The following is a 55,216-nucleotide window of genomic DNA, read 5'->3' as shown; positions in this document are numbered from 1 at the left end:
TCCGCAACGGCGCGCCGTTCGAGGTGCTACTGGCCGCCGACGGCGCCACCCCGGCACGCCTGGAGCGCGAAGGCCTGGCCGTGGCCGGCAGCCGCTTCACCTATGCCACCGGGCAACTGGTGCTGTGGTCGGCCCGCGCCGACCTGGTCGACGCCCAGGGCCTGGTGCTGCAGGGCGACGGCTTCCAGCACCTGGCCCTGGCCAATGCCCGGCTGTCGCCCTACGGCCAGGCCAGCCACGCCCTGCTGGCCAGGCTGGACCCGCAGGGGCGCCTGCAGGCGCGCCTGGTCGAGGGGCAGAACATCGCCCAGGTGCAGCAGTTCATCGCCAGCGGCAATGCCGAGCTGGGCCTGGTCGCCTATTCCCAGGTGTTCGTCGACGGCCGCCTGCGCACCGGTTCGGCCTGGCCGGTGCCGCAACACCTGTATCCGCCGCTGCAGCAGGACGCCGTGCTGCTGCGGGCCGGGCAGCCCAACCCGCTGGCCGGCGAGTTCCTCGCGTTTCTGCGCAGCCCCGCCAGCCAGGCGCTGATCCGCCGCTACGGCTACCGCCTGTAGGCCGCCCATGCTCGCCCCGGACGACTTCTCCGCGATCCGCCTGACCCTGCAACTGGCCGGCGTCACCACCCTGCTCCTGCTCCTGCTCGGCACCCCGCTGGCCTGGTGGCTGGCGCACAGCCGCCAGCGCCTGCGCGGCGCGGTGGCCGCCCTGGTCGCCCTGCCCCTGGTCCTGCCGCCCACGGTGATCGGCTTCTACCTGCTGGTCGCCCTCGGCCCGCAGAGCCCGCTCGGCCAGCTGACCGCCAGCCTCGGCCTCGGCACCCTGGCCTTCAGCTTCAGCGGCCTGGTGATCGGCTCGCTGATCTACTCCCTGCCCTTCGTCGTGCAGCCCCTGCAGAGCGCCTTCGTCCAGCTCGGACGCGCCCCGCTGGAGGCCGCCGCGACCCTGCGCGCCGGGCCCTGGGACAGCTTCCTGCACGTGGTCCTGCCGCAGACCCGCAGCGCCTACCTGGCCGCCGCCGTGCTGGCCTTCGCCCACACCCTGGGCGAGTTCGGCATCGTGCTGATGATCGGCGGCAACATCCCGCAGCGCACCCGCGTGATCTCGGTGCAGATCTTCAACCACGTCGAGGCCATGGACTACGCCAGCGCCCACTGGCTGGCCGGCGGCCTGCTGCTGGTGTCGTTCTGCGCCCTGCTGGCGCTGTATGGCGGCCTGCGCCAGCGGGGTGGCAGATGAACCTGCAGGCCCGCCTGCAGCTGCGCCGCGGCGACTTCGAGCTGCGCCTGGAACTGGACACGCCGCTGGCCGGGGTCACGGTGATTTCCGGGCCATCCGGCTGCGGCAAGACCAGCCTGCTGCGCTGCCTGGCCGGCCTGGAGCGCGCCGAGCCGGCCTACCTGGCGGTGGGCGAGCACTGCTGGCAGGACAGCCAGCGCCGGCTGTTCGTGCCGCCGCACCAGCGCTCACTGGGCCTGGTATTCCAGGACGGGCGCCTGTTCGAGCACCTCGACGTGCGCCGCAACCTGCTGTTCGGCTGGCAGCGCAGCGCTCCGGCCAGCCGGCGCATCGCCCCCGAACAGGCGATCCACTGGCTGGGGATCGAGGCGCTGCTCGGCCGTCGCCCCGCCCAGCTGTCCGGCGGCCAGCGTCAGCGCGTGGCCATCGCCCGCGCCCTGCTGTGCAACCCCAGCCTGCTGCTGCTCGACGAGCCGCTGGCGGCCCTCGACCAGGCCAGCAAGCGGGAGATCCTGCCCTACCTGGAGCGCCTGCACGACGAGCTGCAGATTCCCATGCTCTACGTGACCCATGCCCACGACGAGATCCTGCGCCTGGCCGACCGCCTGCTCCTGCTGCGCGACGGCCGCCTGCAGGCCTGCGGCCCGCCCGCCGAGGTGCTGGCCGGCCACGACCTGCCCGGCCAGGGCGACGACGAGGTCGGCGTGCTGCTGGACGGCCGCGTCGCCGCCTTCGACCCCGGCTACCAGCTGCTCAGCCTGCGCCTGGCCGGGCCCCAGGGCCTGAGCCTGCGCCTGCCGGCCAGCCAGGCGGCTGCCGGCACGCCACTGCGCTGCCGGATTCGCGCGCGCGATGTCAGCGTCTCCCACGAGCGCCCCGGCACCAGCAGCGCGCTCAACCAGCTGCCGGTGCGCCTGCTGGCCATCCGCGCGGCGCCGCATCCGGCCCATGCCCTGCTGCAGCTGGAGGCCGACGACCACCCGCTACTGGCGCTGATCACCCGCTACTCCCTGGAACAGCTGCAGCTGCAGCCGGGCCAGGCGCTGTGGGCGCAGGTCAAGGCCGTCGCCCTCAACTGACGGCCGCCCTCCCGCCGCAACAGGCGCGGCGCCAGGCCGCAGGGCGGATCGCGCACCGCCCGGCGGAACTTGATGATCATCAAGGTCGATTCGCCGCCGGCGCCTATCGTCAGCCCCAACTTTGACACCCGGGAGAACCCGTATGTACCCACGCGCCAACAGTTGGATCATCCTGCCGCTACTGGCCTGCGCCACCCCCGTGCTGGCCGAAGAGGCCTTCAGCAACCTGTTCACCCAGGGCAAGCCGATCTTCGATGCCCGCTACCGCTACGAGCACGTCGACCAGGACAACGCCCTCAAGCACGCCAACGCCCAGACCCTGCGTACCCGCCTCGGCTTCCAGAGCGGCAAGTGGTACGGCCTCTCCGCCCTGGTCGAGGCCGACAACGTCAGCCGCATCGGCGACGCCGCCTACAACGACACCCGCAACGGCCAGACCGAGTACTCGGCGGTGCCCGACCCCGACGGCAGCGAAATCAACCAGGCCCTGCTGCGCTACGACCACCAGTACGGCAGCGCCGTGCTCGGCCGCCAGCGCATCAACCTGGACAACCAGCGCTTCGTCGGCGGCGTGGCCTGGCGCCAGAACGAGCAGACCTACGACGGCGCCCTGGCCCAGCTCAAGCCGCTCGACGGCCTGACCCTGACCTACGCCTACATCGACCAGGTCAACACCATCTTCGGCCCGGACAACGGCCGCTACGACAGCGCCGCCAACCCGGCCAACATCGAGGGCCACAGCCACCTGATCAACGCCCAGTACGTGTTCATGCCGGAGCTGACCGCCACCGCCTACAGCTACCTGCTGGACCTCGACAACCTGGCCATCACCCCCACCGGCGCCGAGGGCGCGCTGTCCAGCCAGACCACCGGCCTGCGCCTCAACGGCGCGATCCAGGGCTTCAGCTACGTCCTGGAATACGCCCAGCAGCAGGACTACGACAGCAACCCGCAGGAGCTGGACAGCGACTACTACCTGGCCGAACTCGGCTACACACTCAAGGGCGTGGCGCTGAAGGCCGGCTACGAAGTGCTGGGCGGCGACGAGGGCCCGGGCAAGCGCGCCTTCCAGACTCCGCTGGCGACCAAGCACGCCTTCCAGGGCTGGGCCGACCAGTTCCTCATCACCCCCGCCGATGGGGTCGAGGATGCCTACGCCGGGGTCACCGTGCCGCTGCTCGGCGGTAGCCTGCAGGCCTGGTACCACGATTTTCGCGCCGAGCAGGGCAGCAGCCAGTACGGCGAGGAGATCGACCTGTCCTATGCCCACCCGATCCCGGGCGTGAAGGGCCTGGTCGGTCTGGTCAAGTACGCCAGCTACGACGCCGACGACTTCGCCGTCGACGCCGACAAGGCCTGGCTGCAGCTGCAGTACAGCTACTGATACGCCGGCCCCGTAACGGGGCCTCGCCCGACCGGCGTGCGGCGGCCTGCCGCCGCACGCCTCTGGAGATTCACATGTTCAGTCGTCTTGTCACACCTCTCCTGCTCGGCCTCGCCCTGCTCTGCCCGCCCACCTGGGCGGCGATCGGCGACGCCGAGGCGATGAACCTGGCCGGCATGCAGCGCATGCTCAGCCAGCGCATCGCCAAGAGTTACCTGATGATCGGCGCCGAAGTGCGCAGCGACGTGGCGCTGCAGCAACTCGACCAGAGCGTGGCGCGCTTTGAAAGCAACTTCCTCGCCTTGAGCGAGTACGCGCCCAACACCGAGATCCGCACCGCCCTGGAACAGGCCGGCAACACCTGGCAGGCCTACCGCGAGCTGGCCCTGTCGCGCCCCAGCCGCGAACAGGCCGTGCAGGTGCTGCAACTCAGCGACCAGCTGCTGACGCAGAGCGAGCAGGTGGTGCTGCTGATCGAACGCCACACCGGCAGCCAGAACGCCCGCCTGGTCAACCGCAGCGGCCGCCAGCGCATGCTCAGCCAGCGCATCGCCAAGCTCTACCTGGCCGTCAGCTGGCGCCTGCCGGTCGACGGCCTGGAAGCGGAACTGCACAAGGCCACCGAGGAATTCGAAACCGCCCAGCAGGAACTACTCGGCGCCCGGCAGAACACCCCGCAGATCAGCCAGGCCCTGCAGAAGGTCGAGGCCCAGTGGCGCTTCGCCCGCGCCGGCTTCCGCCTGTCCAGCGACTCGCAGTACGTGCCGACGGTGATCACCACCACCACCGAGACCCTGCTCTGGCAGATGAACGACCTGACCAGCGCCTATGAACAGGCGCTGCAACAGGGCAGCTGAGAACCTGTTTACGATCTCCTGGCCGTTGGCCATACCGCGTTAAAAACAGCCTCGGAATGCCGCTTGCGGCTAACGCGCTTCAGCGCGACCCGAAGAGCGAGCAGAGCGAGTCATGCTCATTTACAGCACGTAAACTCCGCTTCCTCGGCGTTTTGACCAGCCGAAGGCTGTTACTACGTAGCGCCTTGTCTGGCTCTAGTCCAAAAAATCGTAAACAGGTTCTGAGACACCCCACGCCGGCACTGCCTCTTTGGAGGTAGTGCCATGGGGGAATGGGAGAGCCGCCCCGCGCCGCCTAGGATGACAGCCTAGGAGGTGACCCATGCTGACCGACTCAGAAAACCTCAAGGCCTTGCGCCAGCACCACTTGTTCAACCGGCTGCCCGAGGCCCTGTTCACGGAAGTCAGTTGCCTGGCCATCCAGCGCAAGCTGGACAGTGGCGATGCACTGTTCCACCAGGGCGATGCCGCCGACCGCTTCTATCTGCTGCTCAACGGCCAGATGAAACTGACCCGCGTGCTGTTCGAGGGCCAGGAAAAGCTGGTGGAAGTCATCCAGCCCGGGCAGAGCTTCGCCGAGGCCCTGCTGTTCACCGGCGCCAGCCACTACCCCGTGACCTGCAGCGCGCTGAAAGCCAGCAACCTGATCAGCATCGACGGCACCCACTACCGACGCCTGCTGGAAGAACAGCCGAAGATCTGCCTCGACCTGCTGGCCAGCTTCAGCATGCGCCTGCACCAGCGCCTGGACGAGATCGACACCCTCACCGTCGGCAATGCCAGCCGCCGCGTGGTGCGCTTCCTCTGCCAGGAACAGCGCGAGGCCGGCAACGGCCAGATCCAGCTCAGCGTGCCCAAGCGCCTGATCGCCTCGCAGCTGGGCATCCAGCCGGAAACCTTCTCGCGCATCCTGCATCGCCTGATCGATGCCGGCCTGATCGCCATGGAACGCCGCAGCATCCGCGTGCTGGACCGCCCCAGCCTGGCCAACTACTACGAGTGAGCCGGCGCCCGCGCGCGCCCGCTCACCCGAGGAGAGTCCCGATGTCCGATCCCAAGCTTCCCCTGGTCTATTCCTGTTCCGGTTGCTCGAACGTGGCACAGCTGGCCAACACCCTGGCCGTGCGCCTGGACCGTGCCGGCCTGGCGGAGATGTCGTGCATCGCCGGGGTCGGCGGACGCGTCGCCTCGCTGGTCAACAAGGCCAGCAGCGGCCGGCCGATCCTGGCCCTGGACGGCTGCCAGCTGCAGTGCGTGCGCGGCTGCCTGGACCAGCACGGGGTGCGCGCCGACGTGCACCTGATCCTCAGCGACCTGGGCCTGAAGAAACGCTACGGCGAGGACTTCAGCAGCGACACGGTCGAGCAGGTCTATGCCGAGGTGGCCGGGCTGATCGCCAGCGACCGCCTGCCGGCGCGCAAGGTGGTGCTGCAGAGCGTCGGGCACTGACCCCGTAGGGTGCGCCATGCGCACCACGCATTTCCCCCGGTGCGCACGGCGCACCCTACGCGACCGGGCCTAGGCCTACAGGCGAAAGCGCGCCATCTGCGCCTGCAGGCTGCCCATGTCCTGGTTGATCCGCTGGCTGCCCTGTTCGGTGGCCTGCGCCGAATTGGCCGAGGATTCGGCGATGCCGGCGATGCGCGTGAGCGACTGGTTCATGTCCTCGGCCACCTGCGACTGTTCCTCGGCGGCCGTGGCGATCTGCCCGGTCATGCCACGGATGGTCTGCACCGCATCGACGATCTGCACGAACACCCGCTGCACCGCCTCTACCTGTTGCAGGGTCTGCTCGCTGCCCTGGCGCGACTCCTCCATGGCCGTGCCGGCACGCCCGGCCTGGGCCTGCAGGCGTTCGATCAGGCCGCTGATTTCCCCGGCCGAGGCCTGGGTCCGCCCGGCCAGGCTGCGCACCTCGTCGGCCACCACGGCGAAGCCGCGGCCCTGCTCGCCGGCGCGGGCCGCCTCGATGGCCGCGTTGAGGGCCAGCAGGTTGGTCTGCGCGGCGATCGCGCTGATCACCTCCAGCACCCGGGCGATCTGGTCGCTGTCGGCCAGCAGCTGCTGCAGCACCTCGGCCAGGCCTTCGACCTGCTGCGACAACTGGCGGATGGCCAGCACCGAGTCCTGCATCAGCGCATCGCCGCGACTGGTCTCCTGCTCGGCGGTGTCGGCGGCGCCCGCCGCATCCACGGTGCTGCGGGCCACCTCGTGGGAGGTCGCCAGCATCTCGTTCATCGCCGTGGCCACCTGCTCGATCTCGCTGCGCTGGGCCTGCACGTGCCCGGCATTGTCCGCCGCCATCGCCGCCATCTGCACGCACTGACCGGCGCCCCCTTCGGCGGCCTGGCGCACCGCCCGAATCATCTCGCCGACCTGTTCCAGCAGGCGGTTGTAGGCCGTGGTGATGCGGCCGATCTCGTCGTCGGCGTGGCGCACCGCCAGCGGCCGGGAGAAATCGCCGCCGGCGACCAGTTCCAGGCGCCCGCGCAGCTCGTCGACCCGCGCCATCAGCCAGTTCATCCCGGCCAGACGGCCGAGCACCACCAGCAGCAGGATGGCCAGGGTCGCGCCCATCGACAGCCAGCGCTGCAGCGCCGCCGTGCGGTTGCTGTCGGCCGACAGCAGCGTCACCACCTGGTGCATGTCCTTGAGCAGGGCTTCCGACTCGCCGGCCAGCTGCTGCGCCGCGCCGGCCTGGCCGCCGGCGACCCGGCGCACCAGCTCGCGATAGCCCTGCCAGCGCTGGTCGACCAGCTCCAGCTGGGCGCGCGCCGCGGGCAGCTGCACCGCCGCCGGCGTGCCGGCCGGGTCGCCATCGCGCAGGCTCCGGTGGCTCTGCTCGAAGCGCTGGATGGTCTGCTCCAGGCTGCTGGCCGGCAGCAGGTCCTGGGCCACCAGCAGGCTTTCCTTGGCCATTTTCTGGCTCAGCATGCGCTGCGCCCCGGCCATGTCCAGCTGGCTGGCGTCGCGCACCGAGAGGAACAGCACGGCGGCCGTCAGCGCGGCGCAGAGGAAGATCAGGCTGTAGGAGAAGAAGAACTGCGCATTGATGGTGCGCAGGCCCAGGGCGCGCAGGGCGGCCTGGATGCTATCGGTGATCCAGTCGAACATGAGGTTCTCCTTGAAGCCGCCCCGCGTGCCGGGCGGGCCGCTTGTGACGAGCCCCCGGACCACGCGGTGACGGATGAATCCCTGTCGCACCGGCCCCATGCCGGGTGCAGACATTGCAGCTCCCCTGGCGCCGCCGTGTAGCCGGCGGCACCAACGAATTGCAGTACAGCAAAAAACCGGCCAAACACCAGGCCGGCTGCCGTCTGCCCTGCTCTCAGCCCCCGCCTACGATCAGTTGCGCGGCAGCCATGCCGGGTTGGAACCGGCTCTAGCTCGCGGGATCGTGGACGGGTGCTCAGCCGGCGCTGCCGGCCGCTGTCGATTGGCGTTGCGCCAGGTCCTCGCGCAGCACCTCGCCGACCCGGCACAGCGAGCGCCACAGGCGCGGCGGCAACTGCTCGGGGTCGAGGCTGTCGATCAGGTTCTTCATCGCCAGGCCCAGTTCGGTATCGCCTTCGATGACCAGGCGCCGGCGGAAGAACAGGGTATCCGGGTCTTCCTGGCGGCTGGCCAGCAGCACGAACTCGCGCCAGTTGCCGCGGATGCACACGTCCACCGGCGCCCGCGCCGCCATGCGCAGGCCGCGCCGCTCACGGGTCAGGCACCAGGCCAGCTGCAGGTCGCTGACCTCCAGGCGCAGCCAGCGCCCTTGCAGCAGATCGAAGGCGCCCTCCTCCACCGGCTCGGCAAACAGCCGCGCCACCACGGCCTCGAGCACCCAGCGCTGCAGGGTGAAGGGCACATGGCGGGCCAGCCCGAGCAGCGGGTCGGCACTGCGCAACGCCAACTGGGTCAGGTTCAGCACAGGCCGGCCTCCTCTACGCTGAGCATGCCCGGGCGGCCATGCCAGTAACCGTTGCAGCCCTGGGCCAGCAGCGGCGGCAAGGCGCCCTGGCGCACCGCATGGTAGTCGCCGATCACCGCCGGCATGCCTTCGGCCCGCGGACTCAGGCGCAGGCAGTCGACGCCGCTGCGCTGCACCTCGCGGTAGTCGGCCAGCAGGTTGTTGACCCGCGCCGAGAGGGTCTGGATGCCGTTGAGGGTGAACAGCGCCTCGCCCTCCTGGCTGAGCAGGGGAATGCCTTCGGGGTAGTTGATGCAGCAGAACTGGCAGTCGTCCTTGGGCCGGTTTTCCGCGCGGGCGGTGAAGCAGCGCGCCGAATAGGCCAGCGGCAGGTGGCCGTAGGCGAACAGCTCGACTTCCGGCCGCGGCCGGCCGAGGGCATCGAGCTGGCCCAGGCAATCGCGCAGCAGCGCCGCCGAGCATTCCACCGGCGGCACCCAGCGGCGCAGCCCGCAGTCCTGCAGTTCGGCCAGAGCCTGGGCGTTGTACAGGTTGAGCGCGGGGCCGGCGACGAAGTCCAGGCCCTGCTCGCGCAGCAGCTGCACGGCGCCCATGTCGTTGGCCTCGACCAGCAGCTCGCCATTGCCGCACAGGCGCTTGAGGCTGGACAACTCGGAAGCCGCCTCGATCAGCGCCAGGCCGGACAGCACCAGCTCGGCGCGCGTGCATTCGCGCAGCTCACGGGCCAGCCCTAGCCAGTCGTCGAGCGACAGGGCGCGGCGCTTGGAGCAGACGGTCTCGCCCAGGTAGATGATGTCGAGCGGCTGGTCGGCCATCTCGGCATAGAAATCCAGCAGTTTGTCGCGCTGCCAGTAGAACAGAACCGGCCCCAGACTCAGTTTCATAACGGCCTCACTGCCAGGATCTATGGTAGGCGCCGAGGGTGCTCTGGCTGCCTTCGGAGAGCCCGTCCAGGGCGCTGCGCCACTGCGGCAGCACGCTGAACTGGGCCGGCGCGCGGGCATGCGCATCCAGCGCGGCGCGCCACACGCGGGTGACCTGCTCGACATAGGCCGGGCTGCGCTGGCGGCCCTCGATCTTCACCGCGGCGATGCCGATCTCGGCCAGCTGCGGGATCAGGTCCAGGGTGTTCAGGCTGGTCGGCTCCTCCAGGGCATGGAAGCGTTGGCCGTTGACCAGAAAGCGGCCCTTGCACAGGGTCGGGTAGCCGGCCGACTCCTCGGGGCCATAGCGGTCGATCAGCACCCCGCCCAGGCGCGAGCTGAGCCCCTCGGCGTCTTCCTGCCAGCGCACCGCCTTGGCCGGCGAGCAGACCCCGCACAGGTTCGGCGACTCGCCGGTGACGTAGGACGACAGGTGGCAGCGGCCCTCGGCCATGATGCACAGGCTGCCGAAGGCGAACACCTCCAGCGGCACCGTGCTGCGCTCCGCCACCTGGCGCACCTGGGCCAGCGACAGCACCCGCGGCAACACGGCGCGACGGATGTTGTAGCGCTGCTGGTAGAAGGCCAGCGCCGCCGCGTTGGTCGCCGAGCCCTGCACCGACAGGTGCAGGTTGAGGTCGGGGTAGCGCCGGCTGGCATAGGCCAGCACGCCGGGGTCGGCGGCGATCAGCGCATCCACGCCGAGGTCGGCGGCCTGGTCGACCGCGCGCTGCCAGCGCGCCCAGCCCTGCGGCTGGGCGTAGGTATTGACCGCCACATAGAGCTGCTTGCCGCGCTGGCGGATCAGCTGCAGGCCGCCGTCCAGCTGCTTCTCGTCGAGGTTGAGGCCGGCGAAGTGACGGGCGTTGGTGTCATCGCGAAAGCCCACGTAGATGGCGTCCGCGCCTTGCTGCAGCGCCGCCTTGAGGGCGGGCAGACTGCCCGCCGGACACACCAGATGCATGCGAAAACCCCTTGCTCGGAATGCGTGGCGCCACTCTAGGGCGCTGCCCGGCGCACGCCTTGACCATGGTCAAGCCGTGTCAGTCGAGCAGCGCGCTGAACGGCAGGAAGTCGACCGGCTCGCCGGCCACCAGGGTCCGCTCGCAGTCGACGATGGCCAGGCCGTCGGCCCAGCAGGCGGCGGTGAGCATGGCCGAGCCCTGCTTGGGATGCGCCACCGCGCATAACTGGCCGTCGACCATCTGCAGGCGCGCACGCAGGTACTGACGGCGCGCGTTGCGCTTGTTCCAGGCGAAGCCGGCGGGGACCTGCAGCGGCTGCGGCAGCACCTCGCGGCAACCCTGGGCGCGCAGGAGGAACGGCCGCGCCACCACCAGGGCGGTGATCAGCGCCGCCGCCGGGTTGCCCGGCAGGCCGATCCACGGCGTGCCGCAGACGTGACCGAAGGCCAGCGGCTTGCCCGGCTGGATCGCCAGGCGCCACAGGTGCAGCTCGCCCAGCTCGCGCACGGCCTGCTTGAGGTGGTCTTCCTCGCCCACCGAGACGCCGCCGGAGGTGATCAGCACATCCCACTCCGAGGCGGCCAGGCTCAGGGCGTCGCGGCTGGCCGCCAGCTCGTCGACCAGGATCGCGCAGTCGTCCACCTCGCAGCCCAGGCTGCGCAGCACGCCGCCGATGCTGTAGCGGTTGGCGTTGTAGATCTGCCCGGGCTGCAGCGGCTCGCCCGGTTCGCGCAGCTCGTTGCCGCTGCTCAGCAGGCCGACGCGCAGGCGCCGGTGCACGGCCACCTCGGCGATGCCCAGGCTGGCCAGCAGGCCCAGCTCCTGCGGACGCAGGCGCACGCCGGCATCGAGCACGCAGCTGCCGGCGTCGAACTCCTCGCCGCGCCGGCGCACATGGGCGCCGGCCAGCACCGGCGGCAGGTGCACCGCGTCGCCCTCCTCGCGCGCCTGCTCCTGCGCCACCACGCTGTCGGCCCCCGGCGGCAGCGGCGCGCCGGTGAAGATGCGCACCGCATGCCCGCCCGGCAGCGGCTCCAGGGCCGCGTCGCCGGCGGCGATGCGCCCGGCCAGCGGCAGCCAGCCGCCCGCGGCCGGCAGGTCCGCGGCGCACAGGGCGTAGCCGTCCATGGCGCTGTTGTCCCAGGCCGGCATCGGCCACAGCGCATGCACCGGCTCGGCCAGCACGCGGCCGCCGGCCTCGCTCAGCGCCACCCACTCGGCCAGCGGGGCCGGCGGTACGCGCTGCAGCAGTTCGGCGATCGCCTGGTCGACCGGGCGCAGCGCATGGCCGTGGCCATCGCAGCCACAGGCGCTCACGAGCGGGCTCCGCAGGCCGCCACCGGTTGCTCCGGCAGCTGCTTGAGGTGCGGCACGAAGTTGCACGGGCGGGTGCGGCTGTCCAGCTGTTCGACCAGGATCTTGCTCCAGGCGGTGCGGCAGGCGCCCGGCGAGCCGGGCATGCAGCACACCAGGGTGCCGTTGCTGATGCCGGCCAGGGCGCGCGACTGCACGGTGGAGGTGCCGATCTCCGCCAGGGACACCTGGCGGAACAGCTCGCCGAAGCCGTCGACCTGCTTGTCCAGCAGCGGCGCCACCGCCTGCGGCGTGTTGTCCCGCGCGGTGAAGCCGGTGCCGCCGGTGATCAGCACCGCCTGCACCAGCGGGTCGGCGACCCAGGCGCACAGGCGCGCGCGGATCTGCCAGATGTCGTCGGGGACGATGGCGCGCTCGTACAGCGCATGCCCGGCCGCCTCCAGGCCATCGATCAGGGTCTGCCCGGAGCTGTCGGTGAGCACGTTGCGCGTGTCGCTGACGGTGAGCACTGCGATGCGCAGTGACTGGAATTCGACGCTGGACAAGTGGGCCATGCTGCAAATCTCCGCAAGATATCTGCGCGCAGCCTGCGCCCCCACCTGACCGGCGCCCATTCCCCGTTGGAGGTATCACCCGGGGTAGCACGCCGTGCCCTTGACCGGGATCAATGCCCGGCCCTTGACCAGGATCAAGGCTGCCGCGATCCGGCGCGACTAGCCTGGCGACAACGGCCTAGAGCCCGATCCAGGTGGCGCCATGAGCAAGAAATTCCCCCTGCAGCCCAAGCACCCCGAGCGCATCTGCTGGGGCTGCGACCGCTATTGCCCGAGCGGCTCGCTGGCCTGCGGCAATGGCGCCGACCGCACCATGCACCCGCTGGAGATGCTCGGCGAGGACTGGTACCTGTTCGGCGACTGGGGCATCGAGCCGCCGGCCGAGCCGGCCGGCGCCGCAGACCAGGCGGACTGAGCCGCACTATACCCAGCGCTGCGCGGCCTGCTGGTCGCTGTCACGGGCGGCCACCCACTGGCTGCCCTGGTCGCCGAGTTCCTTCTTCCAGAACGGCGCGCGGGTCTTCAGGTAGTCCATGATGAAGGCGCAGGCGTCGAAGGCCGCCTGGCGATGGGCGCTGGCCACGCCGACGAAGACGATCGGCGCGCTCGGCGCCAGCTCGCCGACCCGGTGCACGATGCTCACCGCCAGCAGCGGCCAGCGCTGGCAGGCCTCGGCCTCGATGGCGGCCAGGGCCTTCTCGGTCATGCCCGGGTAGTGTTCGAGAAACAGCCCGTGCACGTCCTGGCCGGCATTGAAGTCGCGCACATGGCCGACGAAGCTGACCAGCGCGCCGACGCCCGGGTTCTGCCCGTGCAGGGCATCGAGCAGGGCGCCGCTGTCGAAGGGTGCGGTCTGCACACTGACGCTCATCTCAACCTCCGGTCACGGGCGGGAAGAACGCCACTTCGTCGCCGTCGACCAGCGCTTCGGCGGGGCTGCACAGCTCCTGGTTGCGCGCGCACATCAGGTTGCGCGCGGCCAACTCGCTCCAGTTGCCGCCGCGCTCCACCAGCAGCTGGCGCAGCGCGCCGACGGTCGCCAGCGCGGGCTGCCAGGCCAGCTGCTCGCGGTCCAGGCCGAGCTGCTCGCGGTAGCCGGCGAAGTAATGAATGGTCAGCATGGAACTCTCTCCTTGCGCTCGGAACCCGGCGCATACGGCGCCGGCCCGAGGCCTGTTTCGGCTAATGAATGCGCTCGGCGCGCCCGGACGCGGCCGCGTTGCGCCGACCGGGCTATCCCAACAGCTTGCGCACGCGGCGCCTTGACCAGACTCAAGGGGCGCGGAAATCTCCGGACGCCCCGCCGCTCTTCTGCAGCAGGCGCACCGATTCGATGAGCATGCCGCGGTCCACCGCCTTGCACATGTCGTAGAGGGTCAGCGCGGCGACGCTGGCGGCGGTCAGTGCCTCCATCTCCACCCCGGTCTGCCCGGCCAGCTTGCAGCGCGCCTGGATGCGCACACCGTCCTCGCCGCAAGGTTCCAGCTCGACCTTGACGCTGGTGAGCATTAACGGATGGCACAGCGGGATCAGGTCCGAGGTTTTCTTCGCCGCCTGGATGCCGGCGATGCGCGCCACGGCGAACACGTCGCCCTTGGGGTGGCCGCCGGCCACGATCATCTGCAGGGTGGCGGGCAGCATGCGCACCCGGGCTTCGGCCACGGCCTCGCGGGTGGTCGGCGGCTTGTCGGTGACGTCGACCATGGTGGCGCGCCCCTGGGCATCGAGATGGGTCAGCATTGCGGTTTCCTCATGGTTCAGATCAGGTTCAGTCGGCGCGCCAGCTTGCGCAGGTTGCTCGGGTCCATCTGCAGGTCGCGGGCGGTGGCCGCCCACTTGCCCTGGCGGCGGGCCAGGGCGGCTTCGATCAGTTCGCGCTGGCAGCGTTCCACCGCCGCCTGCATCGCCTCGACCGGCGGTGGCGCCAGGGCCGGCTGGGCCTTGTGCAGCGCCGCCGGGGTGGCGTCCAGGCCCAGCCAGGGCGCCTCGATGCTGAGCAGCCCGGTGCGTGATTCCGCCTGGCTGAGCACCTTGAGGGCCGCCCGGCTGATGACGTGTTCCAGCTCGCGCACATTGCCCGGCCAGGCATAGGCCAGCAGCGCCCGTTCGGCATCGCTGGACAGGCGCAGGCAGCGCAGGCCGAGGCGCGCGCGGTTGAGTTCGAGGAAGTGCCCGGCCAGCACCAGCACATCGCGGCCGCGCTCGCGCAGCGGCGGGATATGCACCGGGTAGACCGACAGGCGGTGATACAGGTCGGCGCGGAAACGCCCCTCGCGCACCTCTTCCCACAGGCGCCGGTTGGTCGCCGCGATCACCCGCACATCGACATGCCGCGGCTGGTCGGCGCCCAGGCGCTGGATCTCGCCGTTCTGCAGGGCGCGCAGCAGCTTGGCCTGGATCGACAGCGGCAGCTCGCCGATCTCGTCGAGAAACAGGGTGCCGCCATTGGCCGCCTCGAAGCGCCCGGGGCGGTCCTGGCCGGCGCCGGAGAAGGCGCCCTTGGTGTGGCCGAACAGTTCGCTCTCGGCCAGGGTTTCGGGCAGCGCCGCACAGTTGACGTAGACCAGCGGCTTGCGCGCCCGCGGCGAATGGGCGTGCAGCCAGCGGGCGAACAGCTCCTTGCCCACTCCGGTTTCGCCCTGCAGCAGCACCGGCAGGTCGGAGTCGGCGACCACGCCGAGCTCGTCGAGCAGCTCGCGCAGCACCGGGCTGCCGCCGAGGATCGTCGACTCGCGCTGGTCGCCATCCTCGACCGACTCGCGCCGCGCCAGGCGCAGGCTGCGCACCTCGCCTTCCAGGCGGCTGACCCGCAGCCCCGCCTCGATCAGCAGGGCATAGCGCTGCAGGCGCTGGCGGGCGTGCTGGTCGAAGCTGCCGGGGCTGAGCGCGTCGAAGGTCACCGCGCCCCACAGGGCGCCGTCCAGGTACAGGCTCATGCCCATGCAGTCGTGCACCGGCAGCGGCTCGTCGGGGCTGTCTTCGAGCAGGCCGTCGTAGGGGTCGGGCAGCTCGCTGTCGGCGGCGAACTGCAGCGGCTCGCGCTGCGCCAGGATCTGCGCCAGACGCGGGTGGCGGGCCAGGGCGAAGCTGCGGCCGAGCACCTCGTGGGCCAGGCCGACGGCGGCCTGCGGGCGCAGGCTCTCGCCATCCAGGCGCAGCAGCACCACGGCGCTGCAGGCGAAGGCCTCACGCAGGCTGACCACCAGGCGCTGCAGGCGCACGGCGGTCGGCAACTCGCCGGCCAGGTCGGCCAGCAACACGTTCTGCAACGGGGTCAAATCTACCATTTCGGGTACCTGGCACCTTGAAATTCCCGGGTAGATTAGACCTCACCGGGGCGCAAGCCCTTGATTTCCGTCAAGTCCGAACCCGGCACGGTGCTTGCGATAGAGCATTCGAGACTTAGCCTGATACGGAGACCTCCATGGCCACTCAACTGCTCGATCACACCCTCGGCAATCTGGCATGCAACATCCCCGGCGCCACCCGGGTATTCCACGCCTTCCACCTGGACTTCTGCTGCGGCGGGCAGAAGTCCCTGCGCCAGGCGGCGCTGGAGCGCGGCATCGACGCCCTGGCGGTGCAGGAACGCCTGCTCGCCCTCAACCCGGACGACGCGCTGGAAGCGGACTGGCGCAAGGCCTCGGCCGAACGCCTGATCGAACATCTGCTGCAGCGCTACCACGAGGTCCATCGCCAGCAACTGCCGGAGCTGATCCGCCTGGCGGCACGGGTCGAGCAGGTCCACGGCAGCCGCGCGGAATGCCCGCGCGGCCTCACCGACCTGCTGATCGCCATGCAGCAGGAGCTGGAAAGCCACATGCAGAAGGAGGAGCAGATCCTCTTCCCGATGATCAACCGCGGCGGCGGCGTGATGGCCGGCGGGCCGATCTCGGTGATGCGCTACGAGCACGAACAGCACGGCGACGCGCTCGAGCAGCTGATCGAACTGACCGACGACATGCAGCCGCCGGCCGCCGCCTGCAACACCTGGCGCGCGCTGTACCGCGGGCTCGACGAGCTGCGCATCGACCTGATGCAGCACATCCACCTGGAAAACAACCTGCTGTTCCCCCGTGCCCTCGGCGAGGAGGCCCAAAATGGGTGAGTACCGCAAACTCTGGTGGCTGCTGATCGGCGTACTCGGCATCACCTTCTGCCTGCTCGGCTGGTTCGGCCGCGAGGTCTACCGCCAGGCTCCGCCCATCCCCAGCCAGGTGCAGAGCGCCGATGGCACCCTGCTGTTCACCGGCGAACAGATTCTCGACGGGCAGACCGCCTGGCAGAGCGTCGGCGGCATGCAGCTGGGTTCGATCTGGGGCCATGGTGCCTACCAGGCGCCGGACTGGACTGCCGACTGGCTGCACCGCGAACTGACGGCCTGGCTCGACCTGGCCGCCCAGGACGGCTTCCAGCGGCCCTATGCCGAGGTGGACGAAGACCATCAGGCCCTGCTGCGCCAGCAGCTCAAGCGCGAGTACCGCGGCAACCAGGTGGCCGACGGCGTGCTGGTGCTGAGCCCGCGCCGCCTGGCCGCCATGCAGCAGACCGCCGCCTACTACGACGCGCTGTTCGGCAGCGACCCGGCCCTGCAGGGCAGCCGCAAGAGCTTCGCCATGAAGGAAGGCACCCTGCCCGATGCGGCGCGGCGCGAGCAGCTGACCCGCTTCTTCTTCTGGACCGCCTGGGTGGCCGCCACCGAGCGGCCCGGGCATGAAGCCACCTACACCAACAACTGGCCGCACGAACCGCTGATCGACAACAAGCCGACCGCGGAAAACCTGATGTGGTCGATCGTCAGCGTGATCCTGCTGATCGCCGGGATCGGCTTCCTGGTCTGGGCCTGGGCCTTCCTGCGCGACCACGAAGAGGACGAACCCGCCGCGCCGCTGCACGATCCACTGAGCCTGGTGGCGCTGACCCCGTCGCAGAAGGCGCTAGGCAAGTACCTGTTCCTGGTCGTCGCGCTGTTCGGCTTCCAGGTGATGATCGGTGGCGTCACCGCGCACTACACCGTGGAGGGCCAGGACTTCTACGGCATCCCGCTGTCGCAGTGGTTCCCCTACTCGCTGATGCGCACCTGGCATATCCAGAGCGCGCTGTTCTGGATCGCCACCGGCTTCCTCGCCGCCGGGCTGTTCCTCGCGCCGATCATCAACGGCGGCAAGGACCCGAAATTCCAGAAACTCGGCGTCGATGTGCTGTTCTGGGCCCTGGTCGTGGTGGTGGTCGGCTCCTTCGTCGGCAACTACCTGGCCATCGCCCAGATCATGCCGCCGGAATGGAACTTCTGGCTCGGCCACCAGGGCTACGAATACGTCGACCTCGGTCGCCTGTGGCAGATCGGCAAGTTCAGCGGCGTGGCCTTCTGGCTGCTGCTGATGCTGCGCGGCATCCTGCCGGCCTTCCGCCAGCCCGGTGACAAGAACCTGCTGGCCCTGCTGTCGGCCTCGGTGATCGCCATCGGCCTGTTCTACGGCGCCGGCTTCGCCTACGGCGAGCGCACCCACCTGTCGGTGATGGAGTACTGGCGCTGGTGGGTGGTGCACCTGTGGGTGGAAGGCTTCTTCGAGGTCTTCGCCACCACCGCGCTGGCCTTCATCTTCTCCAGCATGGGCCTGGTGTCCAAGCGCATGGCCACCACCGCCAGCCTGGCTTCGGCCTCGCTGTTCATGCTCGGCGGCGTACCTGGCACCTTCCACCACCTGTACTTCGCCGGCACCACCACCCCGGTGATGGCGGTCGGCGCCACCTTCAGCGCCCTGGAAGTGGTGCCGCTGATCGTGCTCGGCTACGAGGCCTGGGAGAACTGGCGGCTGAAGAGCCGCGCGCTGTGGATGGAACGGGTCAAGTGGCCGCTGATGTGCTTCGTCGCCGTGGCCTTCTGGAACATGCTCGGCGCCGGGGTGTTCGGCTTCATGATCAACCCGCCGATCTCGCTGTACTACGTGCAGGGCCTCAACACCACGCCGGTACATGCGCATGCTGCACTGTTCGGGGTCTACGGCTTCCTCGCCCTGGGCTTCACCCTGCTGGTGCTGCGCTACATCCGCCCGCAGCTGCAGTTCAACGAGAGCCTGATGAAGACCGCCTTCTGGTGGCTCAACGGCGGCCTGGTGCTGATGATCGCCACCAGCCTGCTGCCGATTGCCATCATGCAGTTCCACGCCAGCGCCAGCCAGGGCCTGTGGTACGCCCGCAGCGAGGCCTTCATGCAGCAGGACCTGATGCAGACGCTGCGCTGGGTGCGCACCTTCGGCGACGTGGTGTTCATCATCGGCGCCCTGGCCATGGCCTGGCAGGTGATCTACGGCGTGCTGTTCGGCGCCCGGGAGCCGGCGGCGCTGGACGATGTGCTGGCACAACGCAGCCGCTAGGAGGCGCGCAGGAGCAAATCGGCAAAGCGCGCTACGCTCTAGTGGCCTGTACGGTTAATTCATGCCTAGCCACACAGGCCACTTTCCATGCACCACGCCTCGGCGTGCGTGCATGAACCACGCCCCGCTGCCGCCTGCGGCAGCGCCCCAAGGATAAACGGGCCGCCAGCAGCCCCGGGAGGTGATATGAGCAAGCTCCAGCAGATCTTGAATGAACCGGGCAGCACGCCGCTGTGGGTGGTGTTCTGGCTCTACGGTGTGGTGGTCAGCCATGTGCTGTTCGGCCTGATCATGATCGCCTTCAACACGGTCGATACCGCGCTGTTCGGCCTGATGTTGCTGAGTTTCGTCGCCTATACCGCCTTCGTGCTCAACGCCGTGTGGCGCAATGCGCAGAATGTCGGCGAGCCGATGTACGGGCAGATCGCCCGCTACCTCACGGTGGCCTGGTCGATCAATGCGGTGCTGGTGTCCGGCTTCCTGTTCCTCAGCCACCTGAATGCCGTCGTTACGCCGCTGCCGTCGATCTTCTAGCCCGCGCAGCGCCCTCCCCCTCAACCCATAAGGCCCGCAATGCGGGCCTTATGCTTTCAACCGAGAAAAGGTGTCAGGTAGGCCGCCGTATGGCCACGCCGTTCGGCGCTTTCGCTCAGCTCCCAGTGCGCCAGGCTGCGCAGGTGCACTTCATCCGGCCCGTCGGCGAAGCGCAGCGCCCGGCCCAGGGTGTAGAAATCCGCCAGCGGCGTGTCCGGGCTCAGGCCCATGGCGCCGAACACCTGCATGGCGCGGTCGACCACCCGGCACAGCATGCGCGGCACCGCCGCCTTGATCATGGCGATCTCCCTGCGCGCCGCCCTGGCCCCCACCGCATCGAGCATCCAGGCGGTCTTCAGCACCAGCAGGCGCGCCTGTTCGATGTCGAGGCGCGACTCGCCAATCCAGTCGCCGATATTGGCGTACTGCGCCAGGTGGCGACCGAACAGCTTGCGCTCCTGGCAGCGCTCCAGCAGCAGCTGCAAGGCCAGCTCGGCCATGCCGATGGCGCGCATGCAGTGGTGCACCCGCCCCGGCCCCAGACGCGCCTGGGCCATCATGAAGCCATCGCCTTCGGCGCCGAGCAGATGGTCGAGCGGCACCCGCACATCGCGCAGGAGGATTTCCGCATGGCCTTCCGGCGAGACATGGTTGAGCACCGGGATATTGCGCAGCACCTGCACGCCGGGCGTGTCGAACGGCACCAGGAGCATGCTCTGCTGGCGATGGGCGGCGCCATCCGGGTCGGTCTTGCCCATCACGATCAGCAGCTTGCAGTCGGGGTGCGTCGCATTGGTGATGAACCACTTGCGCCCGTTGACCACGTAATGCTCGCCCTCGCGGCGGATCAGGGTCTGGATATTGCTGGCGTCCGCGGAGGCCACGTCCGGCTCGCTCATGGCGAAGGCCGAGCGGATGCGGCCGTCGAGCAGGGGGTCGAGCCAGCGCCGGCGCTGCGCCGGGCTGGCGAACAGGTGCAGCAGCTCGATGTTGCCGGTATCCGGCGCGCTGCAGTTGAACACCTCGGACGCCCAGGGGATGGCGCCCATGATTTCCGCCAGCGGCGCATAGTCCAGGTTGCTCAGCCGAGTGCCCGGCTCGTCGGCCTGCAGCCCCGGCAGGAACAGGTTCCACAAACCCTCGCTGCGCGCCAGCGCCTGCAGGTCGGCCATGAACGACACCGGCAACTGCCCGGCGCGCACCTCGGCCTGCCACTGGGCATGTCGCGGCAGCACATGCTGGTCGATGAAATCGCGCAGTTGCCGGCGCAGGCTGTCTACTCGGGGGCTGAAGGCGAAGTCCATGATGCAGTCCTCTGTTTCGGGTCAGGACTGGAAAACTAGGCCGATGGCGCGAGCGACAGAAGCATGTTGGCCGGCGCCGATGGACGACCATCAGCGCCGCGCCTTCTTGACCGCCATCATGGTGCCGGCTGCAGGCCGCGCCAGGCGCGGCCGCCGCCGAGGGGCGCGGCTCAGTGGCCGCCGGCCGGCTTGCGCTTGATGGTCTTGAGCAGGTCTTCGGGGCTGATGTAGCCGACCATGCTGGCACTGCTGCCCGGCTGCGGCTGATGCAGGATGTGGCCCTTCATCTTGCCGATGATGTGCATCTCGCACGGCTTGCAGTCGAACTTCAGGGTCAGCACCTCGTCCTGATGGATCAGCTGCATGTCCGCCACCTTGGTGCGTACGCCGGTGACGCCCTTGGCCTGCTTAGGGCACAGGTTGAAGGAGAAGCGCAGGCAGTGCTTGGTGATCATTACCGGAACTTCGCCGCTTTCCTCGTGGGCCTCGTAGGCCGCATCGATCAGCTGCACGCCGAAGCGCTGGTAGAAGGCGCGGGCCTTCTCGTTGTAGACGTTGGCGAGGAAGGTCAGGTGCGACTCCGGGTACACCGGCGGCGGCACGCTGACCGGCTTGCGGCTGCCGCGCGGGTGAGCGGCCACGCGGGCGGCGGTCAGCGCCTCGACGGCCTCGCGGCGCAGGGCCTTGAGCTGCGAGTTGGGCACGAACAGGGCCTGCGGCGCGTCGATCTGCACGTCGCTGACGTAGTAGATGGTGGTGCCCAGCTTGCTCAGGGTGTCGGCCAGCTGCGCGCGGGCCTGCTCGGCATCCTTGGCCGGGCCGAACGGGCCGCTCAGGCTGACGCTGGCGCGGCTGCCGTCCTCACTGGTCACCGTCAGGCGCAGCTCGGCTTCGCGCAGCTCGGCCTGCCAGCTCACCGCCACGCGGCGCTCGGACGAGGTCTTGAGCAGCGCCTGCTGCCAGTTGTGGTCGAGGTTGCGGTTGAGTACCTGGTGCGGGCGCAGTTGTTTAAGCTCGGCTGGCATCTCGTTGGGCACCACGCGGTACTGCCACTGCGTGCTGCCTTCCTCCTCGACCTGGGCCAGCTGCTCCACGGTGTTGGCGCGGAAGCCCACCACTTCGCGCTTGATCAGCACGTTGAGGCCGTCGCCATTGTTGAGCTTCTCGGAGGTCTGCACGGTCAGGTCGTGCTTGCCGACCTTGAGCACTTCACCCACCGGCAGGCCGACGAACTTGGGCGACTCGAAGGCGCCGATGTCGATCTTGCGGTCGGTGACGAAGTAGTCGGTGCTGCCGCGGTGGAAGGTCTTTTCCGTGTCCGGGGTGAAGAAGTGCTCGGTGCGGCCGCTGGAGCTGCGCGCCAGTTCCGGGCGCTGGGTGAGGATGGCATCCAGCTCCTGGCGGTAATGAGCGGTGATGTTCTTCACGTAGCTCATGTCCTTGTAGCGGCCCTCGATCTTGAACGAGCGCACGCCGGCATCGACCAGGTGGATCAGGTTGGCGGTCTGGTTGTTGTCCTTCATCGACAGCAGGTGCTTGTCGTAGGCCACCACGCGGCCCTGATCATCCTTGAGGGTGTAGGGCAGGCGGCAGGCCTGCGAGCAGTCGCCGCGGTTGGCGCTGCGCCCGGTCTGCGCGTGGGAGATGTTGCACTGGCCGGAGAAGGCCACGCACAGCGCACCGTGGATGAAGAACTCGACGGCGGCATCGACGCTGTCGCTGATCGCGCGGATCTGCTCCAGGTTCAGCTCGCGCGCCAGGACGATCTGCGAGAAGCCGGCCTGGGATAGGAATTTGGCCTTGTCCAAAGTGCGGATATCGCACTGGGTGCTGGCATGCAGCTCGATCGGCGGGATGTCCATTTCCATCACGCCCATGTCCTGCACGATCAGCGCATCCACGCCGGCGTCGTAGAGCTGGTGGATCAGCTGGCGCGCCGGCTCCACTTCGTCATCATGCAGGATGGTGTTGATGGTGACGAACACCTTGGCATGGAACAGGCGGGCGAATTCCACCAGAGCGGCAATGTCCGCCACGCTGTTGCTCGCGTTGTGCCGCGCGCCGAAGCTGGGGCCGCCGATATACACGGCGTCGGCGCCATGCAGGATGGCCTCCTTGGCGATGGCGGCATCGCGCGCCGGGCTCAACAGTTCGAGGTGGTGCTTGGGCAGGGACATGGTCTGGATTCGGCTTCGCGCTGGGTGGTCACGGAATAGCCGGCCATTTTAGCGCGAAAGCCGGCGGATTCCGCGCCCAGATGACAACCGGGTACGCAAGCGCTGCCGGCAGAACGCAAAGGCGTTCACCTGCGCGAAATGCCGGCCGGGGTCGAACAGCCGATTAGACCTGCATAGCATGTGGGTTATTCTGGTATATGGATGGCAGTTCCCCTGTGCAGATTGCGCCCACCATGCAGACATTCGCAAAGATCCTCCTGGCCCTCGCCCTGCTCTGCCTGACGGCCTGGGGCGCCGCCGCGCTGCTGATCGCCGGCCCCCAGGGCAGCCTGGGCCAGGCGCTGGCTGCCGGTATGGCACTGCCGACCCTGTTCGCCATCTCCCGCCTGTGGCGGCGCCCTGGCCGCGCCCTGGCCACCGGCCTGCTGCTGGTCGTGGCCGGTGCCTGGCTGCTGTGGTGGCAGTCGCTGGCGCCGTCCAACGAGCGCCAGTGGCAAGGCGATGTGGCGGTGCTGCCCTCGGCCACCGTCGAGGGCAACCGCATCACCCTGCACAACGTGCGCAACTTCCAGTACCGCAGCGAGTTCGACTACAGCCCCGCGTACTACGACAAGCAGGTCAACCTCGACGAGCTGGTCGGCGTCGACCTGATCGCCACCTACTGGATGGGCCCGTCGATCGCCCATATATTCCTCAGCTTCGCCTTCGCCGATGGCCAGCACGTGGCCGTGTCCATCGAAACCCGCAAGGAAGTCGGCGAAAGCTACTCGACCATCAAGGGTTTCTTCCGCCAGTACGAGCTGTACTACGTGGTGGCCGACGAGCGCGACGTCATCGGCCTGCGCACCAACCACCGCGACAACCCGCCCGAGCAGGTCCACCTGTACCGCCTGCAAGGCCCGCTGGAGAACGCCCGGCGTCTGTTCATGGCCTATGTCGAGCGGATCAACCAGCTGCACCAGCGCCCCGAGTTCTACAACACCCTGACCACCAACTGCACCACCAGCATCTGGATGAGCAGCCAGGTCAACGAACGGCACCTGCCGTTCAGCTGGAAGCTGCTGGCCAGCGGCTATCTGCCCGAATACCTCTATCAGCAAGGCCGCCTGGCCGGCAGCGAGCGGCCCTTCGCCGACCTGCAACGGGACGCCCTGATCAACACCAAGGCCCAGGCCGCCGGGGACTCACCGGAGTTCTCGCGCCTGATCCGCCAACCCTGACCACCAGCCCACAGTGCCAAGGCCATCCATGACCTCCATGCCTCGCTTCCTCGCCTCGCTACTGCTTGCCAGCGCCGTCCTGCCCCCCGCCCAGGCGGCGGTGAACAGCCCATCTGCCGAGGAACCCACGAAACGCCCGCGCATCTGCCTGGTGCTGTCCGGCGGCGGCGCCCGTGGCGCGGCCCATGTCGGCGTGCTCAGGGTGCTGGAGGAATACCGCGTGCCGGTGCACTGCATCGCCGGCACCAGCATGGGCTCGCTGGTGGGCGCGGCCTACGCCACCGGCACCACCCTCCCGGAGATGGACGTGATCCTCAGCAGCATCTCCACCGAGCTGCTGTTCAAGGAGGAGCCGCCGCGCCAGGAACTGGCCATGCGCCGCAAGGAGGACGACTACGACATCCTGTTCACCCCCGAAGTCGGCCTGCACAAGGGCGAGGTCAAGCTGGGCAAGGGCATAGTCACCGGCGTGCAGCTGGAGACCGTGCTGCGCCAGCTGAGCAAGACCAAGGGCTACCAGCAGTTCGACCGCCTGCCGATTCCCTACCGCGCGGTGGCCACCGATCTGGTCACCGGCCAGGCCGTGGTCTTCGAGGAAGGCGAGCTGGCCAACGTGATGCGCGCCAGCATGTCGGTGCCGGGCGCCGTGGCCCCGGCCGACTTCAACGGCATGCTGCTGGTCGACGGCATGCTGACCAGCAACCTGCCGGTCGAGACGGCGCGCCAGATGGGCGCCGACGTGATCATCGCAGTCAACGTCGGCACCCCGCTGCTCAAGCGCGAGCAGCTCAACGGCATCCTCGGCGTTTCCGGGCAGATGCTCAGCATCCTCACCGAACAGAACGTGCAGGCCTCCCTGGCCAGCCTGCAGCCGCAGGACATCCTGATCTCCCCGGAGCTGGGCGACTATTCCACCGGCGACTTCGACGCCCTGCCGCAGATCGCCCCGCTCGGCGAGGCCGCCACCCGCAAGATGGAGCAGCGCCTGCGCCAGCTCGCGCTGCCGCCCGCCGAATACGCCGCCCTGCGCCAGCAGCAGACCCACCAGGGCAAACCCGAGCAACTGGTGGTCGAGCAGATCCGCTTCGACAACCTGCAGCGGGTCAACCCCGAGGCCCTGGTCGGCCTGGTCGACACCCAGGTGGGCAAGCCGGTCGACCAGGCCGTGCTCGACAAGGACATGCGCCGCCTGTACGGCACCGGCGACTTCGAGCATGTCAGCTACCGGGTGCTGGAAGAGGACGGCAAGCGCGTGCTGGCCATCGACGCCGTCGAGAAGACCTGGGGCCCGGACTACCTGCGCTTCGGCCTGGGCCTGTCCAGCGACTTCGATGGTGACTCCTCCTTCAACCTGCTCGGCAGCCACCGCCAGACCTGGCTCAACGACCGCGGCGCGGAGTGGCGCAACGATATACAGATCGGCCAGACCACCAGCTGGCAGAGCGAGTGGTACCAGCCGCTGAGCGCCGGCAGCCCGCTGTTCTTCGCCCCGCACCTGGCCATCACCCAGCGCAGCGCCGACCTCTACGACGATGACCGGCGCATCGGCACCTACGACATGTTCTCGACCCTGGCCGGCGTCGACGTCGGCAGCCAGTTCAACCGCTACGGCGAACTGCGTCTGGGCCTGGTCACCGGCCAGGTCAGCCCTAGCCTGGACAGCGGCCCCGACTATCTCGAGCCGCTAGACAAGCGCCTGCAGGCCGGCGCCCTCACCGCCCGCCTGCGCCTGGACCAGATCGACAGCGCCAACTTCCCCCGCTCCGGCTGGCGCAGCCAGTTGAGCGTCTTCGATTCGCAGCAGGCGCTCGGTGCGGAAGAGGAATACAGCAAGTGGTCGGGCGAGCTGACCTCGGCCATCTCCTTCGGGCCGCACACCTTCAACTTCGCCCTGTTCGCCGCCGACAAGCTGGGCGACGAGCCGCTGCCCAGCTACGAGAACTTCCAGTGGGGCGGCTTCCTGCGCCAGTCCGGCTACGCCCCCGGCCAGCTGCTCGGCGAGAACCTGCAGTTCGGCCGCGTCCTGTACTACCACCGCATCATGCGTGGCACCCTGCTGGAAGGCGCCTACGGCGGTATTTCCATGGAAGTCGGGCGCATGGGCGAACCGCTGGTGAAGAGCAACAGCGACGACTGGATACTCTCCAACAGCCTGTTCATCGGCACCGACAGTCCGATCGGCCCGCTCTACCTGGGCTACGGCCGCGCCGACGACGGCAACAGCAGCCTGTACTTCTACCTGGGGCGGCCGTTCTGATGGCTTGCGAACGGCGCGGGTGCGGCAAATGACCGGTGATACGGCTAATGCAAGGTGTCCGTAACCCGTCGACCGGGCAGGTGGGAGCCCGTGTATAACCCCCACAAGCCACTGAGCAAGCGGCTCAGCCGGCTCGGGAGCGCGGGCTGCGTGGGGTATGCCGGGTACTCCGCTCCGGGCAGCAGCTGCGGCAGCAAATAGTTTGCCTCCCACTCCCGCTCCGGGTAGCGCGGTTGTACCGGTGTGAAAGAGTCGCAGCCGCCACTCGCGGCATCGTTGCCCGACGCCGCAGGTGCACCACGTCTTGCGGGGATGCGTTCGCTCCCGTTCATGTTGCGGCACCTCGCTAGAGATCGAGAATCAGCGGCTGGATACCCTCTGCAGGCTCCGCCGGCACGGCGCAGCAGATCAGCACGCTGCCGCTCTCCGGCAGTTGCGCCGGTGGCTTGGGGTAATGCACGTGGCCGCTGACCAGGCGCGTCTTGCAGGTGCCGCAAGAGCCGCCACGGCAGCTGAACTCGGGGCTCAAGCCACGGCTTTCGGCCAGCTCCAGCAGGCTGCCGCTACCCGGTATCCAGCGCGCCTCCTTGGCCGACGAGGAGAAATAGACCGGCACCGGCGCGCTGGCTGCCGGCAGCTGAGCCACGCCGGCAAGCGGTTCAAGCGCTCGGCGCTGCAGCGTGGAGGGGCCGAATGCCTCGGCGTGGATGCGCTCATCGGCAATGTTCAGGGTGCACAGGCCGTCGTACATGTCCTGAAGGAAACTAGCGGGCCCGCACAAGTAAAAGTCGCAGTCATCCGGCGGCAGCCGAGCCTGTACCTGGGCAAAGTCGAGGCGGCCAGGTATTTCGAAGTCGCGCTCGACCACAGCGTCCGCGCCAGGGCTGCTCAAGGCGCGGTGAATGTGCAGCCGCTCGGCATCGCGTTGCTGCAGCTCCTTGAGTTCTGCCTGGAATGGCAGATCCTCCAGGGTTCTGGCGCTTTGGAACAAATGAACATGGCGTTGCCGTTGATGCCGGTGATTTTGCGCGGCCAACTCCCTGAACATCGAGAGCAAGGGCGTGATGCCGACCCCCGCAGCGATCAGTACCACCGGACGCTGGGTGTCCTCGGTCAGGGTGAAACTGCCCAGTGGCGGGCGAACGTCCAGCAGGTCGCCGACCTGCACATTGTCGTGCAGGTGATGCGAGGCCGGCCCCTGTGCCTTGACGCTGATGCGGATATGCCCATCGGACGGTGCGCTGGAGACGCTGTAGGTACGGATCAACGCCGCCTCAGCGCCAGGGGGTTGCAGGCGTACCGGCACGTGCTGCCCCGGGATGAATGCAGCCGCGGCATTGTCCAGCGGCTGGATAATGAACGAGCGGATATCCTTGCTCTCTTGCTGCACGTGCATCACGCGCCACTGCTGCCACTGCCGGCGCTGTTCGTTCTGCCGCAGCTTCTCGTCCGCCTCTGCCCAGGTGCCGGTGGCCAGGCTGGTCGGCGCGTAGTCGTGAAACTCCCAGCGTAGCGATGTAGCGGCCGGGCGCAGAACCACCTGCTCGACATCGAAGGTCCAGAGGCGCTCGGCATTTTCGAATGCGTGGATCATTGGGCTATCGAGAATCAGCTCGGTGCGACCGGTGAGTTGCAGGATGTCGCCGCTGGCGAAGTCGACAAACAGCAAGCCGGCGACAGGGTTGGCCTGCAGGTTGCCCAATGTGTTGAAGAACAGGTTGCCGGCGTAATCGGGAATGGTCAGTCGGTTGCCCTCGACTTTGACAAAGCCGGCACGCCCGCCTCGATGTGACACATCCACCGAGCGACTGTGCGGGTCATGGTCGAAGTAGCTGGCGATGAAGAAGGTGTCGGCCGCGCGGATCAGCTCGCTGGTCCGGCCATTCAGGGATGTGAAGTCCTGGCGCGCGGCGCGGTTCTTCATCTGCTCCGGCCTGCGGGTATAGGAGCGGGCCTGGATGTACTTGGGGCAGTTGCCGTAGGAGTGCTCGACCGCAACGGCAAGGCCAGCCGCAGACGCCTGCTGGATCACACCATTGATGCGATTGCGGCGACGTGTATGCAGCTCAATACCGAGCAGGCCGATGGCGTGGCCGGGGTACAGGCCGCTAGCGGCCGGGTCCTGCTCGTCGGGTTGCACCGCCAATAGCAACTGCTGCGGATCGGCTGACGTGACGAAGCCTTCCGGTCCCTCGAGCAGGGTCGCCCAGGGCCGCTGCTGCGCATCCACCGCGCCGGCCACCATGAAGGGCAGTTGCTGGTAGAACTCGCGGTGCTGGTCGGGCATGTAGCTGCGAATGACCTTTTGCCCGATCACCTCCATCCGTTCAGAAACGCTGTAGATTTCCTGAAGCGTTTTTTCCCCGGCATGCCAGGGTGAGCGACGGTGCTTGGGAAGATGATCCATGGAACGCGCTCCTCGAGAGGGCTGCCGAGAAGCCCGGCAGCCTATGGCGGGCTCAGCTGGCCTGCAGGCCGGCAGCGGTACGCTGCATGGGAACGAAGCCAGGTAGGGCCTCCACCCGCTCCAGCCAGGCGCGCACATTCGGGTAGTCCTGCAGCGATACATTGCCTTCGGGGGCATGGGCGATGTAGGTGTAGTTGGCGACATCGGCGATGGTGGCCGTATCGCCTGCCAGGAAAGGAGTTGTGGCCAGTTCGCTGTCCATCACCTTGAGCAAGGCGTGGGAGCGGGCGATGACATCCTCGGCATTCAGTGGCGCACCGAATACCGTGATCAGACGAGCCGAGGCCGGGCCGTAGGCCAGTTGGCCGGCCGCCACCGAGAGCCAGCGCTGAACGCGAGCGGCAGCCAGGGGCTCTTCAGGCAGCCAGCTCGCGCTGCCGTACTTCTTCGCCAGGTACACAAGGATAGCGTTGGAGTCGCTGAGAATAGTGCCGTTGTCATCGATGACGGGCACCTGTCCGAAGGCGTTGATGGCCAGGAATTCAGGCTTCTTGTGCGCCCCGTTGGCCAGATCGACAAACACCAGTTCGGTGGGCAACTGCAACAGTGAGAGCAGCAGCTCGACGCGATGGGCGTGGCCAGAAAGTGGGTGGCGATACAGCTTGATGGCTGGTTGAGGCATGGTCGTGGCTCCGCATCCGATGGGGGGAAGTCAGCGCAGACCAACCGGGTTGGGGCTTCTTGCGCTGGCAGGTTCATGCTGCGCCCACTCGCGACCAAGCAGAATCACCACGCGGAGCAATGCATAATTTCGTTTTCTAAAAGAATGTTGCGCCGTACTGGCGCAACAGCCGCGCGGAGTCAGCCAAGGAATGCGGGGTGGGCGCGCAGCCTTGGCGTGGCGAAATCGATAAAGGTGCGCACGCGCGCCTCGGCCCGGCGACCATCGCGGTAGATCAACTGCGCGGGCATGCCCTGGATCGCGAAGCTGCTCAGTACCGGCTCAAGCAAGCCGTTCTGCAACTCATGGTGCGCCTCGTAACTCATGCAGCGAATCAGGCCCAGCCCCAGGGTCGCGGCATGGATGGCCGCGCGCTGGGTGGTGCAGGTCAGCACGGGTACCGGTTTCACCAGGCGCGTGGAGCGCTCGCAATGAAAGCGCCATTCAGTTTCCTGGCCTGTTGCCGTAGTCAACACCGTGCGGTGGGCCTTGAGGTCCTCGGGTGTCTGCGGGCGCCCCCACTGGGCCAGGTATGCGGGGGAGGCGCAGACAATCGGCCGCACCACGCCCACCGGCATAGCAAACCCAGACGAATCCGGCAGATGGCCAACCACCAGGGCCACATCGATGTTTTCCTCGAGCAGCTTGGGCACGCCTTCGCTGGCCCGGGTGACCAGGTACACGTCGGGGAAAGCGGCTAGATAGTCGAGGGCGATGGGGGTGAATACCTGCTGATCCATCAGCAGCGGTAGTGACACGCTCAACTGCCCGGCAGGGCTGGCATGCAGGCCGGCGGCAGAGCGCTCGGCAACGGCAGCCTGTTCGAGGATCTGCCGGCAGCTGACGGCAAACTGTTCGCCCACCGGGCTCAGGTCGACGCCGCGCGGCCCACGCAGCAGCAGGGTGTTGTTCAGGCGGGCTTCCAGGGCGCAAATGCTGCGCATGATGGTCGCGGGCGAGAGGTTCAATTGCCGCGCTGCCGCGGCAAGGCTACCGGCCCGTGCCACGGCCTCGAACACCTGCATCTGACGATAACGGCTCATGCGCCAAGCGCCCCGACCCTTTGCAGCGCGGGCTCGTGCAGGAGCCGGCTGGCACAAAAATCGACAAAGGTGCGCACCTTGGCGGGAACCCGCCCGCTGCCTTGATAGAGAACATGCACCGGCAGGGCCGCTGTTTCAAAGGCCTCAAGGATGATCTCCAACTCGCCCTTGGCCACCAGCTCGGCAACCTGGTAATACAGCACCCGCGTGAGCCCCCAGCCCAGGCGCGCGGCATTGATCGCCGCCTGATTGGAGCTGACCACCAGACGCGGCTTGGCGTGCAGGGTGATGTCGTTTCCGCCAACGTTGAAGTACCAGTCGGTGAGCAGGCTGCTGGCAGAGGAAACCACCAGTGGTGCCGCCAGCACATCCTTTGGCTCTGTCGGCCGACCAAAGCGATCGAGAAATGCAGGGGCGGCGCAGATGACCGGGCGGATTTGCCCGACCTTGATCGCCTGCAGGCCGGTTTCTGGCAACTGACCGATACGGATGGCGACGTCCACGCCTTCGTCCACCATGTTCACCAGGCGATCCACCAGCAGTGCGCTGACGGCCATCTGCGGATGCATCGACAAGTACTCGGTAATCAGCGGAATCAGGTACAGCTCGCCGAACATCACCGGGGCCGTCACTGTCAGGTTACCCCGTGCACGAATGCTGCTGCCGGCCGCCAACTCTTCGGCCTCATCCAGGTCCAGCAGGATGCGCTTGCAGTCCTCCACATAGCGCCGGCCCGCTTCGGTCATGCGTAGGCTGCGCGTGCTGCGTGCCAGCAGCAGTGTGCCCAGGCGCTTCTCCAGGCCGGCAATCACGCGGGTTACGCTGGGCGGCGACATTCCCACCAGCTTGGCGCCACCGACAAAGCTTTCCGCCTCGGCAACAGCCAGCAGGACTTTCATCTCCTGAAACCTATCCACGGCCACCCTCGCTTCGGGACTTCGTTGAGCTGGCATCAGCCTAACGCATCATCGCCAACACTAAAGGAACAGCGCTGAACTCGAGCCAAGCCTCCGCCTCCTATGACGCCGACCTCGCGACAAAAGCCCCGGCAGCAATTAAATATTTCAGACTACGAATTCGTGGCGCCATATAGCAATACCGACACAACCTTACTGAATACCTAAGCACTATCGGCAAAAGCATGATCAGCAACTTCATTATAAAATCAGATCAATAAACAACACATCACACAACCCTCATTTACCTCCACAAAGCAAAAAACCTTGACTTGGAGTGAATGCTGAGTAAAGTTTCTTGCTAGAACGTTGGAGCAAAAAACTGATTTCGCTTGCAGATATGACACAGCAAGGCGAGATGAACATTTAGTTTTGGCAAGCGCGAAAATTTGCCGGAGCACAGGCGTTAATATCCCAGATGATGTTGCTTCAGGCTACATGTTCTTTCCTGATAAGCGCCCAGGTTATCAATTTTATCTATTTGACGCACTCTTCAAATGCTTGGCTTTCACGCTTTTCCCACGAGAGTTTGGCGATAAATACAAACAGGCAATGAGTGAGAAGCTGTCGCTTGACTGTGACGATGAAGAAGAAACGGATAGCATCATCACGGAGCTGATCACGTACAGGAACTACGCATTGATGGGCAAGGTTCCTAAGGTCAAATAATCTAAGTAGGACACGAACGACTCATGAGAGATCAGCGGCAGCTCAGCGAAGAAGAAATACAGAATCTCCGACGTGAGATGCAGGAGGATCTTGAGAAAATTCAGTTTGAGATCAAAAGGAAAATCAGGCATCTCGGGCCCGCTGGGACTAAGCCATCTGAGCACAGCGTAGAAGGGGATGTGCACAGTGGGACTTTTGATAAAAACGAATAGTCAGACGATAACCATGCCTGGAGATTTACGGTGACCTTGAGCAAGCAAGAGATGATGAAGAGAACCGTTCAATTCATGCGAGCGCTTGTTGATGAGACGCTAACTCCTCAGGTGGCCGAGGAGATGAAGGCGCTGGTGCATAATTATCGTCGCGATCTGGAAGCGTTTAATGATGATGCTAGCTTGACCTTCACGCGCCCATTCCTACTTATGGTTGGCGATGCTTCGGCGCATCTCCCGGAGGAAACTATTGATGCCATTCTGCGGATTGCGTCTGACAACGACTTGCAGGATGAATTCTGGAAATTGACATCGGCGGGACAAATTTTTTGCCTGTGTAGCCACAAGGCTCTCGCACTGGTGGAAGAAATTGCCAAGCACATGCCCATTGGCTTTGGCAACATCGCCAGTAACGGCATCGCGATTGATGGTTATCACTTCCTGGGCTTTTACAGTGCTTCTGCCGAGCGCATCAAAGCCGGTCTGCTAGAGGCTGAGTTCTATCTGCAAAGCTACGCATGAATTCAATACTTCTCTTTGAATCTGAGCAGAGAAGCGAGCTTTGGGGCCATGACTAATCAAGTAAATGCCGAGAAACCCAGCCCTGCATGGGCTGGGTTTTGAGCAAGGAAGATCGGCCTTAATTGGTGCGGATTGCATCCGCCATTTCAGCCACTTCGCTGAAGGACTTACCGTCAACGGCGAGCAAGAAATTAGTCTTGGTTAGTTCTTTACCTGCCAATTGGCCTTTGTATTTATTCTGAATATTATTGATAATAATTTCGATGTTGGTATGAAGCTGTGCTCGTTCTTCCTTATTCAGGGTTCTCGCAAGTTCGCGTATCGACCTATCAAAGGTTGACATCGATTCGCCATTGATCACGGGGCCACGCTTTTCATCTGCGAGTTTCTTTGCCTCACGCATCTCATTGGCCATCTCAGCTACGTCTTCAGCGGTTTTGCCGTCGAAAGCCTCCAAGATCTCATTCTGCTTAGTATTGATGGCGTTCAAGTCAAACTTTACGTCATTCAACATGGATGTGCTGATGTAAACATAATCCTTCTGAAACTGGTGTGCTTCCTTGGTGTCCAGAGACTCAATTATTTCTTGCATCGAAGTCAGGAGGGTTTCCTGAGATTTTCCGTTCAATTCTGGGCCGCCGCAGGCGGAAATCAGACCAGCCAGGGTCAGAACAACCCAAGTGCGAAGAATGTGTTTCATGGTGAAGCTCCTTTAACTAGATATCTTTGTCCTGCATCGCCTAGGGTTAGTTATAAGCGTCTGTGGCCAGAGCGCTGTCGGCATCGCTCCTGCTCATAAAGATGCTTTTGAGACTCTCATTGAAGACCGGGATCGGCTTATGGAAGCTAAAGGTCGTACCTTTAGCTATATCGCCAACGGTCTTCACGAGATTCTCGTCCCAACTGATGCCGGTCTCGTTGAGGCGCTCAGATACGAACGCCATTTCCAGCGGCGTGAAACCCTTGTTGGATTTGGCCTCAAGGTTAGCGCCAGCATCGACCAGCATTTGGAACGCGGTGAAGTCGTGGCTCTTGGCGCACTGGTGCAGCGGAGTCAGGCCTGCGTTGTTGACCTTGTTAACGTCATCCATCTTCAGGAGCACGCTGAACAGCTCGTACTTCTTGGCGTCATCCATGCGCAGGGTGCTGTGGCAGAACATTGACGCTGCGGTTTCACCGAAGACATGCTTCGATTTCACACCGGCTGCCAAAGTGTCTTTAGCCAACCGAATCATATGATCAGCAGAGCACTTGTTGTTCCTGGACTTCATACAGTTCATCAGGCGAGTGGAACCGTCGAAGTCGGTACCGTGTGGGTCAAGGCCCAGGCCTACGAGAGTGTCGTAATAGCCTTCAGCCATAGTAGTAATAAGATGATCACCATCGACAATAAACGCTTGGCCATAAGCTTTGTTCAGGTCGGCTTTGGTCGACTTAACGATGGCAGCAATCTTGTCTAGGTCAGCCTGAGAGGGGGTGGGGTTGTCGGTTACCTTGCCCATGATCATGCGCTCGTTAACAGCGTCGTCTTTACCCTCGCGAACGCGGGTTACAACACCATCAAACTCAAAGATAAGGGTGGCATAGCCGCCACCACCCAGAGCGATAACCTGCTCTTTTACTGTACCGTCGGGATAGCTGCTGTGGGTTTGGTAGTTCTTGCCTTCGACCAGCGTGGTGCCTTTGTAAACGCCATCTACACTGAGTCGATATTCTTGCTTGTCGTTAAGCACATAGCGCTTGTACGGGCCATCGATCTCGCCGTTCTGATAGGTGATGGAGCTCATCAGGCGACCATCATCCAGATAGCTCTCGGTAATGCCGTGCTTAATGCCTTCGCTGTTGTAGTTCTCAACTTCCTTGAGCACCTGCTCGCTATTTACAACTTTCCACTCCTTGCTCTCGCCAATGCGCTTTCCGGTGGCTTTGTCAGTCGAAAATTCTTCAACCATTACCTGGGCGGCGCAGTGGAATGTCTGGTGCTTGATCGCAGTGCCGGTGTAATCCGTGATGGCGCGGGTTTTGCCCTTGGCCTGGTACGGGTCACAGTACTCGGTCACAGGGCCGACAGGTTCGCCATCTTTCAGGGTGGCGCTGCTTACCACGCTGCCATCGTCGTAATACCTGATCCATTCGCCGTCAGGCTTGCCGTCTACGACCTCAGCAGTCCAGAAAACCCGATCACCGCTCTTGTCGATAACGGTTCCAGTGATTAGTTTGCCAGACGCCTTTTCGGTGAACAGGACTGCGTATTCAGAGTCGCCTTCTTTCTTGATTTTGACTTCGCTGCTGTCGTATTCGGAACCACATCCAGCGAGAGTTGCCATTGTCGCTATTGCGATTGCTGTTTTCAAAAAGCGCATAAATATCCTTACTCGCATCACTGATGGCTTTAGGGTAGAGCTATCCAGTAAAAATAATATAGCTCTATACCATTACGTCTTTTTAAGCATGCCTCGCGCCAAGGATGTAAGGTGCGCTTCAAGTAACTTCGTAAATTGTAATCTCCTCCTCATGCCAACAAAAATTCGATAAGAAAGAACCCCTACGGCTACCAAAAAAGCAAAAATTGCGACAGTATCTTGGCTTCTACTAAAAATTGCCGCCAAAGGATAAGCAAGACCAAAAAATGTTATCAGGGCAATCAAAAGTGATTTCCAAAAAAAAGTAAAGACTTTTAGATGATTAGTAAGCTCTCCGGCGTCATTGATAACCCAAAATTTACCGGCGCTATGGTTAACAAAAACAGCTTGACAGCCCCCCTTTCCTTTTTCGGCGGCATATATCATGGTTACTTCTTGCTCTGGCCTCAAAGGAATATCAATGCCGCTAATATGAATGGCTTCCTCAGTGCCGTCTTTTTTCTTAATCCAAAAATCATGCTTTAAAACTGATGAAAATGTCGTTGTGGGCATGCTTACATCAATATTTTTGCCATAGGTATTTACCCGGCCAGCGGTTTGATGTGCAGTAGTTTCCGTTCTTTTTTCGCTAGACAACACCACCCCTGTCTTGCCCCAAAACTCGAACCCTTTGCCTTCGTAATTCAAATCTTCCATAGAATATTTTCTCATTTATTTATATTTTCAGTTCGATCAATAGATAGGTGTATATCTTCTCGTGCGGCTAATTTCCTAGTGAGCTATTCACCCCAGATGAAGTTTGTTGAGAAGCATTTTTTCGAATACTTCTTGCAGATCAACCCTTGCGAGAACTGCCCCCATTAAGCGCCTTGCCAATCGTGTAAACAGCTGGCTCAGCATTCATGACCCATGTGTAAATTCCGCGATAGCCATGATCGTCATTCAGAACAAGCTCAGCCATGGTGCTGTGCTTACTAGGCGTAGCAAGGGCAAGCCAGATGAGCAGTGCAGCAAAGGCGGCACCCTTGCTGTACTTGCTCTGAAAAAGAGCCTTGTTCGGAAGCACCTTGAACAGCAGGTTCATGGCTGCTAGTAGGCTGAAGAACAGACTGATCGCCATGGCAACTGGAGGGATAACCAACGCCTTGACTGCCTGCCTTCCCTTATCCGAGTGGATGCCGTCATCGCCCAATTGCGCAACCGGTGCGCTGAATGCCGACTTCAGCTCGACACGCTGCTTGCCAAGCTCCGGCGTAATGCATGCAGCCTTGAACTGAGCGGCGCTCAGGTAGGCATTGCCCTTAGTGCACGGCGCCTTAGCCAAAGCCTCGCGGATGTTGCGTTGAACGGATGGGAGGTTGCGGAATTGGCTCTCGGTCAGGCTGGGCTCCACAACTTGACCGAACTTCGCCTTGGTGCCTTTCTCCCACTCAGCCCTAACGCGTTTCTGCGCTTCGTTGCTAACGGAGGCAGTAACAGCGACTTCATCGTCTGGGCACCAATTGCCGGGTAGGCTCATTCCTTTAGCCACCACTTGCGCACGAGCCTTCTTGCAGACCGTTGGATGATGCAGGAACTGGTTGAGAGTGATATTGCGTGGAATGCCGTCAGATTTCAGGGCAAAGGCACGATCTACCTGGCGCAAGTGTCCGCTACGGATCGTTTGTTCATTCAGTTTGCGAGAGCCGTCGATAGACAGGTACTGCTCAATGTCTGGGGTGAAGCCGTAGATGCGCTGCATGGCAGGGGCGTAACTGGCGCTAGGTGAACGCGAATTGATGGACTGGGCATATTTACGGACTTCCGCACTGACGACTGACTCTTGCGCCAACAATGAGTCCTCAAAGCGTCGCCCTGCTTCCAGATGACGTTTGTAGTCAGCCTCAACGCCTTGGCGGATCGCCGCCAGCGCATTGCTAGCTTGTCCGCCTGTTTTGCCTGAGGCCGACATGAGCGACGCCTCGTATTTGTTGGCACTGTCGACGTACTGGTTGTACTTCGATGCCACGTCTTGGCGTATTTGCTGGTACTCGTTCCATCTGCTCGCAGAGGTACTGTTACCGGTACCAATCAGCACGCGGTCAAAAATCGTTTTCTGGTTGGCCTGAACGATGCTCTCGATCTTTTGATTTCCGCTAGCCATTGGCCCAAGCAGGGCTAGAAGAGTCTTATCCTCTGGAGTGGTACCCAACTGCTGGCCTTTCAATTGGATGGCGCCATGGGCCACGCCGAACTTGAAGAGATTCAGGCCAAGAGCGCTGCTTCGCTCTTCAGCCGTAGTCTTGTCGACCAGGCTATCGATCAGAGCCGGCTGGGCCCAGCGCATGAACGGTACGGTGGCAAACGCAGCCATGACCGTAAAAATGCCGAGTGACAGGAGAGGGCCACGATCCTTGAGTGGCTTGGTCAGCTTAAGCAGAGTCATGAGGGCTATAGCCAGACCAATACCCGAGAGCGTTTCTCCACGAAGCGCGATTGCCTCCATCTCATCAGCGCCAGGTGTTGCCGAAGATGCGAGGTCTACCAGGTCTGCGTTAAAGACAAACTCCAGGAGTACGTAAATCAGGCTGATCGTTCCGAAGACGTACGGCCACAAAGTGCGCTTCTGCGATTCCAAAATGCTGTCCTTGCTTTATCACTCGATCACGATTGGTGCAGGCATCGTGTCCAGCTGAATGGATTCAGACTGGATAGACGTTGCTTTATTGCGCGGGGCTGCCGGGGCCACTACGGGTTTGACAACCGAATCCACCCGCGCTTTGTTGGCGGCCTCGTCGAGGTAACGGTGTTCACCGCTCCAAGTCAGATACATGCCTTCTTTGACTAGTGTTTGCTGATCAGCCATGTTTTCAAGGTCAGCATCGGCAGGCAGCTGGCGGATAATGTCGGCAACCTTGTTACTCATGAACATGACTTTCCGCGACTTAAGGCTGTTGCCGGGCGCATCTGAGCTGGCTTGGTGTTGCGCGCAGCCCGACAGAACTGATAGCGCTAGAAGGCCAATAATCGCTTTAGTGTTCATTCCAACCCCAGCATTTTGCAGGTCTTGATCGGCGTCGAATCGACAATTGCACCGTCAGGCATTGCGCCTCTGGCCTTCAGCTGCTTCAGGCCCTTAATGTGGCTCTCGTTATCCGTCAAGGTGTAAGTCATAACCTTGCTGATGCCGGCTTTGTGAGCACGGGCAGTAAGGCCGGGATCAGACAACAGATCGGTGATCTCGACATGGAGCCCAACATCACCACCGATCTTGGTCTTCAACTCGGTGAGAGCGGCGGCGGTACCCCAGCGCGGATACTTGTAAGCGCCGAATGCCTTAGTGGCTAGACGGGCGCCCGCCATCAGGCGTTGACGCCCCTTAAGCCTGCTGAGCTCATCGCCGTGATTGGCTGCGGCCCATTTTTCCAGTGCAGGCTGACTTGGGCCCTGGATAAGCGCCACATAAGCATCCTTGTTGAACTGGCGTATGCATTGCAGTGGTGGCAACCCATCCATGCTGCTGTAGCCGATCTTGCCCTTGCTAAAAAGCGCCTTCGCACCAGCATCGAATGAGCCTAGCGAGCCGCATTGCAGCCCTGGATCACTCTTGAGCTCGATATTGATTATCTGCGCGGGGTGGGTGAGCTCGTTTACTACGGTCAATATGTCGAACGCGCCATAGATATCCTCATTGGTGGCTGCCCCCAGCCGATTACGGCCTTTTGCAATCATCCACGAGTTGAGATCGAGGCTTCTCAGGGATACATCGCCACTAGGATGTACAAGCGTTCGCCCCGTAGTCGCGTCGTGGTTAAACACCCAGTTGCCATCGCCCAGCTGCCGTGCATCAACCTCAACGCCGTTGAAACGGCTGGTGATGCCGGTCATCACTGCGCCCGGCCCGTTCTCCGTATACTGCGCATGACCTCGATGGGCCTGAATCTCGAAACCTTTACAGCCGAGCTGATCTGGCGCATTCAAGCGTTTGAGAGAACCCCAGGTCTCGATGTAGTAGCCACGCCGCATCAGCTCAACCTGCTCGGGTAACCGATCCATGTTGGCGTCTGCCGGCAATGCCGGAATGGCGTAAGCCTGCGACTGGATGCCCAAAGTGATTATCGACAAACAGAGGCCTTTTACGACTCGCTCGCGCATCACTTGCTCCAAAGCATCCATGCATTCGGGGTGTATTCCTTGGACGTGCGCGTCAGCGTCATGCTAGTGCCGCAACCGCCCATAGTGAGGCTATCTTCACTTGTAAGAGTGCCCTCCCAATCCGACGGAGCCCAGCGACTGCCAGGATTGACGACGACCTCCTTCTGATCAATGTAAAGCTTTTTGCCTTCGCTAACGGTGGCGTCAGCGGTGATCACCACCAACTCTTCTACGCCCAAGAGATTCTTCGACAGCGAGTAGACTTCACCAGTGGCCACGCCGGGGGTACCCGACTCCTTGAAAGACCAGATGATCTTCTGCGTACGCTGGTCTGCACTGAGGCGGCAATTCATCTGTCCCTGCCAGGTACCCACCATTGGGCTCTTCCCTTCCGAGTTAAGAGCCGGGATGACTTGGACACAGCCGGACAGACCCAAGGTGGTTAGCAGCGAAGCGATGATGACGTGATTACGCATTTTGTATTCCTCTGTCCATGAGAACGATGGCAATGTGACACTCTACATACGAACCAGATCACAAATCAATGGCGCCAATTATTCGACAACCTAGGCAACCATCGGTACTGTCAGATAGTGAGTCGGCACTCATGAAACGCCCTGGCAACTTGAAATTCCCACTACTAGCAATGGAGGACACGCGTGATCAGCTTGAGTACTGAGCCCCCGCATCACGGTCATCTCGGCCGGATCAGCTCCGCGTAACAGCCTCGGATGACCTGATTGCCCAAAATCGCCCAGAACTCCGACGCAGCATCAGCCTAGAACTCCGACAGCACCGATCCATTCAGCTCCTCACGTAACGTTCGCCATTGCGGCAAATGCTGATCAAGCAATCCGGTAAATCGCTCGCTGTGATGACGCTCCAGTAGATGGGTTAGCTCATGCACCAGGATGTATTCCAACCATCTGTTCAACCAGAGTCGAGGATCTGCTGGCAGTCGCAGCATCCTGGCCTTCTCAATCTTGCGCTTGGCTTTGTACAGGGCGCTGCGTTTATCGAGCTTCTTGTAGGTGCTGCGGCGTGCCGCGACCTGCCAGATCACTTCTCGGTCAGCATGTTCGGAGCGCTTTTCGACGCCGGTGTAGCCGGCATCGGCGCAGACGACGTTCTCGTCGCCGTGCAGCAGCTTGTCGACCTGGGTCACATCCGCCACGTTGGCTGCCGTGCCCACCACGCTGTGTACCAGCCCCGACTCATCATCAACGCCAATGTGCGCCTTCATGCCAAAGTAATACTGGTTGCCCTTTCTTAGTCTGGTGCATTTCCGGATCGCGCTTGCCGTCCTGGTTCTTGGTTGAACTGGGCGCGTGGATCAGCGTGGCATCGACGATGGTGCCCTGGCGCAGCGACAGGCCGCGATCCCCCAGGTAGCCATTGATCACGCCGAGGATGCCGGCTGCCAGCTCATGTCTCTCCAGCAGACGACGGAAGTTGAGGATGGTGGTTTCGTCAGGAATACGCTCCAGGCTCAGCCCGGCGAACTGACGCAGAATGGTCGTCTCGTACAGCGCTTCTTCCATGGCCTGATCGCTGTAGCCGAACCAGTTCTGCATCAGATGGATACGCAGCATTGCCAGCAGCGGATAAGCCGGGCGGCCACCTTCGCCCTTTGGGTAGTGCGGCTCGATCAGCGTAATCAGCCCCTTCCACGGCACAACCTGATCCATCTCGATCAGGAACTACTCCTTGCGGGTCTGCTTGCGCTTGCCGGCGTACTCGGCATCGGCGAAGGTCATCTGCTTCATGGAAAAACTCGGCTGGCGGGATCGGCGTATTTCACCAGATTCGGGAGGTCTTTTTCAGATGGTATGGACGCCTCCCCCCGGCAGCGGGCCGACCGCAGCGTCCCTCCATGAAGGAGCGGATCCTCACTGCAACGGCCTCGACGTGCCAAAGTGGAGAGTGGTTAACCCGCGTCACTTGAGCAGGAGGATCCAGCATGAAAGATAGCGTGATTGGGATGGACATTGCCAAGCAGGTGTTCCAACTGCATACCGTTAATCGGAGCAGCGGAACAATCGAGCGGATCAAACTACGGCGTGCGGAAGTCCTGCCGTTCTTTGCGAACTATCCGATCAGCTTGGTGGCCATCGAAGCCTGCGGCAGTGCCCACTGGTGGGCGCGTCAGCTGCAGCAACTCGGGCATGAGGTGCGCTTGCTCGCCCCGCGCTCGGTTCGGCCCTTTGTGCTACGCAACAAGACCGATGCGGCTGACGCCCAAGCCATCTGGACGGCCGTGCAGCAACCGGGGGCGTGCACGGTCGCGATCAAGCAGGTTGATCAACAAGCCATCCTCTCGCTGCATCGTCTCCGCGCCCAGTTGCTGAAATTTCGCATCATGCAAAGCAATGCGCTCCGCGGCTTGTTCTATGAGTTCGGCATGATTTTGCCAGAGGGCTATGCCACGCTGGTCAAGGCAATGCCGGAAGCTTTTGCGCAAGCAGAGAACCAGGTGCCCGAGCTGCTGCTGGAAAGTCTGCGTGAGCAGTGGGAGCGCGTGCTCAGGCTGGACGAGGAGATCAAGCTCATCGAGCGCCGGCTGAAGCGCTGCCTGCGCGACCGCCGCGATTGCCAAGCACTCGCCGAAATTCCGGGGATTGGTCTGTTGACCGCGACCGCCGCAGTGGCCGCCATCGGGGAGGCCAAGAGCTTCCACTCGGGGCGGCAGTTCGCGGCCTGGCTGGGCCTAGTGCCACGGCAAACGGGCACCGGTGGTCGAACTCGGCAACTGGGCTTGAGCAAGCGCGGCGACACCTATCTGCGGACGCTGTTGATGCACGGTGCCCGCTCGATCATCGCCAAAGGCCAAAAATCCGAGTGGGTTGAGCGTTTGCTGGCCAGACGACCGTATAACGTGGTGGTAGCGGCGCTGGCCAACAAACTGGCCCGAACCGTGTGGGCGGTACTGGCCAAAGGATCGCACTACCGGGCTGAGCTCTTCAGCGCATCGCCCAGTTGACCAGCGAAATGCACACCAACAGTCTTCACAAGGAGCGCAGGCGGTAAACAGATGATGGCGGAATAGGTCAGACCGTGACGAGGCAAACCTGGTAGGGAATATGAGCCAAGGGCACTACCCTCAGCTCGCTTTTCAGATGAGGGCCTCGTCAGCGGATTCCATCAGGGCCAGCAGGGCTTGTTGGCCTGCACCACAGGCCGGATATAAGACTGCTCCTACCTATATGCCAACAGGATTACCGATTGAGCTCCGGGAGACGTCCATATAAGACCATCCCCAGCCAGGCTTTGATTCGCACTGCTTCCTGCTTTGCGCCACGCTTTTGAGGGGTGTGCTCGGCAAGGTACTTCTCCAGGCCGTCACCAAGCGTAACTTTCGTAGCTGCTCGCAGGTCTACATAGCGACCTGTAAGCATCTTAGCTTCTGTCTGCACGGCCCATGCTTCTGCTTCAGCTTTCGTGTCAAACGTGGCGTTAAGCTCGGGATACCCCTTCCTGCGAATCTGCGCGCGCCAGGGGCCTGTCCCTTTGGGTCTTTGCTCGTAATACGCCATGCATTTCACTCCGAAACCACGATGAGTAACGGACTTTATTCCCCTCCTGGGGGACGCCAACACAAGGCCATTCCCCCATAACCCCCCCAAATCGCAGGCAAAGAAAAAGGGCCTAGAAGCATCGCTGCGTCTAAGCCCTTGATTTCATTACACAGTATGGCGGGAAGATAGGGATTCGAACCCTAGGTGCACTTGCGTACACAACGGATTTCGAATCCGTCCCGTTCGGCCACTCCGGCATCTTCCCACGGCGGCGCGCATGATAGCAGCTCCGCTCGCTTTGGCGAACCCCGTTCGGCGTTTTTTTCGCGTGCTTTCAGATGCTTGCGTCATCTGCCCGGTTGCCGGGCCTTGCCGGCGGGGGAATCCGGTCGTGCGGCTACGCTCGGTTCGCGGCGCACGACCCGCCATAAATGCAGAAGGGGAGCCTGGGCTCCCCTTCTGCCGCTAGCGCTTTACCCGTCAGCGGGTCAGACGGGTCAGTGCCTCGCGGTACTTGTCCGCGGTCTTCTGCGCCACCTCGGCCGGTACGGCCGGAGCCGGCGGCTCCTTGTTCCAGCCGGTGGACTCCAGCCAGTCGCGCACGAACTGCTTGTCGAAGCTCGGCGGGTTGCTGCCTTCGGCGTAGCTGTCGGCCGGCCAGAAACGGCTGGAGTCCGGGGTCAGCGCCTCGTCCATCAGGGTCAGGGTGCCGTCTTCGTCCAGGCCGAACTCGAACTTGGTGTCGGCGATGATGATGCCGCGGGTGGCCGCGTATTCCACCGCCGCGCTGTACAGGGCAATCGCCGTGTCGCGCACCTTGGCCGCCAGCTCGGCGCCGATGATGGCCTCGCACTGCGCGAAGCTGATGTTCTCGTCATGGTCGCCGACGGCGGCCTTGGTCGAGGGGGTGAAGATCGGCTGCGGCAGCTTGGCCGCTTCCTTCAGCCCGGCCGGCAGCTGGATGCCGCAGACGGTGCCGCTCTTCTGGTATTCCTTCCAGCCGGAACCGACGATGTAGCCACGCACGATGGCTTCCACGGCCACCGGCTGCAGACGCTTGGCGACCACGGCCCGGCCTTCGACCAGCGGCAGCTCGGCCGCCGGCACCACGTCCTCGACCTTGTCGCCGGTGAAGTGGTTGGGCACCAGATCCTTGAGCTTGTCGAACCAGAAATTGGAAATGGCGGTGAGGATCTTGCCCTTCTCCGGGATCGGCTCGTCGAGGATCACATCGAAGGCCGACAGGCGATCGGTGGCGACCATCAGCATGCGCTTGGCGTCGATTTCGTAGAGGTCGCGGACCTTGCCCGAATAGATTTTCTTCAGGCTCAGGGAGGTTGGAGTGGTCATGTCGGAATTTCCGCCTTGATCAAACGAAACAGGCGAAACCCACCGGGTTTCGCCTATCGATTCACTGCGTGGCCGCTCCAGTGGAACGGCTGCGCCTGGTTTAGCCGAGGTTTTCCCGGATCAGCTGCAGCACGCGACGGGCCACATCTTCCGGCGCCACGGTGTTGAGGTCCTTCTCCACGGAGACCTGCACATCGCCGCCGGCGGCGCTGGTCAGGCGAACCTGGTAACGCTCGGCGCGGGCATCGATCTCTTCCTGGCTCGGCTCGCTGCCGAACAGGCCGCTGATGAAGCCTTTCTCTTCTTCCGGCTGGCGAGCACCTTCGGCCAGGTTGACGTAGTACACGCCCAGGCTGCGGTTGATGTCGTCGACGCGCACGTCGGCCAGTTCGAGGGCGCGACCGACGCTGGACCAGGCACGGTCGAAGTCGGTGCTGAGGTTGAGTACCGGGTTGCCGTTGCCGTCCTGGGACAGGCTCACGCGGCTCGGCGCATCGAAATCGCGGGCGGCCAGCAGCGACACCGAGCCATGCTCGGCGGTGCTGCTCAGGTCGGCCAGCATGCCGTCGAGCAGCGAGGCTTCCAGCGGGGCATTGCCGGTACGGGCCGGGAAGGCCACGTCGGCGCTGCTGCCTTCGTCGCGTTCGGCGCTGACCACGAACACTTCGCTGGTGTTGCGCACCACGCCCGGCTCGATGCGCACGCGTACGCGCACTTCGTTGTCGCTGTCGTTCAGCAGGCTGCCCAGGCGACGGGCCATGGACGGCGCCAGCTCCTCGGCCGGCTGCCAGGCGCTGCTGAATTCGCCGGTCTGCGGGCGTTCTTCGGCAATGCGGAAACCGTTGTTCTCGAAATACTGACGCGCCACCGGCCAGACTTCCGCCGGGCTGCGCTGGGCGACCAGCCAGCGCGACTCGCCGCTCTTCTGCAGGCTGAACTCGCTGGCTTCGCTGCCGAGGGCCAACGCCTGCGGGCGCGGCACTTCGAATTTGTCCGGGGTCGCGGTGCTGTCGGCAACGTTCATCGGCACCGGCAGCAGCGGGTCGATGCGCTTGGCGTCGACGTTGGCCGGCATCTGCATCGAGGCGGTCTGCCGGGCTTCAAGGTAATCGGTGCTACGGTCACGGAAATAACCCTCGTCGCCCCACAGCCAGCCACAACCACTGGTGCTGGAGATAATCGCGGCAAGGGCGGATAGGCCGGCCAATCGCTTCATGCGTAATGCTTCCTAGGTTAAACCAGTACGCCGGACTGGCGCAGGGCCTGACGCAGCGGTTCGTGACAGCGCGCGCTGAGCCAGGTCAGGGGCAGGCGGATGCCTTCCTGCAACATGCCCATTTCATGCAGCGCCCACTTCACCGGAATCGGGTTGGATTCGATGAACAGGTTCTTGTGCAGCGGCATGAGGCGCTCGTTGATGGCGCGGGCAGTGGCCGCATCGCCGGCCATGGCGGCGGCGCACAGCTCGGCCATGGCGCGCGGGGCGACGTTGGCGGTCACGGAAATGTTGCCCTTGCCGCCCATCAGCATCAGCTCGACGGCGGTGGCGTCGTCACCGGAGTAGACCAGGAAATCCTTGCTGACCCGATCCAGGACTTCCTGGCCGCGCTGCAGGTCGCCGGTGGCTTCCTTGATGCCGATGATGTTGGCCACCTTCGACAGGCGCTCGACGGTCTCCGGCAGCATGTCGCAGACGGTGCGGCCGGGCACGTTGTAGAGAATCTGCGGGATCGCCACCGCTTCGGCGATGTGGCGGAAGTGCTGGTACAGGCCTTCCTGGGTCGGCTTGTTGTAGTAGGGGGTCACCAGCAGGCAGGCATCGGCGCCGACGCTCTTGGCGTTCTGGGTCAGCTCGACCGCCTCGCGGGTGCTGTTGGCGCCGGTACCGGCGATCACCGGGATGCGCCCGTTGACCTGGTCGACCACGCGGCGGATGACCTCGACGTGCTCGTGGACATCCAGGGTGGCGGACTCACCCGTGGTGCCGACGGCGACGATGGCGTTGGTGCCCTCTTGCAGGTGGAAGTCCACCAGCTTGCTCAGGCTGTCCCAATCCAGACCACCCTGTGCGTCCATGGGCGTGACCAGTGCCACCATACTGCCCGAAATCATGCAACCGCTCCTGCCGGAAAAAGAGAGCCGTAATGGTACTGACGCCACCAGGGTTGTACAAGCAAAGGACTGCACCAGCCGACCGTTAAACGCAATGCGCTGCCGGCCACGCCGTACGCCGCACGGCATTCCCCTCGGCGGTGCTTTTCGCTACCCTTCCTGCTTTGTTCGTCACGTCATGTGCCGATCACTCTTCTGCTTTAGGAATGCTGCATGTCCACCCCCCAGGTTCGCGAACAATTCCTCGTCATCAGCGCCCTCGGCGCCAACCCCATGGAGCTGACCAGCGTCCTGTGCCGCGCCAGCCAGGAGAACCGCTGCGCCATCGTCAGCACGCGCCTGACCCGCCACGGCGAGTTCAGCGCGCTGATCCTGCAGGTCAGCGGCAGCTGGGACGCCCTGGCCCGCCTGGAAGGGGCCCTGCCGGCACTGGCCAAGAAGCACGCCTTCAGCGTCAACATGACCCGCAGCGGCGCCCTGGAGAACCGCCCCCAGGCCCTGCCCTACGTGGCCTATGTCAGCTGCGTGTATCGCCCGGACATCCTCAACGAGCTGTGCCAGTTCTTCAGCGACCACCGCGTCGAACTGGAAAACATCACCTGCGACACCTATCAGGCCCCGCAGACCGGCGGCACCCTGCTCAACGCCACCATCACCGTGACCCTGCCCGCCGGCACGCAGATCAGCTGGCTGCGCGACCAGTTCCTCGACTTCGCCGACTCGCTCAACCTCGACGCGCTGATCGAACCCTGGCGCCCGCAGAACCCGTAAAGAGACAGAAGGAGCAGCAGATGGCCGTCACCCTCGACCAGCCGGTCGCCGACTTCAGCGCCACCGCCACCAGCGGCGTACAGGTCTCCCTGAGCGCCCTCAAGGGCCAGCACGTGGCGCTCTACTTCTATCCGAAGGACAGCACCCCGGGCTGCACCACCGAAGGCCAGGGTTTTCGCGACCACTACCCGGCCTTCCAGGCGGCCAACACCCTGGTGTTCGGCGTCTCCCGCGACGGCCTGAAGTCCCACGAGAACTTCAAGTGCAAGCAGGCCTTCCCCTTCGAGCTGATCTCGGACAAGGACGAGGCACTCTGCCAGCTGTTCGACGTGATCAAGCTGAAGAAGCTCTACGGCAAGGAATACCTGGGCGTCGACCGCAGCACCTTCCTCATCGACAAGAACGGCGTACTGCGCCAGGAATGGCGTGGGGTGAAGGTGCCGGGGCATGTCGAGGCCGTGCTGGCCGCCGCCCAGGCCCTGAACCAAGGCTGAGCCGGCAAGCCATGCAAAAAAGGGCCGCAGATGCGGCCCTTTTTCATTTCAAACGGTCACCGCCGCAGAGCCGGCGATGCGGCGCCACGCGCGCCACTCAGGCCTTGCGCAGCCAGTAGCGGAACACCCCGCCCTGCTCTTCCTCGCGCACCAGCTCATGCCCTGCCAGGCGGGCGAAGGCGCGGAAGTCGCGCTGCGAGCCGGCATCGGTGGCCGTCACCTTGAGCACCGCCCCACTGGCCAGGCGATTCAGTTCCAGCTTGGCCTTGAGCAGGGGTAACGGACAGTTCAGGCCGCTGGCGTCCAGTTCGGCATCGCAGGCAACTACATCGGTCATCGGGGTTCTCCACAAGTCCGCCAAGCATACCCAAGGCCGCGCGACCCTGGCCAGCTGACCGTTCGGCCGGCTACAGTAAGGCCTTTGTTCGCCATGAGCCCTGTGCATGAAGCTTCTGCGCCCTTCCCTGCTCGCCCTCGCCTGCCTGCTCGCCTACCCGGCCACTGCCGATGACCTGCCGTCGCTGGGCGATGCCAGCTCATCGATCGTCTCGCCGGAACAGGAACACCAGCTCGGCCGTGCCTGGCTGAGCATCCTGCGCGGCCAGGTCGACCAGCTGTCCGACCCGCAGCTCAAGGATTACGTGGAAACCGGCGTCTACCGACTGGCCGAAACCAGCCAGCTGCAGGACCGGCGCCTGGAGTTCGTCCTGCTCAACAGCCCGCAGCTCAACGCCTTCGCCGCGCCGGGCGGGATCATCGGGGTCAACGGCGGCCTGTTCCTCTATGCCCAGACCGAGGCCGAATATGCCTCGGTGCTGGCCCACGAACTGGCGCACCTGTCGCAGCGCCACTTCGCCCGCGGCGTCGAGGCCCAGCAGCGCATGCAGGTGCCGGTGATGGCCGCCATGCTCGCCGGCATCGTCGCCGCCGCCGCCGGTGCCGGTGACGCCGGCATCGCCACCATCATGGGCGCCCAGGCCGCCGCCATCCAGGAACAGCGGCGCTTCTCCCGGCAGAACGAACAGGAAGCCGACCGCATCGGCCTGCTCAACCTGGAACAGGCCGGCTACGACCCGCGCGCCATGCCGAGCATGTTCGAGCGCCTGATGCGCCAGTACCGCTACGATCGCAAGCCGCCGGAATTCCTCCTCACCCACCCGGTGTCGGAATCGCGCATCGCCGACACCCGCAACCGCGCCGAGCAGTACCAGGCCGGCGGCGTCGAGGACAGCCTGCGCTACCAGCTGATGCGCGCCCGCGTGCAGCTGATCTTCGAGGAAACCCCGGGCATCGCCGCCAAGCGCTTTCGCGCCATGCTCGAGGAGAATCCGCAGCTGGATGCCGCGCGCTACGGTCTGGCCATCGCCCAGACCAAGGGCGGCCAGCTCAACGAGGCACGCAAGGCCCTGGAGCAGCTGTTGGCCAAGACCCCCAACGACATCACCTACAACCTGGCGATGGTCGACCTGGACATCACCAACAACCGCCTGAGCGACGCCCGCCAGCGCGTCGAGCGCCTGCGCGGGCTGTACCCCAACAACTATCCCCTGGACCAGGCGCGCATTGACCTGATGCTCAAGCAGAACCAGGCCAAGGAAGCCGGGCAGGCGATCAACGAGCTGCTCAAGACGCGCCCGCACGACCCGGATGTCTGGTACCAGGTCGCCGAGATACGCGGTCTGGCCGGCAACATCATCGGTCTGCACCAGGCCCGCGCCGAGTTCTTCGCCCTGGTCGGCGACTACGACCAGGCCCTGTCGCAGCTGGACCTGGCCAAGCGCCGCGCCAGCAGCAACTTCCCCCTGGCTTCGCGCATCGATGCACGCCAGCAGGAGCTGCAGGAAGAGAAGCGCGCCATCGACAAGATGCTGCGCTGATCAGACGCGCGTAAAAAAGCCCGGCAATGTCGGGCTTTTTATATCTGCACTCACCTCAAGCGTTGCCGCTCAACTTCAGGCGCGCCGCCTGGGTGAAGTCGAGCATGCGTTTGAGCGGCTTAATCGCCCGCGGTATCAGCGCCGGCTCCACCAGGATCTCGTTGCTGCCCTCGCGCAGGCACTGCAGGGTGCGCTGCAGGGTGTTCATGGCCATCCACGGGCAATGCGCACAGCTGCGGCAGGCCGCGCCATTGCCGGCGGTCGGTGCCTCGATGAACACCTTGTCCGGGCACAGCTGCTGCATCTTGTAGAAGATGCCGCGGTCGGTGGCGACAATGAAGGTCTGGTTCGGCAGGGTCTGCGCCGCCTTGATCAGCTGGCTGGTGGAGCCCACCGCATCGGCCAGCTCGATCACCGCTTCCGGCGACTCCGGGTGTACCAGCACAGCGGCATCCGGATACAGCGCCTTCATGTCGTGCAGCTGCTTGGCCTTGAACTCCTCATGGACGATGCAGGCACCGTCCCACAGCAGCATGTCGGCGCCGGTCTCGCGCTGGATGTAACGGCCCAGATGCTGGTCCGGTGCCCAGAGGATGGTTTCGCCGTTATCCATCAGGCTTTCGACGATTTCCAGGGCGCAACTGGAGGTCACCACCCAGTCGGCGCGCGCCTTCACCGCCGCCGAGGTGTTGGCATAGACCACCACGGTACGTTCCGGATGCTGGTCGCAGAAGGCCGAGAACTCGTCCACCGGGCAACCCAGGTCGAGCGAGCAGGTGGCTTCCAGGGTCGGCATCAGCACGCGCTTTTCCGGGTTGAGGATCTTCGCCGTCTCGCCCATGAACTTGACCCCCGCCACCACCACGGTCTGCGCCGGGTGCTGGTTGCCGAAGCGGGCCATTTCCAGGGAGTCGGAGACGCAGCCGCCGGTTTCCTCGGCCAGGGCCTGGATCACCGGATCGCAGTAGTAGTGCGCCACCAGCACGGCATTCTGCTTCTTCAGCTCGGCGGCGATCTCGCTGCGATAGAAGGCTTCCTGCTCGGGCGTCAAAGGTACGGGCTGCTTGGCATCGAGATGCGCTTGAACCAAAAGGCGTTCGGAAATGTGCGTCATAGTGATCAAACCTGCGGGCGCTGGTACGCGAGCGGCCAGTATACCATTCACCCCGCAGGCCCTAGAACGGCAGCCAGCCGGCGGGTTCCCAGCCAGGACGACGAAAGGGGGCATTTTCCCCGGGCATAAAAAAAGCCAGTCTTGCGACTGGCTCTTTTTCGGTTTGGTGGGTCGTGTAGGATTCGAACCTACGACCAATTGGTTAAAAGCCAACTGCTCTACCAACTGAGCTAACGACCCGATGCGGAGCGCATGATACTGATTTAATTCAGGAAATCAACACCTTCGCGAAAAAACTTTAGCGATAGCGGGTCGGATCGGCCACACCGGCGGCGCTGAAGCCCGCGGCACGCAGCCGGCAGCTGTCGCATTTGCCGCAGGCGCGTCCTTCGTCATCGGCCTGATAGCAGGACACCGTCAGCCCGTAATCGACGCCGAGCTGCATGCCGATCGCCACGATCTGCGCCTTGCTCAGGGCCTGCAGCGGCGCCTGGATGCGAAAGCCCTCGCCCTCCACGCCTTCGCGGGTCGCCAGGTTGGCCACCCGCTCAAACGCGGCGATGAACTCGGGACGGCAATCCGGGTAACCGGAATAGTCGACCGCGTTGACCCCGATGAAGATGTCGTGCGCTCCCAGCACCTCGGCCCAGCCCAGGGCCAGGGCGAGGAACACCGTGTTGCGGGCCGGCACATAGGTCACCGGAATGCCTTCGGTGGGGCCTTCGGGCACCGCAATCGAGCTGTCGGTCAGGGCCGAACCGCCAATGCCATTGAGATTCAGGCCGACCACCTTGTGCTCGATCACGCCGAGCTGCGCCGCCACCCGCTCGGCCGCCTGCAGCTCGGCGCGGTGGCGCTGGCCATAGTCGAAACTCATGCTGTAGCAGGCAAAGCCCGCGGCCTTGGCCTGGGCCAGGATGGTGGCGGAATCGAGGCCACCGGACAGCAGCACGACGGCTTTCTTGTCAGTCATCTCAGTACCCTCAATCAGTGGCCGGGCTCATCGTTCCACAGCAGCTTGTGCAGCTGCAGCTGGAAACGTACCGGCAGGTTGTCGGCGACTATCCACTGCGCCAGATCACGGGCGCTGACCTGCTGGTGGCTGGGCGAGAACAGCACTTCGCCGGCGCGCTGGTCGAGGCGGTATTCGATCAGCTTGGACACGGCCCAGTCGTAGTCCTCGCGCGAACAGATGACGAACTTGACCTGATCATTGCCGGTCAGCTGATCCAGGTTGCTGTAGAGATTGCGCGAGACTTCCGCTGAACCCGGGGTCTTCAGGTCGACCACGCGACTGACGCGCGGGTCGGTGGCGGAGATATCCAGGGCGCCACTGGTCTCCAGTGACACCTGGTAGCCGGCATCGCACAGGCGCTGGAGCAGCGGGATGCAGTTGGGCTGGGCCAGCGGCTCACCGCCGGTGACGCAGACATAGCGCGGCTTGTAGCTGGCGACCTGGGCGCAGATGGCGTCCAGGCTGATGATCTCGCCGCCACTGAAGGCGTAGGCGGTGTCGCAGTACTGGCAGCGCAGCGGGCAGCCGGTCAGGCGAACGAACACAGTGGGCAGGCCACTGGTGCGCGTTTCGCCCTGCAACGAGTAGAAAATCTCGGTAATGCGCAGGGTTTCTTGCATATCGGCACCGGGCGTGACGGCGAAACAGGCCATCCGCCTCCGTTGCGGGAAAGGGGGCAACGATTCTAAACGAAAAAAATCCGGGAGACATTTTTAACGTCGCGCAGGCGACGACCCGCAGGGTGGCTGCCACGGAGGGCAGGACATAAAAAACCCGCGACAAGCGCGGGTTTTCTGAGCAGTACACCGCTCGATCAGGGCAGGCGTTGCAGGTCGCGCTGGGCCAGCTGCGCAGCCGAGGAGCCGGGGAACTGGGCGATCAGCTGGCGCAGGATGCCCTTGGCTTTTTCGGTATTGCCCAGGCGCTGCTCGACATCGGCCAGCTTGAACAGCGAATCCGGCACCTTGGCATGGGTCGGATAGGTCACGCTGACCTGGGCGAAGGCCTTGCCGGCGCCCTGCAGGTCGCCCTTGGCCAGGTTGACCTCGCCCAGCCAGTACTGGGCGTTGCCGGCATACTGGCTGTTCGGGTATTTGCGCAGGAAGGCGCCAAAGGCCTGGCTGGCCTTGTCGAAGTCCTTGGCCTTGATCAGGTCGAAGGCAGCGTCGTAATACAGCTTTTCCTTCGCCGGGTCGGCCGGTTCATTGCCGGCTGGCGCAGCAGGAGCCTGCTGTGCCGGAGCCGTTGGAGCAGCGCCGGCATCGATTGCGCCAGCGGCTGGAGAATTCTGGGTAGGAGCTGCGGCGCCTGCGGCACCACCAGCCAGACGGCTGTCCAGGTCCTGGTAACGCGACAAGCTTTCCTGCTTGAGGCGCTCGATCTGGTTCTGCTGTTCTTCAACCATGCCACGCAGCTGGGCAATTTCCTGCTGCATCTGTTGCAGTTGCATGAACAGCTCGCCCTGCGCCGAGGCCGGGGCAGCTGCCCCGCCCCCAGCGTAGGCGCCATTCGTGCCATAACCCACCGGTGGATAACTGCTGGTACCGTAGCCGGCACTACTATCCACCACGGGAACCTCGGCCACTGCCGCGAGCGGCAGGGCGAGAGCCAGAGAGGTCACGACACGAAGGCACTTGCGCATGGCGAATTACTTACGCAGTTCGACGCGACGGTTTTGCGCCCAGGACTGCTCTTCGCTGCCAGTGGCAACCGGACGCTCTTCACCGTAGGAAACCAGTTCCAGCTGAGCCGGGGAAACGCCCTGCAGAACCAGGTAGCGCTGAACGGCATTGGCGCGACGCTCGCCCAGAGCCATGTTGTACTCACGGGTACCGCGCTCGTCGGTGTGGCCTTCCAGAACGACGCGAGCGCCGTTGCCTTTCAGGTCCTTGGCGTGTACGTCGAGGGCGCGCATGGCTTCCGGCTTCAGGTCGGAGCTGTCGTATTCGAAGTAGAAGGTGGTGATGGCGCGCAGAGCGGCTTCTTCGCTCAGGGAACCGTCGACGTTGCCGTTGGCGTTGTAGCCGGCGTTCGGGTCAACAGCGCCTTCGCCAGCGTTGTCGCCGCCTTTGGACGAGCAACCAACAGCCACGGCCAGAGCCAGGCCCAGAGCGGCAAATTTGCCAAATTTCAGCATTTCCATGGTGTAACTCCTAATGATTTCTAGGTGTGTTTAAAGCGAGTGTGTGGTTACCGCATCAGTTCAGGTAAGGAGACCAGGACGGTTCCCGGACATCACCTTGTGCGGTGGGAATCGGGAGCCTGACACGCCCGTTGGTAGACACGAGCATCAGTACTCCACGGCCCTGCTGGCGGGTGGCGTAGATTAACATGGTGCCATTGGGCGCGACAGTGGGCGAATCGTCCAGGCTGGTTTCCGAAAGGATGCGCAAGCGGCTGGTTACCAGGTCCTGGGCCGCCACCTTGAAGTTGGTGAAGCCATCCTGACGATGGATCATCACCAGGGTCTTCTCGTCTGCCGAGAGTTTCGGGTTGGCGTTGTAGTTACCGGTGAAGGTCACGCGCTGCGCTTCGCCGCCGGTGATGTTCTGCTTGTAGATCTGCGGCTTGCCGGCGCGGTCCGAGGTGAAGTACAGGGTCTGGCCATCCTTGCCCCAGAAGGGTTCGGTATCGATGGCGTAGTGATTGGTCACGCGCTGCAGCTGGCGGCTGCCGAGGTTCATCACGTAGATTTCCGGGTTGCCGTCCTTGGACAGCACGAAGGCCAAGCGATTGCCGTCCGGCGACCAGGCCGGCGCGCCGTTCAGGCCCTGGAAGTTGGTGATCTGCTCGCGGCGGCCGGTGTCGATGTGCTGGATGAAGATGCGCGGGCGACGCTGCTCGAACGACACGTAGGCGATGCGCCGGCCATCCGGCGCATAGCGCGGCGACAGGATCGGCTCGCGCGACTGCAGCAGGGTCACGCCGCGGGCGCCGTCGTAGTCGGAACGCTGCAGGGTGTAACGGGTGTTGTTGACCGAGAAGCGCTCGGCGGTGACGTAGAGCATCTTGGTCGAATAGGCGCCCTTGATGCCGGTGAGCTTCTCGAACGACTGGTCGGCCACGTGGTGGGCCATGTCGCGCAGCTGGTCCGGGGTACCGCCAACGGTACCGGCGACGATCTGCTGCTGGGTCGCCACGTTGAACAGGGCGAACTGCACCTGCAGGCGGCCACCGGCCGGCGCGATGCTGCCGACCAGGATGTACTGGGCGCCCAGGGCCTGCCAGTCGCGGTAGATGATTTCGCCGGCCTGGGTCGGCAGGCTGATCATGTTCTGCCGCGGAATCGGCTCGTACATGCCGGAGTTGCGCAGGTCATTGCCGATGATGGTGGCCATGTCCTCGGGCAGCACGGTGCCGCCGGTCCAGCCGAACGGCACCACGGCAATCGGGATGGCCCGGTCGGAGCCGGTGGTAATCCGGATGTTCTTCTCCTCGGCCACGGCCAGGCCGGCAACGCAGCAGAGAACAACGAGCAAGCCTCGAAGGATAGTGATCACAGGTCCAGATCCTCTGGTGTAAAGGTCATCTTAAACGAACGATAGGGGGCGAAGTCCGCCGGACTCACACCCTGCATTTCCACGATACGACCGACGTTGCGTACGGCAGTGACCGCCGAATTGTCGAAAGCCGAATCACCACTGGACTTGGCCACCGTCGCATTGGTAATGGTGCCATCGGGCAGCATGTTGATCTGCACTACTACGCTCATCCCGTTACGGGCAGTCGGTGGTCGACTCCAGTTCTGCGAAACCAGCTGACGAATCAGGTCATCGAAGTTACCCGCAACCTGATCGCCGACCTCGTCGGCCAGCGCCTGCTGGCGCTCGGTGGTGTC

The 55,216-nt window shown here is 64.3% G+C and carries 55 protein-coding genes, 2 tRNA genes and 1 pseudogene (2 of these 58 running past the window's edge); 19 read left to right on the top strand and 39 right to left on the bottom strand.

Annotation, left to right across the window (positions count from 1 at the left end; genetic code table 11):
- From modA to GV001_RS07615, 7 genes are all read left to right on the top strand, one after another.
- Positions 1–557, top strand: the 3' portion of a protein-coding gene (modA, locus tag GV001_RS07645) for a molybdate ABC transporter substrate-binding protein (protein ID WP_160079045.1). 190 nt of this gene lie to the left of the window's left edge; 557 of the gene's 747 nt are visible here — the last part of the coding sequence; its start codon lies off the left edge, out of view; its stop codon occupies positions 555–557.
- Positions 558–564: 7 nt separating this feature from the next.
- Positions 565–1,239 (top strand): molybdate ABC transporter permease subunit, encoded by a 675-nt coding sequence (modB, locus tag GV001_RS07640; RefSeq protein WP_160079044.1) that lies wholly within the window; start codon positions 565–567, stop codon positions 1,237–1,239.
- Complete coding sequence (gene modC, locus GV001_RS07635) at positions 1,236–2,318, top strand: molybdenum ABC transporter ATP-binding protein (RefSeq protein ID WP_160079043.1); 1,083 nt, start codon at positions 1,236–1,238, stop codon at positions 2,316–2,318. The genes modB and modC overlap by 4 nt, the downstream gene beginning before the upstream one ends.
- 142 nt (positions 2,319–2,460) lie before the next feature.
- The gene (locus GV001_RS07630; RefSeq protein ID WP_160079042.1) at positions 2,461–3,702 is read left to right on the top strand and encodes an alginate export family protein; all 1,242 of its coding nucleotides are present in this window, start codon (positions 2,461–2,463) and stop codon (positions 3,700–3,702) included.
- Between the two features lie 74 nt (positions 3,703–3,776).
- Positions 3,777–4,559: a type IV pili methyl-accepting chemotaxis transducer N-terminal domain-containing protein gene (locus tag GV001_RS07625; protein WP_160079041.1), complete on the top strand. Its 783-nt coding sequence runs from the start codon at positions 3,777–3,779 to the stop codon at positions 4,557–4,559.
- A gap of 322 nt (positions 4,560–4,881) precedes the next feature.
- A complete protein-coding gene (locus GV001_RS07620) occupies positions 4,882–5,562 on the top strand; it encodes a Crp/Fnr family transcriptional regulator (protein WP_160079040.1) in 681 nt (226 codons plus the stop codon).
- Between the two features lie 41 nt (positions 5,563–5,603).
- Complete coding sequence (locus GV001_RS07615) at positions 5,604–6,008, top strand: putative zinc-binding protein (protein WP_160079039.1); 405 nt, start codon at positions 5,604–5,606, stop codon at positions 6,006–6,008.
- A 75-nt stretch (positions 6,009–6,083) separates the two neighbouring features.
- Here the strand turns inward: GV001_RS07615 and GV001_RS07610 are convergent, their stop codons facing one another.
- From GV001_RS07610 to moaB, 6 genes are all read right to left on the bottom strand, one after another.
- Entirely contained in the window at positions 6,084–7,673 is a 1,590-nt protein-coding gene (locus GV001_RS07610) for a methyl-accepting chemotaxis protein (RefSeq protein WP_160079038.1), read from the bottom strand.
- A 295-nt stretch (positions 7,674–7,968) separates the two neighbouring features.
- A complete protein-coding gene (locus GV001_RS07605) occupies positions 7,969–8,478 on the bottom strand; it encodes an SCP2 domain-containing protein (RefSeq protein ID WP_160079037.1) in 510 nt (169 codons plus the stop codon).
- Entirely contained in the window at positions 8,472–9,362 is an 891-nt protein-coding gene (locus GV001_RS07600; protein ID WP_160079036.1) for a U32 family peptidase, read from the bottom strand. Before GV001_RS07600 ends, GV001_RS07605 begins: the two co-directional genes overlap by 7 nt.
- A 7-nt stretch (positions 9,363–9,369) precedes the next feature.
- The gene (locus GV001_RS07595) at positions 9,370–10,365 is read right to left on the bottom strand and encodes a peptidase U32 family protein (RefSeq protein WP_160079035.1); all 996 of its coding nucleotides are present in this window, start codon (positions 10,363–10,365) and stop codon (positions 9,370–9,372) included.
- A gap of 79 nt (positions 10,366–10,444) precedes the next feature.
- The gene (gene glp, locus GV001_RS07590) at positions 10,445–11,683 is read right to left on the bottom strand and encodes a gephyrin-like molybdotransferase Glp (protein WP_160079034.1); all 1,239 of its coding nucleotides are present in this window, start codon (positions 11,681–11,683) and stop codon (positions 10,445–10,447) included.
- Complete coding sequence (gene moaB / locus GV001_RS07585; protein WP_160079033.1) at positions 11,680–12,234, bottom strand: molybdenum cofactor biosynthesis protein B; 555 nt, start codon at positions 12,232–12,234, stop codon at positions 11,680–11,682. Before moaB ends, glp begins: the two co-directional genes overlap by 4 nt.
- A 202-nt stretch (positions 12,235–12,436) precedes the next feature.
- Here moaB and GV001_RS07580 point away from each other — a divergent pair, with 202 nt between their 5' ends.
- Positions 12,437–12,649 carry a DUF3079 domain-containing protein gene (locus GV001_RS07580; protein ID WP_160079032.1) on the top strand — a complete coding sequence of 71 codons (213 nt, stop codon included), beginning with the start codon at positions 12,437–12,439 and terminating at the stop codon, positions 12,647–12,649.
- 6 nt (positions 12,650–12,655) lie between these two features.
- Here the strand turns inward: GV001_RS07580 and moaE are convergent, their stop codons facing one another.
- The 4 genes from moaE to norR form a co-directional block, all read right to left on the bottom strand.
- Positions 12,656–13,105 (bottom strand): molybdopterin synthase catalytic subunit MoaE, encoded by a 450-nt coding sequence (gene moaE / locus GV001_RS07575; RefSeq protein ID WP_160079031.1) that lies wholly within the window; start codon positions 13,103–13,105, stop codon positions 12,656–12,658.
- 1 nt (position 13,106) lies between these two features.
- Complete coding sequence (moaD, locus tag GV001_RS07570; protein WP_160079030.1) at positions 13,107–13,355, bottom strand: molybdopterin converting factor subunit 1; 249 nt, start codon at positions 13,353–13,355, stop codon at positions 13,107–13,109.
- Positions 13,356–13,506: 151 nt separating this feature from the next.
- Positions 13,507–13,974: a cyclic pyranopterin monophosphate synthase MoaC gene (moaC, locus tag GV001_RS07565; RefSeq protein ID WP_160079029.1), complete on the bottom strand. Its 468-nt coding sequence runs from the start codon at positions 13,972–13,974 to the stop codon at positions 13,507–13,509.
- A gap of 17 nt (positions 13,975–13,991) precedes the next feature.
- Positions 13,992–15,521: a nitric oxide reductase transcriptional regulator NorR gene (norR, locus tag GV001_RS07560; protein ID WP_160079028.1), complete on the bottom strand. Its 1,530-nt coding sequence runs from the start codon at positions 15,519–15,521 to the stop codon at positions 13,992–13,994.
- A 137-nt stretch (positions 15,522–15,658) separates the two neighbouring features.
- Between norR and ytfE the strand changes: the two genes are divergently transcribed.
- From ytfE to GV001_RS07545, 3 genes are all read left to right on the top strand, one after another.
- Positions 15,659–16,342, top strand: coding sequence for an iron-sulfur cluster repair protein YtfE (gene ytfE / locus GV001_RS07555; protein WP_160079027.1), 684 nt, complete (start codon positions 15,659–15,661; stop codon positions 16,340–16,342).
- Positions 16,335–18,611 (top strand): nitric-oxide reductase large subunit, encoded by a 2,277-nt coding sequence (locus GV001_RS07550; RefSeq protein WP_160079026.1) that lies wholly within the window; start codon positions 16,335–16,337, stop codon positions 18,609–18,611. The genes ytfE and GV001_RS07550 overlap by 8 nt, the downstream gene beginning before the upstream one ends.
- A 186-nt stretch (positions 18,612–18,797) precedes the next feature.
- A complete protein-coding gene (locus tag GV001_RS07545; protein ID WP_160079025.1) occupies positions 18,798–19,145 on the top strand; it encodes a hypothetical protein in 348 nt (115 codons plus the stop codon).
- A gap of 56 nt (positions 19,146–19,201) precedes the next feature.
- Here the strand turns inward: GV001_RS07545 and GV001_RS07540 are convergent, their stop codons facing one another.
- A complete protein-coding gene (locus GV001_RS07540; RefSeq protein WP_160079024.1) occupies positions 19,202–20,449 on the bottom strand; it encodes an acyl-CoA dehydrogenase family protein in 1,248 nt (415 codons plus the stop codon).
- A gap of 170 nt (positions 20,450–20,619) precedes the next feature.
- Positions 20,620–22,626, bottom strand: coding sequence for a U32 family peptidase (locus GV001_RS07535; RefSeq protein ID WP_160079023.1), 2,007 nt, complete (start codon positions 22,624–22,626; stop codon positions 20,620–20,622).
- Positions 22,627–22,859: 233 nt separating this feature from the next.
- On the opposite strand from GV001_RS07535, the gene GV001_RS07530 reads away from it, so the two are divergent.
- Both GV001_RS07530 and GV001_RS07525 read left to right on the top strand, forming a co-directional pair.
- Positions 22,860–23,846: a DUF4105 domain-containing protein gene (locus tag GV001_RS07530; protein ID WP_160079022.1), complete on the top strand. Its 987-nt coding sequence runs from the start codon at positions 22,860–22,862 to the stop codon at positions 23,844–23,846.
- Between the two features lie 28 nt (positions 23,847–23,874).
- Positions 23,875–26,103: a patatin-like phospholipase family protein gene (locus tag GV001_RS07525; RefSeq protein ID WP_160079021.1), complete on the top strand. Its 2,229-nt coding sequence runs from the start codon at positions 23,875–23,877 to the stop codon at positions 26,101–26,103.
- A 346-nt stretch (positions 26,104–26,449) separates the two neighbouring features.
- Here the strand turns inward: GV001_RS07525 and GV001_RS07520 are convergent, their stop codons facing one another.
- The 4 genes from GV001_RS07520 to GV001_RS07505 form a co-directional block, all read right to left on the bottom strand.
- Entirely contained in the window at positions 26,450–28,510 is a 2,061-nt protein-coding gene (locus tag GV001_RS07520; RefSeq protein ID WP_160079020.1) for a pyridoxamine 5'-phosphate oxidase family protein, read from the bottom strand.
- 52 nt (positions 28,511–28,562) lie between these two features.
- Entirely contained in the window at positions 28,563–29,192 is a 630-nt protein-coding gene (locus GV001_RS07515; RefSeq protein WP_160079019.1) for a glutathione S-transferase, read from the bottom strand.
- 179 nt (positions 29,193–29,371) lie between these two features.
- The gene (locus GV001_RS07510) at positions 29,372–30,274 is read right to left on the bottom strand and encodes a LysR family transcriptional regulator (protein WP_160079018.1); all 903 of its coding nucleotides are present in this window, start codon (positions 30,272–30,274) and stop codon (positions 29,372–29,374) included.
- Entirely contained in the window at positions 30,271–31,173 is a 903-nt protein-coding gene (locus GV001_RS07505) for a LysR family transcriptional regulator (protein WP_178091811.1), read from the bottom strand. Before GV001_RS07505 ends, GV001_RS07510 begins: the two co-directional genes overlap by 4 nt.
- A gap of 429 nt (positions 31,174–31,602) precedes the next feature.
- On the opposite strand from GV001_RS07505, the gene GV001_RS07500 reads away from it, so the two are divergent.
- Both GV001_RS07500 and GV001_RS07495 read left to right on the top strand, forming a co-directional pair.
- Complete coding sequence (locus GV001_RS07500) at positions 31,603–31,899, top strand: hypothetical protein (RefSeq protein ID WP_160079017.1); 297 nt, start codon at positions 31,603–31,605, stop codon at positions 31,897–31,899.
- Between the two features lie 242 nt (positions 31,900–32,141).
- A complete protein-coding gene (locus GV001_RS07495) occupies positions 32,142–32,633 on the top strand; it encodes a hypothetical protein (protein WP_160079016.1) in 492 nt (163 codons plus the stop codon).
- Positions 32,634–32,751: 118 nt separating this feature from the next.
- Here GV001_RS07495 and GV001_RS07490 read toward each other — a convergent pair whose 3' ends face one another.
- The 9 genes and pseudogenes from GV001_RS07490 to GV001_RS07450 all read right to left on the bottom strand — a co-directional run.
- Positions 32,752–33,333, bottom strand: coding sequence for a DUF6694 family lipoprotein (locus GV001_RS07490; RefSeq protein WP_160079015.1), 582 nt, complete (start codon positions 33,331–33,333; stop codon positions 32,752–32,754).
- A gap of 46 nt (positions 33,334–33,379) precedes the next feature.
- Positions 33,380–34,996 (bottom strand): ankyrin repeat domain-containing protein, encoded by a 1,617-nt coding sequence (locus GV001_RS07485; protein ID WP_160079014.1) that lies wholly within the window; start codon positions 34,994–34,996, stop codon positions 33,380–33,382.
- Positions 34,997–35,068: 72 nt separating this feature from the next.
- On the bottom strand, positions 35,069–35,692 hold the full coding sequence (locus GV001_RS07480) for a hypothetical protein (RefSeq protein ID WP_160079013.1): 624 nt from the start codon (positions 35,690–35,692) through the stop codon (positions 35,069–35,071).
- Positions 35,693–35,831: 139 nt separating this feature from the next.
- Positions 35,832–37,613: a hypothetical protein gene (locus GV001_RS07475; RefSeq protein ID WP_160079012.1), complete on the bottom strand. Its 1,782-nt coding sequence runs from the start codon at positions 37,611–37,613 to the stop codon at positions 35,832–35,834.
- An 18-nt stretch (positions 37,614–37,631) separates the two neighbouring features.
- Positions 37,632–38,018: a hypothetical protein gene (locus tag GV001_RS07470; RefSeq protein WP_160079011.1), complete on the bottom strand. Its 387-nt coding sequence runs from the start codon at positions 38,016–38,018 to the stop codon at positions 37,632–37,634.
- Positions 38,015–39,151, bottom strand: a complete 1,137-nt coding sequence (locus tag GV001_RS07465; RefSeq protein ID WP_160079010.1) for a hypothetical protein — start codon at positions 39,149–39,151, stop codon at positions 38,015–38,017. Before GV001_RS07465 ends, GV001_RS07470 begins: the two co-directional genes overlap by 4 nt.
- Entirely contained in the window at positions 39,130–39,606 is a 477-nt protein-coding gene (locus GV001_RS07460; protein ID WP_160079009.1) for a hypothetical protein, read from the bottom strand. Before GV001_RS07460 ends, GV001_RS07465 begins: the two co-directional genes overlap by 22 nt.
- A gap of 302 nt (positions 39,607–39,908) precedes the next feature.
- Positions 39,909–40,097, bottom strand: a complete 189-nt coding sequence (locus GV001_RS07455) for a M48 family metallopeptidase (RefSeq protein WP_160083224.1) — start codon at positions 40,095–40,097, stop codon at positions 39,909–39,911.
- Positions 40,098–40,827 (bottom strand): annotated as a pseudogene (locus tag GV001_RS07450) (IS5 family transposase); the annotation flags it as partial. It lies immediately after the preceding gene.
- Positions 40,828–41,090: 263 nt separating this feature from the next.
- Here GV001_RS07450 and GV001_RS07445 point away from each other — a divergent pair.
- On the top strand, positions 41,091–42,110 hold the full coding sequence (locus GV001_RS07445) for an IS110 family transposase (RefSeq protein ID WP_160079008.1): 1,020 nt from the start codon (positions 41,091–41,093) through the stop codon (positions 42,108–42,110).
- A gap of 235 nt (positions 42,111–42,345) precedes the next feature.
- On the opposite strand, the gene GV001_RS07440 is transcribed toward GV001_RS07445, so the two are convergent.
- The 5 genes from GV001_RS07440 to dapA all read right to left on the bottom strand — a co-directional run bounded on the left by GV001_RS07440 (position 42,346) and on the right by dapA (position 46,107).
- Positions 42,346–42,663: a hypothetical protein gene (locus GV001_RS07440; protein ID WP_160079007.1), complete on the bottom strand. Its 318-nt coding sequence runs from the start codon at positions 42,661–42,663 to the stop codon at positions 42,346–42,348.
- A gap of 157 nt (positions 42,664–42,820) precedes the next feature.
- Positions 42,821–42,910: transfer RNA gene (locus tag GV001_RS07435), tRNA-Ser, on the bottom strand.
- 215 nt (positions 42,911–43,125) lie between these two features.
- Positions 43,126–43,995, bottom strand: coding sequence for a phosphoribosylaminoimidazolesuccinocarboxamide synthase (locus tag GV001_RS07430; protein ID WP_160079006.1), 870 nt, complete (start codon positions 43,993–43,995; stop codon positions 43,126–43,128).
- 100 nt (positions 43,996–44,095) lie between these two features.
- Positions 44,096–45,211 (bottom strand): outer membrane protein assembly factor BamC, encoded by a 1,116-nt coding sequence (gene bamC / locus GV001_RS07425; protein WP_160079005.1) that lies wholly within the window; start codon positions 45,209–45,211, stop codon positions 44,096–44,098.
- A 17-nt stretch (positions 45,212–45,228) separates the two neighbouring features.
- Positions 45,229–46,107 (bottom strand): 4-hydroxy-tetrahydrodipicolinate synthase, encoded by an 879-nt coding sequence (gene dapA, locus GV001_RS07420; protein WP_160079004.1) that lies wholly within the window; start codon positions 46,105–46,107, stop codon positions 45,229–45,231.
- Between the two features lie 213 nt (positions 46,108–46,320).
- Here dapA and GV001_RS07415 point away from each other — a divergent pair, with 213 nt between their 5' ends.
- Both GV001_RS07415 and GV001_RS07410 read left to right on the top strand, forming a co-directional pair.
- Complete coding sequence (locus GV001_RS07415; protein WP_160079003.1) at positions 46,321–46,878, top strand: glycine cleavage system protein R; 558 nt, start codon at positions 46,321–46,323, stop codon at positions 46,876–46,878.
- A gap of 20 nt (positions 46,879–46,898) precedes the next feature.
- Positions 46,899–47,372: a peroxiredoxin gene (locus GV001_RS07410; protein WP_160079002.1), complete on the top strand. Its 474-nt coding sequence runs from the start codon at positions 46,899–46,901 to the stop codon at positions 47,370–47,372.
- Positions 47,373–47,469: 97 nt separating this feature from the next.
- Here the strand turns inward: GV001_RS07410 and GV001_RS07405 are convergent, their stop codons facing one another.
- On the bottom strand, positions 47,470–47,709 hold the full coding sequence (locus GV001_RS07405; protein WP_160079001.1) for a sulfurtransferase TusA family protein: 240 nt from the start codon (positions 47,707–47,709) through the stop codon (positions 47,470–47,472).
- 106 nt (positions 47,710–47,815) lie between these two features.
- Here GV001_RS07405 and GV001_RS07400 point away from each other — a divergent pair, with 106 nt between their 5' ends.
- Entirely contained in the window at positions 47,816–49,249 is a 1,434-nt protein-coding gene (locus tag GV001_RS07400; RefSeq protein ID WP_160079000.1) for a M48 family metalloprotease, read from the top strand.
- A gap of 55 nt (positions 49,250–49,304) precedes the next feature.
- Here the strand turns inward: GV001_RS07400 and nadA are convergent, their stop codons facing one another.
- The 8 genes from nadA to tolA form a co-directional block, all read right to left on the bottom strand.
- Positions 49,305–50,363, bottom strand: coding sequence for a quinolinate synthase NadA (nadA, locus tag GV001_RS07395; protein ID WP_160078999.1), 1,059 nt, complete (start codon positions 50,361–50,363; stop codon positions 49,305–49,307).
- A gap of 164 nt (positions 50,364–50,527) precedes the next feature.
- Positions 50,528–50,603 (bottom strand) — tRNA-Lys (locus tag GV001_RS07390).
- A 58-nt stretch (positions 50,604–50,661) separates the two neighbouring features.
- On the bottom strand, positions 50,662–51,336 hold the full coding sequence (gene queC / locus GV001_RS07385; protein WP_160078998.1) for a 7-cyano-7-deazaguanine synthase QueC: 675 nt from the start codon (positions 51,334–51,336) through the stop codon (positions 50,662–50,664).
- A 14-nt stretch (positions 51,337–51,350) separates the two neighbouring features.
- Complete coding sequence (queE, locus tag GV001_RS07380; RefSeq protein WP_160078997.1) at positions 51,351–51,998, bottom strand: 7-carboxy-7-deazaguanine synthase QueE; 648 nt, start codon at positions 51,996–51,998, stop codon at positions 51,351–51,353.
- A gap of 194 nt (positions 51,999–52,192) precedes the next feature.
- Positions 52,193–53,020 carry a tol-pal system protein YbgF gene (ybgF, locus tag GV001_RS07375; RefSeq protein ID WP_160078996.1) on the bottom strand — a complete coding sequence of 276 codons (828 nt, stop codon included), beginning with the start codon at positions 53,018–53,020 and terminating at the stop codon, positions 52,193–52,195.
- Positions 53,021–53,026: 6 nt separating this feature from the next.
- Positions 53,027–53,521: a peptidoglycan-associated lipoprotein Pal gene (gene pal, locus GV001_RS07370; protein ID WP_160078995.1), complete on the bottom strand. Its 495-nt coding sequence runs from the start codon at positions 53,519–53,521 to the stop codon at positions 53,027–53,029.
- Positions 53,522–53,576: 55 nt separating this feature from the next.
- Positions 53,577–54,878: a Tol-Pal system beta propeller repeat protein TolB gene (tolB, locus tag GV001_RS07365; protein ID WP_160078994.1), complete on the bottom strand. Its 1,302-nt coding sequence runs from the start codon at positions 54,876–54,878 to the stop codon at positions 53,577–53,579.
- Positions 54,875–55,216, bottom strand: the end of a protein-coding gene (tolA, locus tag GV001_RS07360) for a cell envelope integrity protein TolA (protein WP_178091849.1). It continues 606 nt past the right edge of the window; only the last 342 of its 948 coding nucleotides appear in the window; the start codon falls outside the window, past its right edge — the gene reads right to left on this strand; its stop codon occupies positions 54,875–54,877. Before tolA ends, tolB begins: the two co-directional genes overlap by 4 nt.

Source organism: Pseudomonas sp. 8AS, from assembly GCF_902506505.1.
Classification (GTDB): Bacteria; Pseudomonadota; Gammaproteobacteria; order Pseudomonadales; family Pseudomonadaceae; genus Aquipseudomonas.
Note: the sequence above shows the minus strand (reverse complement) of the source record. Positions and strands in the feature narration are given on the sequence as shown.

What these genes read in the sequence shown, in the direction of transcription:
- modB (WP_160079044.1), top strand. Translation starts at nt 565, where the DNA reads ATGCTCGCCCCGGACGACTTCTCCGCGATCCGCCTGACCCTGCAACTG.
- modC (WP_160079043.1), top strand. Translation starts at nt 1,236, where the DNA reads ATGAACCTGCAGGCCCGCCTGCAGCTGCGCCGCGGCGACTTCGAGCTG.
- GV001_RS07630 (WP_160079042.1), top strand. Translation starts at nt 2,461, where the DNA reads ATGTACCCACGCGCCAACAGTTGGATCATCCTGCCGCTACTGGCCTGC.
- GV001_RS07625 (WP_160079041.1), top strand. Translation starts at nt 3,777, where the DNA reads ATGTTCAGTCGTCTTGTCACACCTCTCCTGCTCGGCCTCGCCCTGCTC.
- GV001_RS07620 (WP_160079040.1), top strand. Translation starts at nt 4,882, where the DNA reads ATGCTGACCGACTCAGAAAACCTCAAGGCCTTGCGCCAGCACCACTTG.
- GV001_RS07615 (WP_160079039.1), top strand. Translation starts at nt 5,604, where the DNA reads ATGTCCGATCCCAAGCTTCCCCTGGTCTATTCCTGTTCCGGTTGCTCG.
- GV001_RS07610 (WP_160079038.1), bottom strand. Translation starts at nt 7,673, where the DNA reads ATGTTCGACTGGATCACCGATAGCATCCAGGCCGCCCTGCGCGCCCTG.
- GV001_RS07600 (WP_160079036.1), bottom strand. Translation starts at nt 9,362, where the DNA reads ATGAAACTGAGTCTGGGGCCGGTTCTGTTCTACTGGCAGCGCGACAAA.
- GV001_RS07595 (WP_160079035.1), bottom strand. Translation starts at nt 10,365, where the DNA reads ATGCATCTGGTGTGTCCGGCGGGCAGTCTGCCCGCCCTCAAGGCGGCG.
- moaB (WP_160079033.1), bottom strand. Translation starts at nt 12,234, where the DNA reads ATGGCCCACTTGTCCAGCGTCGAATTCCAGTCACTGCGCATCGCAGTG.
- GV001_RS07580 (WP_160079032.1), top strand. Translation starts at nt 12,437, where the DNA reads ATGAGCAAGAAATTCCCCCTGCAGCCCAAGCACCCCGAGCGCATCTGC.
- moaE (WP_160079031.1), bottom strand. Translation starts at nt 13,105, where the DNA reads ATGAGCGTCAGTGTGCAGACCGCACCCTTCGACAGCGGCGCCCTGCTC.
- moaD (WP_160079030.1), bottom strand. Translation starts at nt 13,355, where the DNA reads ATGCTGACCATTCATTACTTCGCCGGCTACCGCGAGCAGCTCGGCCTG.
- moaC (WP_160079029.1), bottom strand. Translation starts at nt 13,974, where the DNA reads ATGCTGACCCATCTCGATGCCCAGGGGCGCGCCACCATGGTCGACGTC.
- norR (WP_160079028.1), bottom strand. Translation starts at nt 15,521, where the DNA reads ATGGTAGATTTGACCCCGTTGCAGAACGTGTTGCTGGCCGACCTGGCC.
- ytfE (WP_160079027.1), top strand. Translation starts at nt 15,659, where the DNA reads ATGGCCACTCAACTGCTCGATCACACCCTCGGCAATCTGGCATGCAAC.
- GV001_RS07550 (WP_160079026.1), top strand. Translation starts at nt 16,335, where the DNA reads ATGGGTGAGTACCGCAAACTCTGGTGGCTGCTGATCGGCGTACTCGGC.
- GV001_RS07545 (WP_160079025.1), top strand. Translation starts at nt 18,798, where the DNA reads ATGAGCAAGCTCCAGCAGATCTTGAATGAACCGGGCAGCACGCCGCTG.
- GV001_RS07540 (WP_160079024.1), bottom strand. Translation starts at nt 20,449, where the DNA reads ATGGACTTCGCCTTCAGCCCCCGAGTAGACAGCCTGCGCCGGCAACTG.
- GV001_RS07535 (WP_160079023.1), bottom strand. Translation starts at nt 22,626, where the DNA reads ATGTCCCTGCCCAAGCACCACCTCGAACTGTTGAGCCCGGCGCGCGAT.
- GV001_RS07530 (WP_160079022.1), top strand. Translation starts at nt 22,860, where the DNA reads ATGCAGACATTCGCAAAGATCCTCCTGGCCCTCGCCCTGCTCTGCCTG.
- GV001_RS07525 (WP_160079021.1), top strand. Translation starts at nt 23,875, where the DNA reads ATGACCTCCATGCCTCGCTTCCTCGCCTCGCTACTGCTTGCCAGCGCC.
- GV001_RS07520 (WP_160079020.1), bottom strand. Translation starts at nt 28,510, where the DNA reads ATGGATCATCTTCCCAAGCACCGTCGCTCACCCTGGCATGCCGGGGAA.
- GV001_RS07515 (WP_160079019.1), bottom strand. Translation starts at nt 29,192, where the DNA reads ATGCCTCAACCAGCCATCAAGCTGTATCGCCACCCACTTTCTGGCCAC.
- GV001_RS07510 (WP_160079018.1), bottom strand. Translation starts at nt 30,274, where the DNA reads ATGAGCCGTTATCGTCAGATGCAGGTGTTCGAGGCCGTGGCACGGGCC.
- GV001_RS07505 (WP_178091811.1), bottom strand. Translation starts at nt 31,173, where the DNA reads ATGAAAGTCCTGCTGGCTGTTGCCGAGGCGGAAAGCTTTGTCGGTGGC.
- GV001_RS07490 (WP_160079015.1), bottom strand. Translation starts at nt 33,333, where the DNA reads ATGAAACACATTCTTCGCACTTGGGTTGTTCTGACCCTGGCTGGTCTG.
- GV001_RS07485 (WP_160079014.1), bottom strand. Translation starts at nt 34,996, where the DNA reads ATGCGCTTTTTGAAAACAGCAATCGCAATAGCGACAATGGCAACTCTC.
- GV001_RS07480 (WP_160079013.1), bottom strand. Translation starts at nt 35,692, where the DNA reads ATGGAAGATTTGAATTACGAAGGCAAAGGGTTCGAGTTTTGGGGCAAG.
- GV001_RS07470 (WP_160079011.1), bottom strand. Translation starts at nt 38,018, where the DNA reads ATGAACACTAAAGCGATTATTGGCCTTCTAGCGCTATCAGTTCTGTCG.
- GV001_RS07465 (WP_160079010.1), bottom strand. Translation starts at nt 39,151, where the DNA reads ATGGATGCTTTGGAGCAAGTGATGCGCGAGCGAGTCGTAAAAGGCCTC.
- GV001_RS07460 (WP_160079009.1), bottom strand. Translation starts at nt 39,606, where the DNA reads ATGCGTAATCACGTCATCATCGCTTCGCTGCTAACCACCTTGGGTCTG.
- GV001_RS07455 (WP_160083224.1), bottom strand. Translation starts at nt 40,097, where the DNA reads ATGCTGCGACTGCCAGCAGATCCTCGACTCTGGTTGAACAGATGGTTG.
- GV001_RS07445 (WP_160079008.1), top strand. Translation starts at nt 41,091, where the DNA reads ATGAAAGATAGCGTGATTGGGATGGACATTGCCAAGCAGGTGTTCCAA.
- GV001_RS07440 (WP_160079007.1), bottom strand. Translation starts at nt 42,663, where the DNA reads ATGGCGTATTACGAGCAAAGACCCAAAGGGACAGGCCCCTGGCGCGCG.
- GV001_RS07430 (WP_160079006.1), bottom strand. Translation starts at nt 43,995, where the DNA reads ATGACCACTCCAACCTCCCTGAGCCTGAAGAAAATCTATTCGGGCAAG.
- bamC (WP_160079005.1), bottom strand. Translation starts at nt 45,211, where the DNA reads ATGAAGCGATTGGCCGGCCTATCCGCCCTTGCCGCGATTATCTCCAGC.
- dapA (WP_160079004.1), bottom strand. Translation starts at nt 46,107, where the DNA reads ATGATTTCGGGCAGTATGGTGGCACTGGTCACGCCCATGGACGCACAG.
- GV001_RS07415 (WP_160079003.1), top strand. Translation starts at nt 46,321, where the DNA reads ATGTCCACCCCCCAGGTTCGCGAACAATTCCTCGTCATCAGCGCCCTC.
- GV001_RS07410 (WP_160079002.1), top strand. Translation starts at nt 46,899, where the DNA reads ATGGCCGTCACCCTCGACCAGCCGGTCGCCGACTTCAGCGCCACCGCC.
- GV001_RS07405 (WP_160079001.1), bottom strand. Translation starts at nt 47,709, where the DNA reads ATGACCGATGTAGTTGCCTGCGATGCCGAACTGGACGCCAGCGGCCTG.
- GV001_RS07400 (WP_160079000.1), top strand. Translation starts at nt 47,816, where the DNA reads ATGAAGCTTCTGCGCCCTTCCCTGCTCGCCCTCGCCTGCCTGCTCGCC.
- nadA (WP_160078999.1), bottom strand. Translation starts at nt 50,363, where the DNA reads ATGACGCACATTTCCGAACGCCTTTTGGTTCAAGCGCATCTCGATGCC.
- queC (WP_160078998.1), bottom strand. Translation starts at nt 51,336, where the DNA reads ATGACTGACAAGAAAGCCGTCGTGCTGCTGTCCGGTGGCCTCGATTCC.
- queE (WP_160078997.1), bottom strand. Translation starts at nt 51,998, where the DNA reads ATGCAAGAAACCCTGCGCATTACCGAGATTTTCTACTCGTTGCAGGGC.
- ybgF (WP_160078996.1), bottom strand. Translation starts at nt 53,020, where the DNA reads ATGCGCAAGTGCCTTCGTGTCGTGACCTCTCTGGCTCTCGCCCTGCCG.
- pal (WP_160078995.1), bottom strand. Translation starts at nt 53,521, where the DNA reads ATGGAAATGCTGAAATTTGGCAAATTTGCCGCTCTGGGCCTGGCTCTG.